The sequence below is a fragment of the Lentzea sp. HUAS TT2 genome (assembly GCF_051853195.1).
Lineage (GTDB): Bacteria > Actinomycetota > Actinomycetes > Mycobacteriales > Pseudonocardiaceae > Lentzea.
This window is the reverse complement of sequence record NZ_CP196667.1, coordinates 897,376-952,004: the sequence shown is the minus strand read 5'-3', so window position 1 is coordinate 952,004 and position 54,629 is coordinate 897,376. Positions and strand designations below refer to the sequence as shown.

Annotated in this window: 59 protein-coding genes and 1 riboswitch (2 of these 60 only partly in view); of the genes, 36 read left to right on the top strand and 23 right to left on the bottom strand. The window is 69.4% G+C overall.

The genetic code is table 11. The annotated features are described in order from the left end of the window. The 4 genes in view from ACSHWB_RS04805 to ACSHWB_RS04790 are tightly spaced (at most 48 nt apart) and all read left to right on the top strand, a layout consistent with a single transcriptional unit that may run on beyond the window. Positions 1-520: the 3' portion of a cell division protein SepF gene (locus tag ACSHWB_RS04805; RefSeq protein WP_439660874.1), read on the top strand. The gene continues 134 nt to the left of window position 1, outside the view; only the last 520 of its 654 coding nucleotides appear in the window; the start codon falls outside the window, past its left edge; its stop codon occupies positions 518-520. A gap of 18 nt (positions 521-538) precedes the next feature. Beyond that, on the top strand, positions 539-814 hold the full coding sequence (locus ACSHWB_RS04800; RefSeq protein WP_089950699.1) for a YggT family protein: 276 nt from the start codon (positions 539-541) through the stop codon (positions 812-814). A 48-nt stretch (positions 815-862) separates the two neighbouring features. Then, positions 863-1,678: a DivIVA-like cell division protein Wag31 gene (gene wag31 / locus ACSHWB_RS04795; RefSeq protein WP_093597422.1), complete on the top strand. Its 816-nt coding sequence runs from the start codon at positions 863-865 to the stop codon at positions 1,676-1,678. Between the two features lie 15 nt (positions 1,679-1,693). After that, positions 1,694-2,203: a hypothetical protein gene (locus ACSHWB_RS04790; RefSeq protein ID WP_439660873.1), complete on the top strand. Its 510-nt coding sequence runs from the start codon at positions 1,694-1,696 to the stop codon at positions 2,201-2,203. Here ACSHWB_RS04790 and ACSHWB_RS04785 read toward each other — a convergent pair. From ACSHWB_RS04785 to ACSHWB_RS04770, 4 genes are all read right to left on the bottom strand, one after another. Next, positions 2,187-2,642, bottom strand: coding sequence for a hypothetical protein (locus tag ACSHWB_RS04785; protein ID WP_439660872.1), 456 nt, complete (start codon positions 2,640-2,642; stop codon positions 2,187-2,189). The genes ACSHWB_RS04790 and ACSHWB_RS04785 overlap by 17 nt on opposite strands. Continuing rightward, entirely contained in the window at positions 2,642-3,100 is a 459-nt protein-coding gene (locus tag ACSHWB_RS04780) for a hypothetical protein (RefSeq protein WP_439660871.1), read from the bottom strand. The genes ACSHWB_RS04785 and ACSHWB_RS04780 overlap by 1 nt, the downstream gene beginning before the upstream one ends. A 73-nt stretch (positions 3,101-3,173) precedes the next feature. Further along, positions 3,174-4,328 (bottom strand): BTAD domain-containing putative transcriptional regulator, encoded by a 1,155-nt coding sequence (locus tag ACSHWB_RS04775; RefSeq protein ID WP_439660870.1) that lies wholly within the window; start codon positions 4,326-4,328, stop codon positions 3,174-3,176. Continuing rightward, entirely contained in the window at positions 4,325-4,669 is a 345-nt protein-coding gene (locus ACSHWB_RS04770) for a DoxX family protein (protein ID WP_439660869.1), read from the bottom strand. The genes ACSHWB_RS04775 and ACSHWB_RS04770 overlap by 4 nt, the downstream gene beginning before the upstream one ends. A 247-nt stretch (positions 4,670-4,916) precedes the next feature. Between ACSHWB_RS04770 and ileS the strand changes: the two genes are divergently transcribed. The 3 genes from ileS to ACSHWB_RS04755 all read left to right on the top strand — a co-directional run bounded on the left by ileS (position 4,917) and on the right by ACSHWB_RS04755 (position 10,040). Continuing rightward, the gene (ileS, locus tag ACSHWB_RS04765) at positions 4,917-8,021 is read left to right on the top strand and encodes an isoleucine--tRNA ligase (RefSeq protein ID WP_439660868.1); all 3,105 of its coding nucleotides are present in this window, start codon (positions 4,917-4,919) and stop codon (positions 8,019-8,021) included. Positions 8,022-8,142: 121 nt separating this feature from the next. Next, positions 8,143-9,087 carry a hypothetical protein gene (locus ACSHWB_RS04760; protein ID WP_439660867.1) on the top strand — a complete coding sequence of 315 codons (945 nt, stop codon included), beginning with the start codon at positions 8,143-8,145 and terminating at the stop codon, positions 9,085-9,087. Beyond that, complete coding sequence (locus ACSHWB_RS04755; RefSeq protein ID WP_439660866.1) at positions 9,087-10,040, top strand: hypothetical protein; 954 nt, start codon at positions 9,087-9,089, stop codon at positions 10,038-10,040. Before ACSHWB_RS04760 ends, ACSHWB_RS04755 begins: the two co-directional genes overlap by 1 nt. Here the strand turns inward: ACSHWB_RS04755 and ACSHWB_RS04750 are convergent. Beyond that, the gene (locus ACSHWB_RS04750; protein WP_439660865.1) at positions 10,022-10,501 is read right to left on the bottom strand and encodes an SRPBCC family protein; all 480 of its coding nucleotides are present in this window, start codon (positions 10,499-10,501) and stop codon (positions 10,022-10,024) included. The two genes, ACSHWB_RS04755 and ACSHWB_RS04750, sit on opposite strands and share 19 nt — an antisense overlap. A gap of 57 nt (positions 10,502-10,558) precedes the next feature. On the opposite strand from ACSHWB_RS04750, the gene ACSHWB_RS04745 reads away from it, so the two are divergent. After that, on the top strand, positions 10,559-11,095 hold the full coding sequence (locus ACSHWB_RS04745; RefSeq protein WP_439660864.1) for a TetR/AcrR family transcriptional regulator: 537 nt from the start codon (positions 10,559-10,561) through the stop codon (positions 11,093-11,095). Positions 11,096-11,112: 17 nt separating this feature from the next. Here ACSHWB_RS04745 and ACSHWB_RS04740 read toward each other — a convergent pair whose 3' ends face one another. Next, positions 11,113-12,048 carry a M28 family metallopeptidase gene (locus ACSHWB_RS04740; protein WP_439660863.1) on the bottom strand — a complete coding sequence of 312 codons (936 nt, stop codon included), beginning with the start codon at positions 12,046-12,048 and terminating at the stop codon, positions 11,113-11,115. Between the two features lie 122 nt (positions 12,049-12,170). Between ACSHWB_RS04740 and ACSHWB_RS04735 the strand changes: the two genes are divergently transcribed. From ACSHWB_RS04735 to ACSHWB_RS04715, 5 genes are all read left to right on the top strand, one after another. Continuing rightward, on the top strand, positions 12,171-13,649 hold the full coding sequence (locus ACSHWB_RS04735; RefSeq protein ID WP_439660862.1) for a potassium/proton antiporter: 1,479 nt from the start codon (positions 12,171-12,173) through the stop codon (positions 13,647-13,649). 73 nt (positions 13,650-13,722) lie between these two features. Continuing rightward, positions 13,723-13,837, top strand: a riboswitch (SAM riboswitch). A 37-nt stretch (positions 13,838-13,874) separates the two neighbouring features. Next, positions 13,875-15,206 (top strand): aminotransferase class V-fold PLP-dependent enzyme, encoded by a 1,332-nt coding sequence (locus tag ACSHWB_RS04730; RefSeq protein ID WP_439660861.1) that lies wholly within the window; start codon positions 13,875-13,877, stop codon positions 15,204-15,206. A 23-nt stretch (positions 15,207-15,229) separates the two neighbouring features. Beyond that, complete coding sequence (gene lspA / locus ACSHWB_RS04725; RefSeq protein WP_439660860.1) at positions 15,230-15,988, top strand: signal peptidase II; 759 nt, start codon at positions 15,230-15,232, stop codon at positions 15,986-15,988. Positions 15,989-16,089: 101 nt separating this feature from the next. After that, positions 16,090-16,974, top strand: coding sequence for an RluA family pseudouridine synthase (locus ACSHWB_RS04720; protein WP_439664518.1), 885 nt, complete (start codon positions 16,090-16,092; stop codon positions 16,972-16,974). A gap of 73 nt (positions 16,975-17,047) precedes the next feature. Next, the gene (locus tag ACSHWB_RS04715) at positions 17,048-17,638 is read left to right on the top strand and encodes an NAD(P)-dependent oxidoreductase (protein WP_439660859.1); all 591 of its coding nucleotides are present in this window, start codon (positions 17,048-17,050) and stop codon (positions 17,636-17,638) included. Here the strand turns inward: ACSHWB_RS04715 and ACSHWB_RS04710 are convergent. Beyond that, positions 17,627-18,523, bottom strand: coding sequence for a LysR family transcriptional regulator (locus ACSHWB_RS04710; RefSeq protein WP_439660858.1), 897 nt, complete (start codon positions 18,521-18,523; stop codon positions 17,627-17,629). The genes ACSHWB_RS04715 and ACSHWB_RS04710 overlap by 12 nt on opposite strands. Positions 18,524-18,546: 23 nt before the next feature. Here ACSHWB_RS04710 and ACSHWB_RS04705 point away from each other — a divergent pair, with 23 nt between their 5' ends. Continuing rightward, entirely contained in the window at positions 18,547-19,308 is a 762-nt protein-coding gene (locus ACSHWB_RS04705) for an inositol monophosphatase family protein (protein ID WP_439660857.1), read from the top strand. Between the two features lie 54 nt (positions 19,309-19,362). Here ACSHWB_RS04705 and ACSHWB_RS04700 read toward each other — a convergent pair whose 3' ends face one another. After that, on the bottom strand, positions 19,363-20,202 hold the full coding sequence (locus ACSHWB_RS04700; RefSeq protein WP_439660856.1) for an AsnC family protein: 840 nt from the start codon (positions 20,200-20,202) through the stop codon (positions 19,363-19,365). 303 nt (positions 20,203-20,505) lie between these two features. Between ACSHWB_RS04700 and dnaE the strand changes: the two genes are divergently transcribed. Then, complete coding sequence (dnaE, locus tag ACSHWB_RS04695) at positions 20,506-24,018, top strand: DNA polymerase III subunit alpha (protein WP_439664517.1); 3,513 nt, start codon at positions 20,506-20,508, stop codon at positions 24,016-24,018. Positions 24,019-24,024: 6 nt separating this feature from the next. Here the strand turns inward: dnaE and ACSHWB_RS04690 are convergent, their stop codons facing one another. After that, positions 24,025-25,620, bottom strand: a complete 1,596-nt coding sequence (locus ACSHWB_RS04690; RefSeq protein WP_439660855.1) for an MOSC domain-containing protein — start codon at positions 25,618-25,620, stop codon at positions 24,025-24,027. Continuing rightward, positions 25,620-25,856 (bottom strand): CGNR zinc finger domain-containing protein, encoded by a 237-nt coding sequence (locus ACSHWB_RS04685; RefSeq protein ID WP_439660854.1) that lies wholly within the window; start codon positions 25,854-25,856, stop codon positions 25,620-25,622. The genes ACSHWB_RS04690 and ACSHWB_RS04685 overlap by 1 nt, the downstream gene beginning before the upstream one ends. A 360-nt stretch (positions 25,857-26,216) precedes the next feature. Here ACSHWB_RS04685 and ACSHWB_RS04680 point away from each other — a divergent pair, with 360 nt between their 5' ends. Both ACSHWB_RS04680 and ACSHWB_RS04675 read left to right on the top strand, forming a co-directional pair. After that, complete coding sequence (locus ACSHWB_RS04680; protein WP_439660853.1) at positions 26,217-27,422, top strand: cytochrome P450 family protein; 1,206 nt, start codon at positions 26,217-26,219, stop codon at positions 27,420-27,422. A 64-nt stretch (positions 27,423-27,486) separates the two neighbouring features. Then, positions 27,487-28,689 (top strand): adenosylmethionine--8-amino-7-oxononanoate transaminase, encoded by a 1,203-nt coding sequence (locus tag ACSHWB_RS04675; protein WP_439664516.1) that lies wholly within the window; start codon positions 27,487-27,489, stop codon positions 28,687-28,689. Here the strand turns inward: ACSHWB_RS04675 and ACSHWB_RS04670 are convergent. Next, entirely contained in the window at positions 28,662-28,904 is a 243-nt protein-coding gene (locus tag ACSHWB_RS04670; RefSeq protein ID WP_439660852.1) for a glutaredoxin family protein, read from the bottom strand. The genes ACSHWB_RS04675 and ACSHWB_RS04670 overlap by 28 nt on opposite strands. Positions 28,905-28,940: 36 nt before the next feature. On the opposite strand from ACSHWB_RS04670, the gene bioD reads away from it, so the two are divergent. The 4 genes from bioD (at position 28,941) to ACSHWB_RS04650 (ending at position 31,551) form a co-directional block, all read left to right on the top strand. Further along, on the top strand, positions 28,941-29,660 hold the full coding sequence (gene bioD / locus ACSHWB_RS04665; RefSeq protein ID WP_439660851.1) for a dethiobiotin synthase: 720 nt from the start codon (positions 28,941-28,943) through the stop codon (positions 29,658-29,660). Between the two features lie 70 nt (positions 29,661-29,730). Beyond that, positions 29,731-30,747, top strand: coding sequence for a biotin synthase BioB (gene bioB, locus ACSHWB_RS04660; RefSeq protein WP_093597363.1), 1,017 nt, complete (start codon positions 29,731-29,733; stop codon positions 30,745-30,747). Beyond that, positions 30,747-30,944, top strand: coding sequence for a biotin synthase auxiliary protein BsaP (gene bsaP / locus ACSHWB_RS04655; protein ID WP_439660850.1), 198 nt, complete (start codon positions 30,747-30,749; stop codon positions 30,942-30,944). Before bioB ends, bsaP begins: the two co-directional genes overlap by 1 nt. Positions 30,945-30,957: 13 nt before the next feature. Next, complete coding sequence (locus ACSHWB_RS04650; RefSeq protein ID WP_439660849.1) at positions 30,958-31,551, top strand: DUF2567 domain-containing protein; 594 nt, start codon at positions 30,958-30,960, stop codon at positions 31,549-31,551. Positions 31,552-31,578: 27 nt separating this feature from the next. Here the strand turns inward: ACSHWB_RS04650 and ACSHWB_RS04645 are convergent, their stop codons facing one another. The 4 genes from ACSHWB_RS04645 to ACSHWB_RS04630 all read right to left on the bottom strand — a co-directional run bounded on the left by ACSHWB_RS04645 (position 31,579) and on the right by ACSHWB_RS04630 (position 35,273). Further along, positions 31,579-32,301: a putative hydro-lyase gene (locus ACSHWB_RS04645; RefSeq protein ID WP_439660848.1), complete on the bottom strand. Its 723-nt coding sequence runs from the start codon at positions 32,299-32,301 to the stop codon at positions 31,579-31,581. Beyond that, positions 32,298-33,542, bottom strand: a complete 1,245-nt coding sequence (locus tag ACSHWB_RS04640) for an MFS transporter (RefSeq protein ID WP_439660847.1) — start codon at positions 33,540-33,542, stop codon at positions 32,298-32,300. Before ACSHWB_RS04640 ends, ACSHWB_RS04645 begins: the two co-directional genes overlap by 4 nt. Before the next feature lie 344 nt (positions 33,543-33,886). Further along, positions 33,887-34,567, bottom strand: a complete 681-nt coding sequence (locus ACSHWB_RS04635) for an LON peptidase substrate-binding domain-containing protein (protein ID WP_439660846.1) — start codon at positions 34,565-34,567, stop codon at positions 33,887-33,889. 10 nt (positions 34,568-34,577) lie between these two features. Then, entirely contained in the window at positions 34,578-35,273 is a 696-nt protein-coding gene (locus tag ACSHWB_RS04630) for an NUDIX hydrolase (protein WP_439660845.1), read from the bottom strand. 73 nt (positions 35,274-35,346) lie between these two features. On the opposite strand from ACSHWB_RS04630, the gene nadA reads away from it, so the two are divergent. Genes nadA through nadC form a run of 3 tightly spaced genes read left to right on the top strand, consistent with a single transcriptional unit; the run spans position 35,347 to position 38,812 of the window. Next, a complete protein-coding gene (gene nadA / locus ACSHWB_RS04625; RefSeq protein ID WP_319977292.1) occupies positions 35,347-36,366 on the top strand; it encodes a quinolinate synthase NadA in 1,020 nt (339 codons plus the stop codon). Next, positions 36,366-37,979 carry an L-aspartate oxidase gene (locus tag ACSHWB_RS04620; protein ID WP_439660844.1) on the top strand — a complete coding sequence of 538 codons (1,614 nt, stop codon included), beginning with the start codon at positions 36,366-36,368 and terminating at the stop codon, positions 37,977-37,979. Before nadA ends, ACSHWB_RS04620 begins: the two co-directional genes overlap by 1 nt. Beyond that, a complete protein-coding gene (gene nadC / locus ACSHWB_RS04615) occupies positions 37,976-38,812 on the top strand; it encodes a carboxylating nicotinate-nucleotide diphosphorylase (RefSeq protein WP_439660843.1) in 837 nt (278 codons plus the stop codon). Before ACSHWB_RS04620 ends, nadC begins: the two co-directional genes overlap by 4 nt. Here the strand turns inward: nadC and ACSHWB_RS04610 are convergent. Both ACSHWB_RS04610 and ACSHWB_RS04605 read right to left on the bottom strand, forming a co-directional pair. Continuing rightward, positions 38,783-39,211 carry a hypothetical protein gene (locus ACSHWB_RS04610; RefSeq protein WP_439660842.1) on the bottom strand — a complete coding sequence of 143 codons (429 nt, stop codon included), beginning with the start codon at positions 39,209-39,211 and terminating at the stop codon, positions 38,783-38,785. The two genes, nadC and ACSHWB_RS04610, sit on opposite strands and share 30 nt — an antisense overlap. A 22-nt stretch (positions 39,212-39,233) precedes the next feature. Continuing rightward, positions 39,234-40,013, bottom strand: coding sequence for a carbon-nitrogen hydrolase family protein (locus ACSHWB_RS04605; RefSeq protein WP_439660841.1), 780 nt, complete (start codon positions 40,011-40,013; stop codon positions 39,234-39,236). 24 nt (positions 40,014-40,037) lie between these two features. On the opposite strand from ACSHWB_RS04605, the gene ACSHWB_RS04600 reads away from it, so the two are divergent. Next, complete coding sequence (locus ACSHWB_RS04600; protein ID WP_439660840.1) at positions 40,038-41,537, top strand: ABC transporter substrate-binding protein; 1,500 nt, start codon at positions 40,038-40,040, stop codon at positions 41,535-41,537. Here the strand turns inward: ACSHWB_RS04600 and ACSHWB_RS04595 are convergent. Both ACSHWB_RS04595 and ACSHWB_RS04590 read right to left on the bottom strand, forming a co-directional pair. Next, positions 41,530-42,021, bottom strand: a complete 492-nt coding sequence (locus tag ACSHWB_RS04595) for a hypothetical protein (protein ID WP_439660839.1) — start codon at positions 42,019-42,021, stop codon at positions 41,530-41,532. The two genes, ACSHWB_RS04600 and ACSHWB_RS04595, sit on opposite strands and share 8 nt — an antisense overlap. 10 nt (positions 42,022-42,031) lie before the next feature. After that, positions 42,032-42,520, bottom strand: coding sequence for a hypothetical protein (locus ACSHWB_RS04590; protein WP_439660838.1), 489 nt, complete (start codon positions 42,518-42,520; stop codon positions 42,032-42,034). 27 nt (positions 42,521-42,547) lie between these two features. Between ACSHWB_RS04590 and ACSHWB_RS04585 the strand changes: the two genes are divergently transcribed. Beyond that, positions 42,548-43,669 (top strand): aminotransferase class V-fold PLP-dependent enzyme, encoded by a 1,122-nt coding sequence (locus tag ACSHWB_RS04585; RefSeq protein ID WP_439660837.1) that lies wholly within the window; start codon positions 42,548-42,550, stop codon positions 43,667-43,669. On the opposite strand, the gene ACSHWB_RS04580 is transcribed toward ACSHWB_RS04585, so the two are convergent. Further along, positions 43,653-44,948: a M14 family metallopeptidase gene (locus ACSHWB_RS04580; RefSeq protein WP_439660836.1), complete on the bottom strand. Its 1,296-nt coding sequence runs from the start codon at positions 44,946-44,948 to the stop codon at positions 43,653-43,655. The genes ACSHWB_RS04585 and ACSHWB_RS04580 overlap by 17 nt on opposite strands. A 132-nt stretch (positions 44,949-45,080) precedes the next feature. Between ACSHWB_RS04580 and hisD the strand changes: the two genes are divergently transcribed. From hisD to ACSHWB_RS04560, 4 genes are read left to right on the top strand one after another with little or no spacing between them, the layout of a single operon-like run. Then, positions 45,081-46,397 carry a histidinol dehydrogenase gene (gene hisD / locus ACSHWB_RS04575; RefSeq protein WP_439660835.1) on the top strand — a complete coding sequence of 439 codons (1,317 nt, stop codon included), beginning with the start codon at positions 45,081-45,083 and terminating at the stop codon, positions 46,395-46,397. After that, a complete protein-coding gene (locus ACSHWB_RS04570; protein ID WP_439660834.1) occupies positions 46,394-47,500 on the top strand; it encodes a histidinol-phosphate transaminase in 1,107 nt (368 codons plus the stop codon). The genes hisD and ACSHWB_RS04570 overlap by 4 nt, the downstream gene beginning before the upstream one ends. Beyond that, complete coding sequence (hisB, locus tag ACSHWB_RS04565; RefSeq protein ID WP_439660833.1) at positions 47,497-48,096, top strand: imidazoleglycerol-phosphate dehydratase HisB; 600 nt, start codon at positions 47,497-47,499, stop codon at positions 48,094-48,096. Before ACSHWB_RS04570 ends, hisB begins: the two co-directional genes overlap by 4 nt. Continuing rightward, positions 48,096-48,251 carry a hypothetical protein gene (locus ACSHWB_RS04560; RefSeq protein WP_439660832.1) on the top strand — a complete coding sequence of 52 codons (156 nt, stop codon included), beginning with the start codon at positions 48,096-48,098 and terminating at the stop codon, positions 48,249-48,251. The genes hisB and ACSHWB_RS04560 overlap by 1 nt, the downstream gene beginning before the upstream one ends. Here ACSHWB_RS04560 and ACSHWB_RS04555 read toward each other — a convergent pair. Further along, the gene (locus tag ACSHWB_RS04555) at positions 48,248-48,853 is read right to left on the bottom strand and encodes a class I SAM-dependent methyltransferase (RefSeq protein ID WP_439660831.1); all 606 of its coding nucleotides are present in this window, start codon (positions 48,851-48,853) and stop codon (positions 48,248-48,250) included. The genes ACSHWB_RS04560 and ACSHWB_RS04555 overlap by 4 nt on opposite strands. Continuing rightward, the gene (locus ACSHWB_RS04550) at positions 48,850-49,374 is read right to left on the bottom strand and encodes an RNA 2'-phosphotransferase (RefSeq protein ID WP_439660830.1); all 525 of its coding nucleotides are present in this window, start codon (positions 49,372-49,374) and stop codon (positions 48,850-48,852) included. The genes ACSHWB_RS04555 and ACSHWB_RS04550 overlap by 4 nt, the downstream gene beginning before the upstream one ends. Before the next feature lie 45 nt (positions 49,375-49,419). Here ACSHWB_RS04550 and ACSHWB_RS04545 point away from each other — a divergent pair, with 45 nt between their 5' ends. Next, entirely contained in the window at positions 49,420-50,304 is an 885-nt protein-coding gene (locus ACSHWB_RS04545) for an alpha/beta fold hydrolase (protein ID WP_439660829.1), read from the top strand. Here the strand turns inward: ACSHWB_RS04545 and soxR are convergent. After that, positions 50,248-50,694, bottom strand: coding sequence for a redox-sensitive transcriptional activator SoxR (gene soxR / locus ACSHWB_RS04540; protein ID WP_439664515.1), 447 nt, complete (start codon positions 50,692-50,694; stop codon positions 50,248-50,250). The two genes, ACSHWB_RS04545 and soxR, sit on opposite strands and share 57 nt — an antisense overlap. A gap of 74 nt (positions 50,695-50,768) precedes the next feature. Between soxR and ACSHWB_RS04535 the strand changes: the two genes are divergently transcribed. The 5 genes from ACSHWB_RS04535 to hisH form a co-directional block, all read left to right on the top strand. Beyond that, on the top strand, positions 50,769-51,431 hold the full coding sequence (locus ACSHWB_RS04535) for a thiamine pyrophosphate-dependent enzyme (protein WP_439660828.1): 663 nt from the start codon (positions 50,769-50,771) through the stop codon (positions 51,429-51,431). Continuing rightward, a complete protein-coding gene (locus ACSHWB_RS04530; protein WP_439660827.1) occupies positions 51,431-52,324 on the top strand; it encodes a transketolase family protein in 894 nt (297 codons plus the stop codon). Before ACSHWB_RS04535 ends, ACSHWB_RS04530 begins: the two co-directional genes overlap by 1 nt. A 68-nt stretch (positions 52,325-52,392) precedes the next feature. Further along, a complete protein-coding gene (locus tag ACSHWB_RS04525; RefSeq protein WP_439660826.1) occupies positions 52,393-53,193 on the top strand; it encodes a hypothetical protein in 801 nt (266 codons plus the stop codon). Positions 53,194-53,201: 8 nt separating this feature from the next. Beyond that, positions 53,202-54,017 carry a hypothetical protein gene (locus ACSHWB_RS04520; protein ID WP_439660825.1) on the top strand — a complete coding sequence of 272 codons (816 nt, stop codon included), beginning with the start codon at positions 53,202-53,204 and terminating at the stop codon, positions 54,015-54,017. 10 nt (positions 54,018-54,027) lie between these two features. Further along, positions 54,028-54,629 carry the 5' portion of an imidazole glycerol phosphate synthase subunit HisH gene (gene hisH, locus ACSHWB_RS04515; RefSeq protein WP_439660824.1) on the top strand. 34 nt of this gene lie beyond the right edge of the window, so the window shows 602 of its 636 coding nt (coding positions 1-602); it begins with the start codon at positions 54,028-54,030; the stop codon falls past the right edge of the window.

The following is a 54,629-nucleotide window of genomic DNA, read 5'->3' as shown; positions in this document are numbered from 1 at the left end:
CGACCCGTACCCGCGGCGCAGCCGCGTGTTCACGCCGGGCCGGTCGGAGCCGCAGGGCTCCGGGTACCGGGCCGACATCGACGACTCGGACGACTACGAGCCGGAGTCGCGGCGCGGGGGCAGCCCCTCGAGCACGCGACGCTGGAGTGCCGATGCACCCGTGCACGGCGCACTCGCCATCGAGCCGCAGCGCGAGCCCGTGAGCAGGCTGCGTCCCGTCGCCGAGCCGGTAGGCAACCCGTTGGCGCGCATCACGACGCTTCACCCCCGTACCTACAGCGAGGCGCGCACGATCGGGGAGCACTACCGGGACGGCACCCCGGTGATCTTGAACCTGACCGACATGGACGACGCCGACGCGAAGCGTCTCGTCGACTTCTCGGCCGGACTCGCGTTCGCTCTGCGCGGGTCCATGGACAAGATCACCAGCAGGGTGTTCCTTCTCTCACCGCCGAACGTTGACGTCACGGCGGAGGATCGCAGGAAGCTGGCGGAGGGCGGGTTCGGGAACCACGGTTAGAGTTGACCCGTGGACCCCATCCGTCTCGTCATCTTCTACGTCCTGTTCGCGTTCTCCCTGTTCCTGACCGCGCGTGTCGTGGTCGAGATGGTGCGGACGTTCGCGAGGGAGTGGCGCCCAGCTGGCGGCGTAGCCGTGACGCTTGAGACCGTCTACACGGTCACCGACCCACCGGTTCGTGCGCTCCGTCGGGTGATCCCGACTGTGCGGATCGGGGGCGTCGGGCTGGACCTATCGATTATTGTGCTGTGGCTAGTCGTTATCATTCTGATGCGATTCGCAGATCCCAGGTGACGGGGAACCGTGGGATGACCGCAGCCCAGGAGTGCGAGAGGTGATCCGATGCCGTTGACCCCCGCTGACGTGCACAATGTTGCATTCAGCAAGCCGCCGATTGGCAAGCGGGGCTACAACGAGGACGAGGTGGACGCGTTCCTCGACCTGGTTGAGGGCGAGCTCGCCCGCTTGATCGAGGAGAACAACGACCTCCGTCAGCAGGTCGAGCAGCTCGACCAGCAGCTTGAGACGTCGCGCGCCGACCTCGACGACGCGCGTGCGAAGGCTTCTTCGAGCCCCATGACGACCCGTATGCCGGTCGAGGAGCCGCGCCGCCTGGCGCCGGTCCCGCCGCCGTCGGTGATGGAGCAGACGTCCCCTGGTGGTGGCGGAGACCACCACGTGCAGGCCGCGAAGGTCCTGGGTCTCGCCCAGGAGATGGCGGACCGGCTGACCGGCGAGGCGAAGGCCGAGGCGGACGGCATGCTGTCCGAGGCCCGCACGAAGTCCGAGCAGCTGTTGTCCGAGGCTCGCGCCAAGGCCGACACGATGGTCAACGAGGCGCGCACGCGTGCCGAGACCATGCTCAACGACGCGCGGACGCGTTCCGAGACGCTGGAGCGGCAGGCCCGTGAGAAGGCCACCGCGCTGGACCGCGACGCGCAGCGCAAGCACGCCGAGGTGATGGGCAACATCACCCAGGAGAAGAACACGCTCGAGAAGCAGATCGACAAGCTGCAGACGTTCGAGCGCGAGTACCGCACGCGACTGAAGACGATGCTCGAGTCGTCCCTGCGCGACCTCCAGGACCGCGGCCCCGCCGCTCCGTCCGAGGGTCGTTCCCAGGGCTACTCGTTCGGCGCACGCGCTGAAGCGGGCTGAACTACTGTTCGCTAGGTGCTCTTCGTAGTTCTACTTCTGGTGCTGGCAGCCCTCGGGTTGCTCGTGCCTGCGCTGGCCACGTCCAACACGATCTGGGCGTGGTCGTCCGTGGGTGCGAGCGTGCTCGCCGCCCTGGTCCTCGCTTGGGACTGGTGGCGGCGGCGAACGGGGGACCCCGCTGCCGACGCGCAGAGTGTAGATCAACTAGCTGTAGCTGATGATCAACGGGTGGTGGAGCCGGCGGTAGCCGACACGCCGTCCGCTGACGAGGAACCACTGGAAGAGGACACCGACGCGGCGGACCTGCTCGTCGTGGCCGATCTGGTGGACGAGGTGCGGGTGCTGGACGAACGGCCCCGGTATCACCTGAGTTCGTGTTCCTGGCTTGCCGGGAGGCCCACACTGGGCCTCCCGGTGCAGGAGGCACGGCAGTTGCAGTTCACGCCTTGCGCCCTGTGCACCCCGGATGCGGTGCTGGTGCGCAGGAGCCGAACCTCCGCGCCCGACGTCAGCGCCGATAGCTGATCTTCGCGCGGAACGTCGTGTTCGCCTCGGTGCTCCCGTGGTGTTCGACCGCCCCGTCGAACTCGGAGATGTGCCCGTCCGGGCCGTACTCGAGGTGTTCGACGGTGAACACACCGCGCTCGTCGAGCGGCCCGATGCCGCGGTTGATCACGCGCACCCGCTGGTCCACGTAGCTGCCCTCGGTGATGCGCTGCCCGTCGTTCCGGGCCAGGTCGATCTGCAGGTACTCCCCGCCGACCGGGGCGTTGGCCTTGACGCGGATCATGCGGTCCGGGTGTTCCCAGACCGAGAACAGGTCCGGCGGCGTCCAGGCGCCCGAACGACCCTCGGCGGGCGACGAGCCGGGGTCGGAGTCCCAGATCAGGTAGTTGGTGTCGGCGGCCGTGGCCGGTGCGGCGGTGGCGACCAGCAGGGTCGCGGCTAGCAGTGCGGCGCGCATCAGGCACCCCGCACGTAGTGGACGTTCACCAGGAGCGCGTTGTCCGGGCTGTCGCCGCAGCGGTGTTCGAGCGACAGGTCGAGCGCGGTCACGACGCCCTGGTCGTCGAGGTCGAGGCGGTCGACTGTGTAGTCCGCGGCGAGGTCGCGGCAACCGAGACCCTTGTTGATGACCAGCGCTTTCTGGTCGGTGTGGGTGCCGGTCGCGACCGGGGTCCCGTCGTGGCGCGAGAGGTCGACCGTGTACCTGGCGCCCGGCCCGCTGACGTCGATGTGCAGGGTGTTGTCGTCCCACGCCCGCTGGCTCACGACGAACTGCGGCGTGGTCCAGGTGCCCTGCGTGGCGGTGATCGGGAACGCGTTGGCGTCCGCGTCGAACTCGAACGTCGACGGGTCGGCAGCGGACGCGACGCCCGCGCCCAGCAGCGAAAGAGCGCAGGTCAAAGCTAAGACACGCATCTGATCCCCCCAGAAGATGGCCTGTGGGGCCAGTCTGGTGCAGGTGCGGGAGCCCTTGCATGAGTGCTTCTACTCAGAGCACGACCGGGCGTGCGCCGTGAGCGGTGACCAGGCCCGGCAGGCGTTCGCGACTGGTCACGACGACACGGCATCGGGGAGTGCCCGGTAGCAGCGGCACGACCTGTGCGGTGTCCGCAGCGTTGTCCAGCACGATGAGCATTCGCCGGTCTGCCAGCAACGTGCGGTAGAGCGCTGTCTGCGCGTGCGGCTCCGGTGGGATGCCGTCCGGGCTGGTGCCCAGGGCGGTGATGAACGCGCGGACGACGTCGGCCGGGTCGGAACCGTTGAGGTCCACGAACAACTGGCCGTCCGGGTAGTCGGCGGCGTGCTCGTGCGCCCAGTGCAACGCGAGCCGCGTCTTGCCCGCGCCGGGTGGTCCGGTGATCGTGACGATCGGGCCGTCCACGTCCAGGGCCGCGAGCTCGGCCGTCATGCCGGTGAAATCCGTTGGGGCGGCAGGGAGTTGGCGCGGGCTCCACTGTGGACGTTGGAGCAGTGACGCGTGCAGGTCGCGCAGCGCGGGGCCGGGGTCTAGGCCCAGTTCGTCCGCCAGCCGGTCGCGCAGCCGCGTGTAGTGGGCGAGTGCGTCGGAGCGTCGGTCTGCGGCGATCAGCGCCCGCATCAGCTGGCCCGCGAGGCGTTCGTCGAGGGGGCGTGCGGACGTGCGCGCGGTCAGTTCGGCGACCAGGGACTGGTTCTCGCCGGCGGCCAGGCGGGCGTCGGTGCGGTCGAGTTCGGCGGCGGTGATCTCGCCCGCCAGGGTCTCGCGCAGGTCGGCGAAGTACGCGCCGTGCAGCCCGGAGAACGGTTCGCCGCGCACGAGTGTCATGGCCTCGTCGGGCCGTCCTGAGGCAACGAGAGAGCGGAAGCGGTGCAGGTCGACGGACGCGGGGTCGGCCTCCAGCACGTAACCACCGGAGCGGCGGACGATCGGGATGCCGTCCAGCGCCGTCCGCAACCGGGACACGTAGCTGTAGAGCGCTGACTTGGCCTGCCGCGGCGGCTCGTCGCCCCACACCCTGGACAGCAGCTTGTCGATGCCGACGACCTGGTTGACGTCCACCAGCAGCACCGCCAGCACGCTCAGCTGGCGTGCGTGGCCCACGTCGACGAGGCCGGCGTCGAGCAGGACCTCGGGGGAGCCGAGGACGCGGAACTCGTACCTCACCGGTCCAGGAACAGCAGCATGATCAGCAACGCCAGCAGCGCCAGGTCCACGACCACGCCCGTCGGCTTCGAGTCGTACCGCAGCCGGGTGATCGTGGCGCCTGCCATCAGCAGCCCGAGCCCGAGGGTGGCCGCGTGCGCCACCCAGTCCCACGTGACCAGGCCGACGACCAGGCCCGCGGCGCCCGCCCACTCCAGCGCGCCGATGGTGCGCCACAGCGCCGGGTTCATCCGGAAGTGGTCGCGGGCCTGCAGTGACGCCTTCGCCCCGAACAGCTTGCCCGCACCTGTCGCCACGAACAGCAGGGCCAGCACGATCGACAACGCGATGGTCAACGTCATCGGGCGAGCATACGGTTTGCGCCTCCGGTTACCCTGTAACTCACAGGCACCGATCCGGCCATCACCGGGGAGCCTCCGGAAGAACGGACGCGCGAGCGTCTCAGTAGAACCGGACGGGACCGGCCCGTCACAGCCGAAGAACGAGAGGCTCGCCCCCGAGGCGGGCAAGCGGGGTGGTACCGCGGCGGGCCGAGCCACATCGGCGTGTCGTCCTCGCGTGTCACTTTGACCGCGAGGAGCAGTGGAGATGGCCTACCCCAGGGCCGGCGCGAACGAGGTCCCGGCGCAGCCGTCCTTTCCGAACCTCGAGCAGGACGTGCTCGGGTACTGGAAGGACGACGAGACCTTCCAGGCGAGCATCGACCGCACCCCGGCCGGTGAGCACGGCGAGAACGAGTTCGTCTTCTACGACGGCCCGCCGTTCGCCAACGGCCTGCCGCACTACGGGCACCTGCTGACCGGCTACGTCAAGGACGTCGTGCCGCGCTACCAGACGATGCGCGGCAAGCACGTCGAGCGCCGGTTCGGCTGGGACACGCACGGCATGCCCGCCGAGTACGAGGCCGAGAAGCAGCTCGGCATCACGCAGAAGCACGAGATCGACGAGCTCGGCATCGAGAAGTTCAACGAGGCCTGCCGCACGTCCGTGCTGCAGTACACGGACCAGTGGCGCGAGTACGTGACGCGCCAGGCGCGCTGGGTCGACTTCGACAACGACTACAAGACGCTCGACCTCGACTACATGGAAAGCGTCATGTGGGCGTTCAAGGCCTTGTGGGACAAGGGCTTGATCTACGAGGGCTTCCGGGTGCTCTGGTACTGCTGGCGCTGCCAGACGCCGTTGTCCAACACCGAGACCAAGATGGACGACGCCTACCGGGACCGGCAGGACCCCGCGGTCACGGTCGCGCTGCGCCTCGAGTCCGGGGAGAAGGCCCTGGTCTGGACGACGACGCCGTGGACGCTGCCGAGCAACCTGGCCGCCGCCGTGCACTCCGACGTCGACTACGTGACGGTCGTCGGCTCCGACGGTGACAAGTACCTGCTGGCCGAGGCCCGTGTCGCGGCGTACGCGCGCGAACTGGGCGAGGAGCCCGAGGTCGTCGCCCGCTACAAGGGCTCGGACCTGGTCGGCAAGAAGTACCTGCCGCCGTTCGACTTCTTCGTCGGCCGCGAGAACGCGCACCAGGTGCTGGCCGCGGACTACGTGACCACCGACGACGGCACCGGCATCGTCCACATCGCGCCGGCGTTCGGTGAGGACGACAAGGTCGTGACGGACGCGGCGGGCATCGAGGTCGTCGTGCCGGTCGGGCCGGACGGCAAGTTCACCGCGGAAGTGGCGCCGTACCAGGGCGTGCACGTCTTCGAGGCGAACAAGCTGATCATCCGCGACCTCAAGGACGCGGGCCTGCTGCTGCGCCACGAGACCTACGACCACCCGTACCCGCACTGCTGGCGCTGCCAGAACCCGCTGATCCAGCGCGCGCTGTCGGCGTGGTTCGTCGCGGTCACGCAGTTCAAGGACCGGATGGTCGAGCTCAACCAGCAGATCAACTGGGTGCCCGGCCACATCAAGGACGGCCAGTTCGGCAAGTGGCTCGAGAACGCGCGCGACTGGAACATCTCGCGCAATCGGTACTGGGGCTCGCCGCTGCCCGTGTGGACCTCGGACAACCCCGAGTTCCCCCGCACGGACGTGTACGGGTCGCTGGACGAGCTGGAGCGCGACTTCGGCGTGCGCCCGGACAACCTGCACCGGCCGTTCATCGACGACCTGACGCGGCCGAACCCGGACGACCCGAGCGGGAAGTCCACGATGCGGCGCATCCCGGACGTGCTCGACTGCTGGTTCGAGTCGGGCTCGATGTCGTTCGCGCAGGTGCACTACCCGTTCGAGAACGCGGACTGGTTCGAGAACCACTACCCCGGCAACTTCATCGTCGAGTACAACGGGCAGACGCGTGGCTGGTTCTACACGCTGCACGTGCTCGCGACGGCGTTGTTCGACCGGCCCGCGTTCCGCGACTGCGTGGCGCACGGGATCGTGCTCGGTGACGACGGCCAGAAGATGTCCAAGTCGCTGAAGAACTACCCGGACGTCAACGAGGTCTTCGACCGCGACGGCTCGGACGCCATGCGCTGGTTCCTCATGGCGTCGCCGATCCTGCGCGGCGGTGACCTCGTGGTGACCGAGCGCGGCATCCGCGACGCGGTGCGCCAGGCGGTGCTGCCGCTGTGGAACTCCTGGTACTTCCTGGCGTTGTACTCCAACGCCTCCGGGAAGGAGGGCACGTGGCGCGTCGACTCGAAGAACGTGCTCGACCGGTACGCGCTGGCGAAGACGCACGACCTGGTGCGCGACGTCCAGGCGGCGATGGACGTCTACGACATCTCCGGTGCGTGCCAGCTGGTGCGCGAGTACCTGGAGGTGCTGACGAACTGGTACGTGCGCCGGTCGCGGCAGCGGTTCTGGGACGGCGAGCAGGACGCGATCGACACCCTGCACACCGTGCTGGAGGTCGTCACGCGCGTCACGGCGCCGTTGCTGCCGTACACGACCGAGGTCGTGTGGCGCGGGCTGACCGGTGGCCGTTCGGTGCACCTGACGGACTTCCCGTCGGTGTCGGACGTGCCGGCGGACGACGCGCTGGTGGCGGCGATGGACGAGGTGCGTGACGTCTGCTCGACGGCGTTGTCGCTGCGCAAGGCGAACAAGCTGCGCGTGCGGCTTCCGTTGGCGCGCTTGACGGTCGCGTCGCCGGTGGCGGGATCGCTGGAGGACTTCGCGGGCATCGTGCGCGACGAGGTCAACGTCAAGGAGGTGTCGCTGTCCACGGACGTCGACGCCTACGGGCAGTTCCAGCTGGTCGTCAACGCGCGGGCGGCCGGGCCGCGGCTCGGGCCGAACGTGCAGAAGGTCATCAAGGCCGTCAAGGCCGGCGACTGGTCCGAAGTGGACGGCAAGATCGTCGCCGCCGGGGTCGAGCTGTTCGAGGGTGAGTACGAACAGCGTTTGGTGGCAACGGATCCCGCTGCCACGGCGGCCCTGCCCGGTGGTGCCGGCGTCGTCGTGCTCGACACGGTGGTGTCGCCGGAACTGGAGGCAGAGGGTGTCGCGCGTGACCTGGTGCGCGTGGTGCAGCAGGCGCGCAAGGACGCCCAGCTCGACGTGTCCGACCGGATCACGCTGACGCTGGAGTTGCCGGACGCGGTGCGTTCCGCCGTGGAGCCGCACCTGCCGTTCGTGCAGGCGGAGACGCTGACGTCGTCGGTCGTCTTCGGTGCCGGTACGGCCGAGGGCACGGTCGGCGACGGGCTGAAGGTCAAGGTGGCCGTCGCGAAGGCTTGATCCCTCCGGGTGAACCGCGGGGCCGCCGTCTTCGGACGGCGGCCCCGCGTCGTGCTCGTACAGGAAAAGTGTCAGACCCCCTCGCTACGGTCGAACCAGGCCAAACAACTAGGGGGTTGCGATGGTTTTCACTGGGGGATGGCGCGTCTTCGCGGGCGCACTGATCCTGTCGGCCGGTGTGGTGGCGCCCGCCACCGCGGCGGCCGATCCAGCGGCCGATCCGGTCGCCGAGTGCAGATCGTGGGAGTACGTCGAACTGCCGGTGCCGCCCGCCGTGCAGAGCCACGGCGTGGTGTCGGCGGCCGGCTCGTTCGCCGTGGGCAGCGGGTCGTTGTGGTCGGGATCCGGCAGCACGGCGCTGGTGTGGAAGGACGGGCAGCTGATCGACCAGCTGTCGTCCTTCCGCAACCCGTCGTGGGCGCAGGACGTGAACTCGTCCGGTGTGGTGATCCTGACCGCGTGCCTGTTCCCGGCCGCCGCGCGGTGGCGGGCGGGTGTGCCGGACTCGGTGCAGGGGTTGCAGGGCCTGCCCGGCGAGTACCGGGTGGAGGCGCTGGACATCAACGAGCGCGGCGACGTGCTCGGGCGTTCGGACGGCAAGCCCGTGGTGTGGCCGGCGGATTCTGTTGTTCCCCAACGGGTTGCGGGCACGGACGCGTCGTGGCTGCCGGTGGGGGTCGCCGACGACGGTTCGGTGCTGGCCTCGTCGGGTGGTGTCGCGCACTGGATCCGTCCGTCCGGCGAGGCCGTCTCGCTCGGCAGCGCCCAGGTGAGCCGGGTGCGCGGCAACTACGCCGTGGGCGTGGCGGACTCGGCGGTCGTCAGGTGGGACGTGTCCGGCGCAGTGAGTGAGCCGTACGTCTTCGCCGCGGAGGCCCTGGCGGTGAACTCGCACGGTCACGTGCTCGGCAAGACCATCGGGGGCGACACCGGGATGTGGGCGGATCCCGGCACCCTGCGCATGACCTCCGGCGTGCCTGCGTACCCCTCGTTGACCGACGAGGGCGACATCTACGGCACGTCAGGCACGTCCCCGTTGCTGCTCAACTGCACCGGAGGTGCGTGATGAGGGCTCTGCTGATCGCGTCCGCGAGCGTGCTGAGCCTGCTGGCCCCGGTGTCGGCGTCCGCGGCCACCTGCACGTGGACGTCGACCGCGTTGCCGTTGCCGGAGGGCACCGGCTTCTCGATGATCAACGGTGCGGCGGTCGACGGCAGCTACGTGGTGGGCAAGGGCGTGGCAGCGCCGTGGCAGGAGGTGACCCTGCTGTGGCACAACGGTTCCGTCGAGTCGCAGCCGCTGGCGACCGGTGAGTTCGCGGCCGACGTCAACGCCTCGGGCACCGTCCTGGTCAACTCCTCGGTGGGCACCGCCCGCCGTGCGGGCGTGGGTCTGAACCCGTTACCGGGAGCCAACTACTCCTTCGCGGTGGCGCTGAACGACGCCGGCACGACGGTCGGCAACTCGGGTCGCGGGATGGCGATCTGGCCGGGCGACTCGGCTGACCCGCGTCCGGTCCCCGGCACCGGCGACGGCGCGCACTGGACCGTCGCCGGCATCGACGAGCAGGGCTGGGTGGCCGGGTGGCGTTCTGGTGCGGCCGATGAACCCACGCTGTCCTACGTCTGGGGCGAGACGGGTGAGCGGACTCTCTTGCGCCCGTTGCGCGGGCACAGCGAGACGAGGGTCCAGGGCATCCGCAACGGCCGGGTGGTCGGCTTCTCCGCGCAGGAGAACTGGGTGAACCCGGTCGGCGTGGAGTGGGACCTGCAGGGCGGAGTCGTGCGCGCCCTGGAAGGTTCGGCGGAGGCCACGCGCGTCACCTCGTCCGGCGACGTTCTCGGTCGCACGGCGGGAGACGAGCACTTACCCGGTCCGTACGCGGTCTGGCGCTCGACCGGCGAGTTCGACCAGCCTCCCGTGACCGCGAACTACGACGAGTTCGCGGACGACGGGTCGTTGTACGGCTGGTCGTACCGCGAGGGCACCTCCACGCCGCTTCACGCGCGCTGCGAGTGACCGTGCTGTGAGCGGGTGGGCTGTGCCCGTCGAGTGAACAACCGCCGCACCAGCCTGACCCAGGGCGACCACCGGGCCGGTGCGGCGGGTTCGCGGCCCGCCGCGCGTTCGCAGGCGTCGAACAGGTCTTCCAGGCACGCGTCGTGCAGCCATCTGATCGCCAGCGCCCAGCGCAGCCGGTCCACGAGGCCGAACCGGCCGATCAGCTCGTGCCGCAGCACCGTGCCGGACGCCGAGAGCGTGTGGCTGCCGGACATCCCGCTGAACTCGAAGGTGATCGACTCGCCGGGCACGAACTCCGTGCAGTGGTAGCGGATCGGGCCGTGGCCGCCGTCGGCGCCGACACCCAGCGGGCGGTCGAACTCCTGCTTGCCCCAGGCGGGTGGCCAGAGTTCCTGGATGCGCTCGACGAACGGGCCCGCGGGCACGCCGAGGTCGCGGGTGTGCACGTTCCTGATCATGAGATCCCCTTCCATACGCTGCCGTATGTCCTGAAACGTACGGTAGCGTATGGAACCGTGGTGCGGAGGAATCGCGACGACTGGACTGAGATAGCGCTGAGAGCGCTGGCGGAAGGCGGGCTGCAGGCGGTCGCGATCGAGCCGCTGGCGGCGCAGGCCGGAGCCACGAAAGGCAGCGTCTACCACCACTTCCCGAACCGCGAGGCGTTGCTGAGGGCGACGGTCGAGCGGTGGGAGCGGGAGCACACCGAGAAGGTCATCGAGCTGGTCGAGTCCGAGCGGACGCCGCAGGACAAGCTCAGGGTGCTCTTCTCGACGGTGCTCGACCGCGGCCGCAAGGGTTCGGTGGAGATGGCGTTGCAGGCGGGTGCGGAGAACGACGTGATCGCGCCGGTCCTGCGGCGCGTCACGGAGAAGCGGCTGAGCTACCTGACCGAGCTGTTCGAACAGCTCGGGTTCGACCTCGAGCACGCGAAGAAGCGCGCGCTGATCGCGTTCAGCGTCTACCTGGGCCAGGCGCAGATGTGGGTGAGCCTGCCCGGCCTCGTCGAACCCGTGCTCGACGAGGCCGTGCAGGTGCTCATCGCGAAATGATCAGGACTGCGAAGTGATCAGGCCGCCGTCGCCCACAACGCGTAGGCGATCACGTCCGCGTTGCGGTCGAGAGCCGTGACGTTGACGTTGGACGTGGTGTCGCAGGAGCGGTGGTAGCACCGGTCGAAGGCCTGGCCGGCCGTACCGCCCCACTTCGACGCCTGCGCCGAGGTCTTGGTCTGCTCGGCGCCGGTGAAGGTGCCACCGGTCGCGATGCCGACATCCGCGAATGCCGCGTGGTCGGACCGGCCGCCGACCTTGGTCAGTTCGGTCTGGACGCCGATCGAGGTGAAGCCGGCCTGCAGCCGCTGCTGCAGCGCCACCGAGCCGGGGGGCTGGCGGTCGTTGCCGTCGTAGACGAAGTAGCCGGGGTTCGGCGAGCCGGTCATGTCGAAGTTCAGGTACGCCTTGATCCTCGACTGCTCGGTGGCCGACAGGGAGCGCACGTAGGCCGACGAGCCGCGCAGGCCGAGTTCCTCGGCGCCCCACCAGCCGAACCGCACGTGCTTGGTGGGCTGGAAGTTCGTGGCCTTCATCTGGAGAGCGACCTCCAGGATCGACGCGGAGCCCGTGCCGTTGTCGTTGATGCCGGGGCCTGCCGTGACGCTGTCGAGGTGGCCACCCAGCATGATGACGTTGTTCGCGTCGCCGCCGGGGTAGTCGGCGATCAGGTTGTAGCCGGTGGCGCCGCCGTAGGTGAACGACTGCACGCGGGTGGTGAAGCCGGCCGCGTCGAGCTTGCTCTTCACCCAGTTGACCGAGGCCAGGTACCCCGGACGTCCGTGAGCGCGGTTGCCGCCGTTGGCACTCGCGATCGACTGGAACTGGTTGAGGTGTGCTTGGACGTTCGCGACGCTGATGTTCGGTGCTGCCAAGGCCGCAGGAGCGGCCGCTTGCGCCGTGGTCGCTCCGGTCACCATCAAGGCGGCCGCCAGCGCGATCAGGATCCTCATGGTTCAACTCCGTGCAGGGTTAGGGATTGAGCCACTGATCAACATGCTCCACCGCGCATGAGCCCGGTAGAGGCGATCGTCGGATTCGTCGGAATCGGTGGTGATCAACCAGAATGGTCCAGGTGGGTGACGTCACGGTCGTTCTTGGCATCGGCGCGGCCGTACTGCTGATCTCCGTGATCGCGGTGCGGGTGTCGACCCGCCTCGGCCTGCCCTCACTTCTGCTCTACCTCGGCATCGGCGTGGTCCTCGGCGAGTCCGTCGTCGGCATCAACTTCGACGACGCCGACCTCACGCAGTCCCTCGGCATCGCGGCGCTCGTGCTGATCCTCACCGAGGGCGGGATCACGACCCGGTGGAGCGCGGTGAAGTCCTCGCTGTGGCTGGGCGTCGCGCTGTCCACGGTCGCCGTCGCGGTGAGCGTCGCCGTGACCGGGACGGCGTTGCACTTCCTGCTGGGCCTCGACTGGCGGATGGCGTTGCTGTGGGGAGCGGTGCTGTCGTCCACCGACGCGGCCGCCGTCTTCAGCGTCCTGCGCTCGTTAGGTGTCGGCGCGCGGCTCACGGGTGCGCTCGAACTGGAGTCCGGTCTCAACGACGCGCCGGTCTTCATCGCCGTGGTGCTGCTGGCCTCCTCGGACCAGATCTCCTGGACCGCGCCGCTGCTGGTGATCTACGAACTGGGTGCGGGCGCGCTCGTCGGCGTCGTGCTCGGCTATCTCGGTGGAGCCGGACTGAGACGCGCGGCGCTGCCCTCCACCGGTCTGTACCCGCTCGCCACGGTGGCGGTGTGCGTGATGGCCTACACGGCCGGCGATCTCGTGCACGCCTCCGGATTCCTCGCCACGTACGTCGCCGCGCTGGTCCTCGGCAACGCCCGCCTGCCGCACCGCGCCGACACCCTCTCGTTCGCGGAAGGCCTCGGCTGGCTCGCCCAGATCGGGCTCTTCGTCCTGCTCGGCCTCTACGCCTCGCCGTCGCGACTGCTCGACGTGCTGTTCCCCGCGCTGGTCGCGGGTGTGGTGCTGACGTTCGTCGGCCGGCCGTTGTCGGTGGTCCTCGCCTCGCTGCCGTTCAAGGTGCCGTGGCGGGAACAGGCGTTCCTCTCCTGGTCCGGGCTGCGCGGCGCCGTGCCGATCGTGTTCGCGCTGATCCCGTTGATCCAGGGGGTCGAGGGCGCCCGCGAACTGGTCGACGTGGTGTTCGTGCTGGTCGTCGTGCTGACGGTGGTGCAGGGCACGACGCTGCCGTTCCTCGCGCGGCGCCTCGGGCTCGTGAAGACGGGGGAGGCGCAGGAGGTCCAGGTCGACTCCTCGCCGCTCGACGAGCTCGGTGCCGAACTGCTGCAGGTGCACATCCAGCGCGGGTCGAAGCTGCACGGCGTCTACATGACCGAGCTGCGGCTGCCCGTCGGCGCCACAGTGAGCCTCGTGGTGCGCTCGGGAAAGAGTTTCACGCCACAACCGACGACCCGGCTGCAGACCGACGACCAGTTGCTCATCGTCACCACCGAAGAGGCGCGCGATGCCGCTGAGCGGCGGGTTCGTGCCGTCGACAGGGCCGGTCGTTACGCCCGGTGGAAGGGCGAGACCGGCGATTAGTCGGTCGCCGACGCTTCCCAGCATGTGAATCGGGTGTCGACGGACGCGTCACCCTCCGCTAACGTCGTCGGCAGGTCATGAGAGCCAGCGTCAAGCCCAAGCTTGCTGGCCGGCAACCCTCCAACCGCGGTGGGGTGCCCTTGGTGAGGACCTGGTCCGGCGCGTGGGGCGCCGGTCAAGCGCGGGCCTTCGCACGACGGGGCCCCTGGCCTCGGAGGCACCTCGATGACGCTCGCGATCACCCCCGGCACCGCTACCGCTGTTCCTGCTGTCGTCGGCGCTGACCTGAGGGTTCCGCTCGTCACCGGAGAGCGCGTCACCTACGCCAACCTCGACCACGCGGCATCGGCGCCCTGTCTTCAGGAGGTGCGCGACGCCGTCGACGAGCTGCTGCCCTGGTACGCCAGCGTGCACCGCGGCGCCGGGTTCGCCTCGCAGGTCTCCACCCGCGTCTACGAGCAGGCCCGCGACCGCATCCGCCGGTTCGTCGGGGCGCACTCCTCCGACGCCGTCGTCTTCACCCGCAACACCACCGATTCGCTGAACCTGTTGGCGCGCAGCGTTCCCAAGAACACCGCCGTCGTCCTGTTCGACAGCGAGCACCACGCGGCCCTGCTGCCGTGGCGCGGGCCGAACGTTCAGCGCATCGCTGCCCCGTCTTCGTCCGGTGCTGCGCTCGTCGCACTGGACCGGGCCCTCGCCGCCGCCCCGGTCGGCCCTCGGCTCGTGATCGTCACCGGGGCGTCCAACGTCACGGGGGAGCTGTGGCCGGTCGCCGAGCTCGCGAAGGTCGCCCGCCGCCACGGCGCGCGGATCGCGCTCGACGCGGCCCAGCTCGCCCCGCACCGCCCGATCAACGCCCGTGAGCTGGGTGTCGACTACATCGCGTTCTCCGGCCACAAGATCTACGCGCCGTTCGGCGCCGGTGTGCTGGTCGGCCGCGCGGACTGGCTGCAGCAGGCCCAGCCGTACCTGGTCGGCGGCGGTGCCACGTCGAAGGTGACCGACCACGGCGACCGCCTCGGTGTGGCCTGGTCCGCGGTGCCCGAGCGGCACGAGGCCGGCAGCCCGAACGTCGTCGGCGTGCACGCGCTGGCCGCGGCCTGCGAGATCCTGTCGCGGCACTGGGAGCAGACCGTCGCGCACGAGCAGGAGCTGCTGGCGCGCCTGCAGGACGGGCTGCGCACCGTCCCCGGCTTCCGCGAGCTCTCGATCCTGACCGACGCGGACAAGGTCGGTGTCGTGAGCTTCACGATCTCCGGCTTCGACGCGGGCTTCCTCGCGGCGGCGCTGTCCGCCGAGTACGGCATCGGCGTGCGCGACGGGGCGTTCTGCGCCCACGTGATCGTGGGCCGCCTCGTCAAGCAGGCCGGATCGCACGAGGAACGCGCCGTGCGCGCGTCGATCGGCCTCGGCACGACCGCCGAGCACGTGGACCGTTTGGTCGCCGCGCTGCGCACTCTCGTCACCGAAGGTCCGAAGTGGACCTACGAGCAGCGCGACGGCCGGTGGGTTCCGCAGGACGACAACCGAACCCTGCCGCCGTTCCTCGCGTAGTCCCTGTAGTGGACAATGACCTGGTGAGTGACGAGTCCAAGGCTGCGGAGAAGCTCTCCGGCGATGTCGCTGACAAGCCGGTGGAAGCGCAGGTCAGCGAGCCGGAGACGGTCGCTGTGCCCACGCTCGACGAGCCTGGCGCGGAGAAGAAGTCCGAGGAGGAGCCGGAGGAGTCCGAGGCGAAGTCCGAGGACGACGACGAGTTCTCCATCTCGGGCTCGATCTCCGGTTCGCTGCCGGAGCCGAAGACGAAGATCCTCGCGCTGCTCGCGGGCGGCGTGCTGGCCCTGGACGTGCTCACCAAGGTCGTGTCCGTGGCGTTCCTCGAGGGTGCCGACCCGATCAAGCTGTTCGGCGGCGTGCTCTACCTGACGTTCGTGCGCAACCCCGGCGCCGCGTTCGGCCTGGCCGAGGGGCAGACGTGGATCCTGGCGCTGATCGCGCTGGGCGTCGCGGGGTTCATCTTCTGGATCTCGCGCAACCTCCGCTCCGAGCGGTGGGCCGTCGGTCTGGGCCTGGTGCTCGGAGGCGCTGTCGGCAACCTGGCCGACCGCCTCTTCCGCGAGCCGGGCCCGATGCGCGGCCACGTGGTCGACTTCCTGTCGCTGTTCGACCCGTACGGCCAGGTGTGGCCCGTTTTCAACGTCGCGGACATGGCGATCGTGGGCGGTGGCGCGACGATCATCATCCTGGCGCTCCTGCAGCACGACTACGACGGGACCGTCCACAAGGAAGACCCCGTGCCCCTCGTGGAGACGGACGGTCTGGCGGAACCGAAGTAGCTGCTCCTGGTAGGTTCAGCGGGTTCTGCAAGGAGAAGAAGGTCGAGGCCCCCCGCGTGAGCGGATACCGAACGCTGCCGATTCCCGACGGTCTGGACGGCATGCGCGTCGACGCCGGCCTCGCGAAGCTGCTCGGCCTGTCCCGCACCGTCATCGCGGCGATCACCGACGCCGACGAGGTGCTGATCGACGGCCGTGTCGTCGGCAAGTCCGACCGGCTGATCGCCGGATCGATGCTCGAGATCACCCTGCCTGCCCCGCCGCAGCCGGTCACCGTCCAGGCGATCCCCGTCGAGGGCCTGATCATCATCCACGAGGACGACGACATCATCGTCGTGGACAAGCCCGTCGGTGTCGCCGTGCACCCGTCGCCCGGCTGGACCGGCCCGACCGTCGTGGGCGGGCTCGCCGCCGCCGGTCACCGGGTCGCCACGTCCGGTGCCGCCGAGCGCCAGGGCGTCGTGCACCGGCTCGACGTCGGCACGACCGGCGTGATGGTGGTCGCGAAGTCCGAGTCCGCGTACTCGGCCTTGAAGCACGCCTTCAAGGAGCGGACCGTCGACAAGGTCTACCACGCGGTCGTGCAGGGCCACCCGGACCCGATCAAGGGCACCATCGACGCGCCCATCGACCGGCACCCCAAGCACGACTACAAGTTCGCCGTGATGCAGGACGGCAAGCCGTCGATCACGCACTACGAGGTGATCGAGGCGTTCCGCGCGGCGTCGTTCGTCGAGGTGCACCTGGAGACCGGGCGCACGCACCAGATCCGCGTGCACTTCTCGGCGCTGCACCACCCGTGCGTGGGCGACCTGACGTACGGGGCCGACCCGACGCTGGCCAAGCGTCTCGGCGTGACGCGGCAGTGGCTGCACGCGCGCCAGCTCGGTTTCCACCACCCGGCGGACGGCCAGTGGGTCTCGTACACCTCGGAGTACCCCGCTGACCTGGCCACGAGCCTGGAAAAGCTGCGCGAAGAAGGCTGATTGCGTCTGGGTAAATCGCCGGTTAGCTACGTTGCGCTTGATGTTAACCGGCTTGCTCAATAGCGTTCTCGGCATGCACCTGACAATCCTCGCAGCCACCGGCCGGACCGGTCTCGCCCTCACCCGCCAGGCGTTGGAGCGGGGCCACACCGTCACCGCGATCGCCCGTGATCCGCAGCGGATCGCCCTCGACCACCCGAATCTGCGCAAGGTCGCCGGGGACGTGAGCGGTCCGTTGAGCATCGACGCGGACTCCGTCGTCCTGTCCGGCCTCGGCACGGACCGTGCGGGAGTCCTGCTCGACGGCGCCAAGGCCGTCGTCGCCGCGGGCCCGCGCCGGATCATCTGGCTGGGCGCGTACGGAACGGGCGCGTCCGCCGAGGCGGCGGGCGAGGGCGCCGCGGTGCTCTGGAAGGTGATGGGCGACCGGATCCCGGACAAGATCGCGGCCGACAACGCCGTGCTCGCCGCCGGTGGCACCGTCTTCCACGCCGGGGTGCTCAGCGACGACCCCGCGAGCCCTGTTCGCACGGTCGGCCTGGACGACGCGCCGCAGTTCGACCTCACCGCGAAGGTCAGCCGCGAGACGGTGGCCGCCGCGATGCTCGACGAGGCCGAGACGCCGCGCTTTCCCGGCGTCGTCGCGCTGCCGCTACCGGGCTAGGACCTCGGCGAGAGTCGCCCGCACCTGGTCGCGCAGCCACGCGTGGGCGAGGTCGGAGTCGTAGCGCTGGTGCCAGTTGCAGTTGATCGACGCCTCCGGCGACTCGGTCGGCAACGGGCGAATGACCAGCCCGAACGCCTCGATCAACGGGCGGCAGAGGATCACCGTGGTGGTGACCAGCGCGTCGCTCGCGGCCGCGATCTGCATCGCGGAGTGCACCGTGGCCACGGAAGCGATCACGTTGCGCCGCAAGCCTTCCGCTGCCAGCAGGTCGTCGATCGGCGCGGTCAGCCGCCCCCGCCGCGAAACCACCACGTGCGGATAGGCGGCATAGGCCCGCAGGTCCAGTTCGGTGCACGGGTGGCCGGACCGCATGACCACGGCGAGCGGGTCGGTGCCGAGCGACTCCGAACGGAACTCGGCGAGGTCGGGCGTGCCGCCGCCGAGCTCCAGGTCGACCCGGCCGTGCCGCAGGTCGTCGGTGTCGGCGGAGTGCTCGGCGAGCACCCGCAGCCGCACACCGGGTGCCTGCCCGGCGATCCGGCCGACCAACGCCGGCACCACCGACGAGGTGAGGGCGTCGTGGCACTGGATCGTGAACGTGCGGTCGAGTCCGGCGAGGTCCAGCTCACGGCTCGGCGCCAGCACGGCGTTGGCCTCCCGCACCAGCCGGCGCACCTCCTCGGCGATCCCGAGGGCGTACGGCGTGGGCGTCATGGTGTGGCCCGTCCGCACCAGGATGTCGTCGCCGGTCACCTTCCTGATCCGCCCGAGCGTCCGGCTGACCGCGGGCGACGACAGGTGCAGCCGCTGCGCAGCCCCCATCACGCTGCCCTCTTCGAGCAGGGCGTCCAGCACGGTCAACAGGTTCAGATCCGCTTGCATAACAGTCAATCTTGGAGGAAGCCATGCTCGCTGCCACAACCGCCGCCGTCCGCCGCGCCGGAGCACGGATGCTGAAGCGCTACTCGACCGAGTCCCGCACGTCCTCTCTCGCGGAACTCGTCGCAGCCGTCCAGGCCAACGACGCCGCAGTGGTCGACCTGCTCAGGCCCGAACTGGAGGCCATCCGCCCGGAGGCGCGCTGGCTCGACGACGAACACGGCTCCGGCCCGCTCGACTCCGGCGAGTGGTGGCTGGTCGACCCGGTCGGCGGCAACATGAACGCCGTCCAGGGCATGACCGACTGGAACATCGGCGTGAGCCTGGTCCGCGACGGCCGCCCGGTGCTCGCGGTCGTCTACTTCCCGCTGTTCGACGAGATGTTCACGGCCGCGGAGGGCGGCGGCGCGTTCCTCAACGGCGTCCGGCTGAAGGTCTCGGACAAGACCTCGCTGGACGGCGCGCTGGCCGGCACCGGCCAGGCCCAGCCGGGTCAGGGACCGGAGATGGCCGACCGGGTCGGTGTCTCCTACGCCGCGATGGCGAAGCAAGCGCTCTACGTCCGGATCTCGGTGCCGGTGACCCACCAGCTCGCCATGGTCGCCGCAGGACGGATGGACCTGCACTGGCAGTACGACAACGTGCGCGCGCACGCGTCCGGTGTGCTGCTCGTGCAGGAGGCGGGCGGTGTCGTCACCGATCTCGACGGCAAGCCGTGGGAACTGACCAGCCGTGAGTACCTGGCCGCCGCACCGGGAGTGCACGCGGCCGCGCTGGCCCTGCTCTAGGGCGTGTATCGAATTCTGGTCCGACTCTCATCGAACCAGAATTCGATACACGCCCTAGTCCTCGACGGTCCAGACCAGGGTGTTCAGGTCGACCTCCGGGCGCACGCTCCAGCGGACCTGGATCACCTGGGTCTCGTCCGGCAGCACGAACACGCTGTGCCCGCCCGCCGTCTCGCCCGGCTGCACGCCGAGCTTGTGGGCGGGCCGAGAGGACAGCGACACGGGCGCCTTCGTCACGGTCTCGCCGGTCTTGGTCACCAGCACCAGGTACATGTCCGGCAGCGAGGTGTACGGGATCTGCGAGGTGTTCGTCACCTCGGTGTGCACGACCACGGCCCGTTCGCCCTCGGCGAGCTTGTAACCGGCCGCGGTGAACAGGAAGTCCGCCGGGTCGACGACCTCGACCAGCTGGATCGTGAGGCGGGCGCCCTCGAGGCTGTCGGCCTCCAGCGCCGTGCCGATCTTGCCGGTGCGCGAGACGACGGGCTTGGGCTGCGGCTGGTCGGCGCGCACCCAGCCGGCTGACTGCGGCGGGCCCCAGGTGGCCTGGGGCGGCGGCTGCTGGGCGGGGAACGGCTGGCTGACCGGACCCTGGGGGCCGTACTGCTGCTGGACCGGGTGGGGACCGCTCTGGTGCACCGCGTACGGACCGGACGGCGGGCCGCCCATGTAGTTGCCGTAGGCGGCGGCGTTGGCCAGGGCCCTGCGCACACCGTTCGGGTCGCACTCCACACCCACCAGCAACGGCAGGCCGCTGCCCGAGAGCGTGATCAGGCGCATGGCGGCTTCGCGCGGGTCCATGCCCAGGCGCTGGGCGATCTCGTGCACGGCGGCGCGGCCCGACTCGGCGAGAACGGCGAGCAGGCGAGCGTCTACGGGATCGGGGGCCACCACGCTTTGAACGCTACCCGGAGGTGTGGATCTACGCGCCACCGCCTACCGGATCGAGATCAAGGCAACGTGCGCTGCCGTGCGCGAAATGCGTCCGCAGAAGTCGTAGAATGCCCGGCCTCGCGGGGCAAAAGATCTTGAAATCCTGGCGGCGGGGTGGCGTGCTCTCATCGCGCCCTGTCGGCTAGTCTCGACGAGCGCCAGGGGCCTTCCCATTGCCCTCATTCGCGCTGAAACGCTTGCTATACAAGGGGGTTGCCCGTGGCGGACTCGTTTGTGCACCTGCACGTGCACACCGAGTACTCGATGCTCGACGGCGCGGCGAAGGTGGCCCCGCTGTTCGAAGAAGCCGAGCGGCTCGGCATGACCGCTGTCGGTATGAGCGACCACGGCAACATGTACGGGTCCGACGAGTTCTACCAAACGGCGATGAAGACCGGCATCAAGCCGATCATCGGCATCGAGGCCTACCTCGCGCCGCACAACCGCCTGCACAAGAAGCCGGTCGCCTGGGGCGATCCCGGCCAGCGCAGCGACGACATCTCCGGTGCCGGTGCCTACACGCACATGACGATGTGGGCGCGCAACCCCGACGGCCTGCGCAACCTCTTCCGCCTGCACACCGAGGCGAGCAAGACGGGCTACTACTACAAGCCCCGCATGGACCGCGAGCTCGTCGCGGAGCACGCCGACGGCATCATCGCGACGACCGGCTGCCCGTCCGGCGAGGTGCAGACCCGCCTGCGGCTCGGGCAGCCCGACGAGGCGTTCAAGGCCGCCGCCGACTACCAGGAGATCTTCGGCAAGGAGAACTTCTTCCTGGAGCTCATGGACCACGGCCTCGAGATCGAGCGCAGGGTCCGCGACGGCCTGCTGGAGATCAGCAAGAAGCTCGGCATCCCGCCGCTGGCGACGAACGACAGCCACTACGTCACCAAGGACCAGGCGGACACGCACTCCGCGTTGCTCTGCGTGCAGTCCGGCAAGATGCTGACCGACCCGAACCGGTTCAAGTTCGACGGCGACGGTTACTACCTGAAGTCGTCCGAGGAGATGCGGCAGATCTGGAAGGACCTGCCGGAGGCGTGCGACAACACGCTGCTCGTCGCGTCGATGGTGGAGTCGTACGACGACATCTGGAGCGTCAAGGACCGGATCCCGAACTTCGAGGTGCCCGAGGGCGAGGACCAGGCCTCTTGGTTCCGCAAGGAGATCCGGCGCGGCCTGGAGTGGCGGTTCGCCGGCCAGGAGGTGCCGGAGGAGTACATCAAGCGCTGTGACTTCGAGGCCCAGGTCATCATCGACAAGGGCTTCCCGGCGTACTTCCTCATCGTCGCCGACCTGATCAGCTACGCCCGCAGCGTGGGCATCCGCGTCGGTCCCGGCCGTGGTTCGGCCGCGGGTGCCGCCGTGTCGTGGGCGATGGGCATCACGAACATCGACCCGATCCCGCACGGTCTGCTGTTCGAGCGGTTCCTGAACCCCGAGCGCACCGCCATGCCCGACATCGACATCGACTTCGACGACCGCCGGCGTGGCGAGATGATCCGCTACGCCAGCGAGAAGTACGGCGCCGACAAGGTCGCGCAGGTGATCACGTTCGGCACCATTAAGACCAAGGCGGCGCTGAAGGACTCGGCGCGCGTGCACCACGGTCAGCCGGGCTTCGCGATCGCCGACAAGATCTCCAAGGCGCTGCCGCCGCCGATCATGGCGAAGGACATCCCGCTCAACGGGATCGTCAACAAGAGCCACCCGCGCTACGGCGAGGCCGCGGAGGTCCGGTCGCTGCTGGAGACCGACTCGCAGGTGAAGGAGATCTTCGACACCGCGCTCGGTCTCGAGGGCCTGATCCGCAACGCCGGTGTGCACGCCTGCGCGGTGATCATGTCGAAGGACCCGCTGACGGAGTCCATCCCGCTCTGGTACCGCGACGACGGCTCGTTCATCACCGGCTGGGACTACCCGTCGTGCGAGAACATCGGCCTGCTGAAGATGGACTTCCTCGGGCTGCGCAACCTCACGGTGATGGGCGACGCGATCGAGAACATCGAGGCCAACCGCGGCAAGGACGCGGTACCGGACTTCGACAAGCTCACGCTGGACGACCCGGAGACCTACGCGCTGCTCGGCCGCGGTGACACGCTCGGCGTGTTCCAGCTGGACGGCGGGCCGATGCGCGACCTGCTGCGCCGCATGCAGCCGACGACGTTCGAGGACATCGTCGCGGTCGGCGCGCTGTACCGCCCCGGTCCGATGGGTGTGAACGCGCACAACGACTACGCGGACCGCAAGAACGGCCGTCAGGAAGTCAAGCCGATCCACCCGCAGCTCGAGGAACCGCTCAAGGTGATCCTCGGCGAGACGCACGGTCTGATCGTCTACCAAGAGCAGATCATGTTCATCGCCCAGGAGGTCGCGGGCTACTCGATGGGGCGCGCGGACGTGCTCCGCAAGGCCATGGGCAAGAAGAAGGCCGAGGTCCTCGCGAAGGAGTTCGAGGGCTTCCAGCAGGGCATGCGCAACGACCCGCGCGGGTTCTCCGACGAGGCGATCCAGGCGCTGTGGGACACGATCCTCCCGTTCGCCGGCTACGCGTTCAACAAGTCGCACGCGGCCGCGTACGGCCTGATCTCGTACTGGACGGCGTACCTCAAGGCGAACTTCCGCGCCGAGTACATGGCCGCCCTGCTGACGTCGGTCGGTGACAACAAGGACAAGTCGGCGGTCTACCTCGCCGAGTGCCGCCGCCTGGGCATCAAGGTCCTCCCGCCGGACGTCAACGAGTCGGCGCTGCGCTTCGGTGCGGTCGGCACGGACATCCGCTTCGGCCTGGGCGCGATCCGCAACGTCGGCGCGAACGTCGTCGAGTCGATCATCAAGACCCGCAAGGAGAAGGGCAACTACACGTCCTTCACGGACTTCATGGACAAGTCCGAGCTCGTCGCCTGCAACAAGCGCGTGATCGAGTCGCTGATCAAGGCGGGCGCGTTCGACGCGTTCGGTCACCCGCGGCTGTCGCTGATCCAGGTGCACGAGGACGCGGTCGACGCCGTCGTCCCGATCAAGCGCAAGGAGGCGGAGGGGCAGTTCGACCTGTTCGGTGGCGACAGCGCCGACGACCAGGACGACAGCACGTCTCCGTTGGCACACCTCAAGTTCGGCACCGACGAGTACCCGCGCAAGCAGATGCTGAGCCTCGAGAAGGAGATGCTGGGGCTGTACGTGTCCTCGCACCCCCTCGACGGCGCGGAACGGATCCTGCGCAAGTTCGCACCGAGGCCGATCGCGGTCGTGCTCGACGATCCGCCCAAGGAAGGCGAGCTGATCGTCTCGGGCATGATCTCGTCGATCGAGCGCCGGGTGAACAAGAACGGCCTGCCGTGGGCGATCACGGTCATCGAGGACCTGGACGCGTCCATCGAGGTGCTGTTCTTCCCGAAGTCCTACGAGGTGCTGCGCGACGACCTGGAGCTCGACTCCGCCGTGTGCGTGAAGGGCAGGGTGAACTGGCGCGAGGACAAGATGGCGATCTTCGGTGACGGTGTCGTCCCGCTCGACATCAGCGACGCGGAGGCGAACCCCGGCGCGGACCCGCCCCTCGTCCTCGGGCTGCAGACCAAGACGCTGACGCCCGAGTTGATCGAGGAACTGAAGAGCGTCTTCAAGTCGCACGAGGGTCAGGTCGCCGTGCACCTGGAGGTGCAGAAGCGCGACAAGTCGAAGGAGATGATGGTGGTGGGCAACTTCCGGGTCAACACCACGCCGTCGCTCTTCGGTGACCTCAAGACCATCCGCGGCATCACGATCCACCGCTAGGCCGGTTCAGAGGTCGAGGACCAGGTCCGTCTCCGGTCGCGCGCAGCAGATCAGCGCGCTGCCGGGGGCCGGTGGTTCCAGCGGGTCCGGGCGGTTGATGACCGTGCCGGACAGCACCGGCGTCACGCACGTGTGGCAGACGCCGGTGCGGCACGACCAGCGGGTCGGGACGTCGCAGGCCTCGGCCAGGTCGAGCAGGGACTCGTCGTCGCGCCACGCCACCGTGAGGCCGCTGCGGGCGAACGTGATCTTCGGGCCGGTGCCCGCCGGAACGGGCTGGTGCGGGGCGACGGTCTCGGTGCCGACCAGGCCGGGGTTGATGGCCGTGCGAGCGCCGAACAGCTCGCTGTGGATGCGGGCCGGGTCCAGGCCCCGTTCGATGAGGGCCTCGTGCATGTCGTCCATGAAAGCGTTGGGGCCGCACAGATACGCGCTCGCGTTCGCAGGCAGGTCGGCGAGGCTCGCACGGGTGAGCCGGCCGTTGTCCGAGTAGTGGACGAGCTCGTGCGTGGGGTTGAGCTCGCGCACCTCGGCGGCGAAGGCGTAGTCGGCGGAACGCGTTGTGTGCAGCCAGAAGACCTCGCGGCCGGTGCCCTTCAACGCGTGCAGCATCGCGAGCACCGGCGTGACGCCGACCCCCGCGGACAGCAGGATCACCGGTTCGTCGCCGGGGTGCAGCGTGAAGTCGCCACGGGGAGCGGCGACGTCGAGCGTGTCGCCTGCCTTCAGGTGCTCGTGGAGCCAGGTGCTGACCACGCCGTCGCGTTTGACGCTGATCCGGTAGGAGTCCGACGAGATCGAGTAGCTCCGCACTCCCGCCGGTGTGCGCACAGTCAGGTACTGGCCTGCCTCTGGACGCGGACCGTCACCGGCGAGGCGGAACGACCTGATGGACGGACTCTCCTGCGTGACCGCCTCGACCCGCAACGGCCGGAACCCTTCCCAGCCAACGGGTTCGGGCTCCGCAGGCGTCAGCAGGTCGTGGAACGAGCCCTGCCAGCCGAGGCTCAGCGCGGGGATGTCGACGGCCTTGCGGAGCTGTTCGGGATCGCGGTCCGGCAGGTAGAGCAACGCGTCGATCGCGGCCACGCTCATCCGGTGCCGGCCGACCGCGGTGCGCACGATCTCGTCGCCTGCCTTGACTTCGCCCTCGGTGATCACACGCAGGTAGAAGCCGGGGCGGCCGTGCGCGACCATCAACGACGGCATGCGCGGCTCGTCCAGCCGCATGCCGACGCGGTAGCAGGTGACGCGCGGCTGGGTGACCTCGAACTCGGACTCACCGATGCGGAACCGGTCGCCGATGTGCACGTCGGTGTCGGCCAGACCCTCGACGGTGAAGTTCTCCCCGAACTGGCCGTGGTCGAAGGTGCGGCCCAGCTCCGATCGCCAGTGCTCGTACGACTCCCGCTGGTACACCAGAACAGCGCGGTTCTCGCCGCCGTGACCGCCCAGGTCGCCCTGGCCGTCGCCGTCGATGTTGAGCCTGCGGACCATCAGCGGCCCGTCGACCGGCTGCTTGAAGATTCCGGTGTGGACGGTCCGGTCGTGCCAGGAGACGTCCTTCGGCAGTCCGACGTTGAGCGACAGCAGGCGGGCCATCACTTCTCTCCTCGCGTGCGCTGGTAGTGGCGGCGGGCCTTCATCCGGTTGCCGCACACCACCATTGAGCACCATCGGGCGCTGTTCGGCTTGCTGTGGTCGAGCAGGAACAGCCGGCACTCGGGGTTCGCGCACGGCCGCAACCGGCCGGGACTCGACAGTCGCAGCCCGTCCCAGGCGAGCACGGCCCTTGCGGCGGCGGTGTGTCCCTCCGGGAGGTCGAGCTCCCAGGTCACGCCGGTCGCGTTGCCGTCGAGTTCGCGGAGAGGAGGGCCGCGCTGTTCGCGTCCCGCGAGGCCACCAGCCCGGCCGGACGCGTCGGGCAGGCCGACGAGAGGGACAGGGCCATCACCTTCTGCACAAGAATGGCCGGATTCGAGTCGGATGTCGACTATCGGCCCAATGACCACTTTCGCGTTGTGCAGCTGACGACACCGGGATCGGCGTGACGTGGGCTGCAGGTAGGACCGTTGCGGCGCAACTACGCGAGCTTCTTCGACTTCGAGGACCTGGACGGCAGCACGTGGACAGTGCAGGAACGGGCATTGCCCGAGAAATAGTGGCGAGGGTTGAGTAAACGGGGTTAACTGGGTGAGGTGACGACACTCACCCGGTTGCCCGACGACTACGTCCAGAACCCGCACGCGGTGCACGACCTGTTGCGCGCCGAGGGGCCGGTGCAGGAAGTGATCCTGCCGCACGGCCTCAAGGCCTGGCTCGTCACTCGGTACGACGAGGCGAAGATCGCTCTCACCGACCCCAGGGTCAGCAAGAACATCCAGGAGGGCGGCCACCTGATGGCCAAGCACTCCACCCAGACGCACGTGCGCCGCGAGGTCGAGCCCACGCTCGCCGTCCACATGCTCAACCTCGACCCGCCCCACCACACCCGCCTGCGCAAGCTCGTCACCAAGGCCTTCACCGCCCGCCGCATCGAGCTGATGCGCCCGCGCGTGCAGGAGATCGCGGCCGAGCTGATCGCCAAGCTGAACGACGGCGACGAGGTCGACCTGCTGGAGGTGTTCGCGTTCCCGCTGCCCATCACGGTGATCTGTGAGCTGCTCGGGATCCCGATCGACAACCGCGACGACTTCCGCGAGTGGTCCAACCAGCTGCTGTCCTTCGGCACGCCCGAACAGGTCGAGCTCGCCGCGTCCTCCATGGCGGGCTTCCTGTTCCAGCACGTCACGGCCATCGCCGAGGCAGAGCCGAACGACACGTTCTTCTCCGCCCTCGTGCACACCGACGACTCCGGCGACCGGCTGAGCACCGAAGAACTGATCTCGATGGCGTTCCTGCTGCTCGTGGCCGGCCACGAGACGACGGTGAACCTCATCGGCAACGCGGTGCTGTCGTTGCTGCGCAACCCCGACCAGCTGCAGGTCCTCAAGGACCGCCCGGAGCTGATCCCGGCGAGCACCGAGGAGTTCCTGCGGCTGGAGGGGCCGATCAACGTCGCGACCTTCCGCTACACCAAGGAACCGATCGAGCTGGGCGACGTCACGGTGCCCGCCGACGAGATCCTGATGGTGTCGCTGATCGCCGCGAACCGCGACCCGCAGCGCTACGAGAACGCCGACCAGCTCGACGTGACGCGGTCCGCCCAGGGTCACGTGGCGTTCGGGCACGGCATCCACTTCTGCCTGGGTGCACCGCTGGCCCGGCTGGAGTTCGACGTGGCGCTCACGCAGTTGCTCGCCCGGTTCCCGAACCTGACGCTCGCCGCCGAGCCGGAGACGTTGGGGTGGCGGGACAGCACGTTGATCCGCGGCCTGCACACCCTGCCCGTGCGCCTCGCCTAATCTCGGGCGGGTGGACGACCTGCTGAAGCTCGACCAGGCGCACGTCTGGCACCCGTACGGCCCGATGCCGGGCACCCAGGAACCGTTGCTCGTCTCCGAGGCCTCGGGTGTCCGGCTGACGCTGGCCGACGGCCGCGAGCTGGTCGACGGCATGTCGTCGTGGTGGGCGGCCATCCACGGCTACCGCCACCCCGTGCTGGACGCGGCCGTCACCGGCCAGCTCGGCCGGATGAGCCACGTGATGTTCGGCGGGCTCACGCACGAGCCCGCCATCAGGCTCTGCGAGAAGCTCGTCGAGATCACCCCCTCGGAGCTGCAGCACGTGTTCCTGTGCGACTCCGGCTCGGTGTCGGTCGAGGTCGCCGTGAAGATGTGCCTGCAGTACTGGCGATCGCAGAACCGGCCGGAGAAGCACCGCCTGCTGACCTGGCGCGGCGGCTACCACGGGGACACGTTCACCCCGATGTCCGTGTGCGACCCCGACGGCGGGATGCATTCGCTGTGGCGTGGAATTCTGCCGCAGCAGGTGTTCGCGGACGAGCCGCCGGCCGAGATGGACACCGCGTACGTCCAGCACCTCGCCGACCTGATCGAGGAACACGCCCACGAGTTGGCGGCGATCATCGTGGAGCCGGTCGTGCAGGGCGCGGGCGGCATGCGCTTCCACGACCCGCGCTACCTGCACGTTCTGCGTGAGCTTGCGTACACCCACGACGTGCTTCTCGTGTTCGACGAGATCGCCACGGGGTTCGGGCGCACCGGCGAGCTGTTCGGTGCCGACCACGCGAACGTCAGCCCGGACGTCATGTGCCTGGGCAAGTCGCTGACCGGCGGTTATCTGACGATGGCCGCCACTTTGTGCACGTCACGGGTCGCGGACGGGATCAGCAGGGGCGAGGTGCCGGTGCTCGCGCACGGGCCCACGTTCATGGGCAACCCGCTGGCGGCGGCGGTGTCGCTGGCGTCGATCGACCTGCTGCTGTCCCAGGACTGGAAGCGTGAGGTCGCACGCATCTCGGCGGGGCTCACGGCCGGACTCGCGCCCGCACGCGCGTTGCCCGGTGTCCGGGACGTACGCGTGCTGGGCGCCATCGGCGTCGTGCAGCTGCATGAGCCCGTGGACATGGTGCGGGCCACCAAGGCCGCTGTGGACGCGGGTGTGTGGCTGCGGCCGTTCCGCGACCTGATCTACACGATGCCGCCGTTCATCAGCACGGACGACGACATCGCGGCGATCTGTCAGGGCGTGATCGCGGCCGCGAGCTGAGTGTCGGTCGGCTCGACCAGGAAGTCACCGTTCGGGAGCACGACGACAGGGATGTTCTGGCGGCCCGCGATCTCGATCGCCTTGTCCCTGGCCTCGTCGTCGTTCGCGACGTCGAGGTAGGTGAACGGCACGTTGTTGCGGGTCAGCCACGACTTGGCCCGGCGGCAGTCACCACACCACTCGGCGCCGTACATCACGATCGGTTGCTCGGTCATGCCCTCACGTTAGGTGACGTCCTAAGGTGAGGACCTGTGAGCGTGCTGGTGATCACCGGAACCGGGACCGAGGTCGGCAAGACCGCCGTGACCGCGGGCATCGCGGCGCTGGCCAGGGCAGAAGGCAGACGGGTCGCGGTGCTCAAGCCCGCGCAGACCGGTCTGCTGCCCGGCGAGCCTGGCGACGTGGCGGAGGTGGCGCGGCTGGCGGGCGACGTGACGACCCGTGAGCTGGCCAGATACCCCGACCCGCTGGCGCCCGCGACCGCGGCGCGCAGGGCCGGCATGGCCACCGTGCACCCCGCGGACGTCGCCGCCGCCGTGACGGAGCTCGACGCCACCCACGACCTGGTGCTGGTCGAGGGCGCCGGTGGGCTGCTCGTGCGGTTCGACGAGGGCGGTTCGACGCTGGCCGACATCGCGTGGGCGGTGAACGCGCCCGTGCTCATCGTGGCCCAGGCAGGGCTCGGCACGCTGAACACGACCACGCTGACGGCCGAGGCGCTGCAACGGCGTGGCATCGAGTCGCTCGGCGTCGTGGTCGGCAGCTGGCCGTTGCACCCCGACCTCGCCTCGCTGACGAACCTGGCCGATCTGCCCGACGCGGCGGGTGGCCCGTTGCTCGGCGCGCTGCCCCAGGGTGTGACGAAGCTCGGTTCTGTGGATTTCCTGGCCGTTGCCAAGAGATCGTTTTCACCGTGGTTCGGCGGCGAGTTCGACCCGGAGACGTTCGCGGCTCAATTCGCGGTCCAGTGATCTACGTCGCTCCACGATGAAGGATTCAGTGAGGCACACTGGCTCGCCAGGCCACAGAGGAGGAGAGACCGTGACCGCAGCACCGGAACAGATCGACGTGCTCGACGAGGCTCGTGAGCAGGTGCTCGAACGAGGCGTCGGACTCACCGAGGCTCAGGTGCTGAAGGTGCTGGAGCTCCCGGAGGACCGCATCCCGGACCTGCTGGCCCTGGCGCACGAGGTTCGTGAGCGCTGGTGCGGCCCCGAGGTCGAGGTCGAGGGCATCGTCTCGCTCAAGACCGGCGGCTGCCCGGAGGACTGCCACTTCTGCTCGCAGTCCGGCCAGTTCCCCTCGCCGGTGCGTTCGGCGTGGCTCGACATCCCGGGCCTGGTCCGCGCGGCGCGGCAGACCCGCGACACCGGCGCGACCGAGTTCTGCATCGTCGCGGCCGTGCGCGGCCCGGACAAGCGGCTGCTCTCGCAGGTGCGCGACGGTATCAAGGCCATCCGCGAGGACGGCAACGACATCCAGATCGCCTGCTCGCTCGGCATGCTCACGCAGGAGCAGGTCGACGAGCTCGTCGCGATGGGCGTGCACCGCTACAACCACAACCTCGAGACGGCCCGCTCGCACTTCCCCGAGGTCGTGACCACGCACTCCTGGGAGGAGCGCTGGGACACGCTGCGGATGATCCGCGACGCCGGCATGGAGGTCTGCTGCGGCGGCATCATCGGCATGGGGGAGACGCTGGCGCAGCGCGCGGAGTTCGCCGTGCAGCTCGCGGAGCTGGAGCCCGACGAGGTGCCGCTGAACTTCCTCATCCCGAACCCCGGCACGCCGTACGAGAACTACCCGGTCGTGGAGGGCGCGGAGGCGTTGCGCACGGTCGGCGCGTTCCGGCTGGCGCTGCCGCGCACGATCCTGCGGTTCGCCGGTGGCCGTGAGCTGACGTTCGGCGACCTGGGCGCGAAGCAGGGCATGCTCGGCGGCATCAACGCGATCATCGTCGGCAACTACCTGACGAACCTCGGCCGCCCCGCGCAGCAGGACCTCGACATGCTCGAAGAGCTGTCGATGCCCATCAAGGCGCTGAGCCAGACCCTGTGATGATTACGGCCATGTACTGCTCGTTCTGCGGCAAAGAGGAAGCTGACGGCGACCACGCGTTCTGCCGTCAGCGGCTGTCCATGATCGACCCGCCGCGGTACTGCCCGGAGTGCGCGCGCCGCATGGTCGTCCAGGTGACCCCGGACGGCTGGACGGCGCGCTGCAGCCGCCACGGAGAGACCGCTTCTGCTCGGTAGTAACCTCTCGCGAATGGACGAGAAAGCAGCGCCGGTGCGCATCGAACCCGTGCCGGAGCCGCCGTACGTCTACCACTACTACATGCGGCCACGGCCGAAGGTGGTGGTGAAGCGGGACCTGCTGCCGAGCGTCGTGGTGGCGCTGACGACGTTCGCGTTCGGGCTGCCCGCCGCGTACCTGTGGTCGTGGCTGGCCCCGGCGCAGCTCAAGATCGTCTCGCCGCAGGACGGCAAGTTCTACCCGATCGGGCTGGAGAGCTACCACCGGCTCGACGCGCTGATGGTGTTCGTGCTGATCGGGCTCGGCGCCGGTGTGGTCACCGGGATCGCGACGTGGCTGCTGCGGCAGCGGCGCGGGCCGATCGTGATGCTGGGCATGACCGCGGGCTCCGTCGCGGCCGGGTGGATGGCGCAGTGGATGGGCGGCAAGCTGGCCCTGGGCGCGTACCCGGCGCCGGCGTCGATCAAGCCGAACGACACGTTGCTCATCGCGCCCGCTTTGGAGACGTGGTGGGGAATTCTGGCGTGGCCGCTGGCCGCCGCGCTGGCGTACGGCTGCTGCACGGCGTGGAACGGTCTCGACGACCTGGGGCGACGCCTCGGCTGAGAGCTCGGGGCGTCGCCCTCCAGCGGCCTATCCGACCCGATAGGCGAAGTCCGGCATGTCCGTCACGAACATCTGACCCGGCGCGTGCGTGATCGCGAACGGCGGCTTGGACTTCATCAGCACCGCCTGTGGCGTCACGCCGCACGCCCAGAACACCGGCACGTCACCGGGTTCGTGCTCGACGGCGTCCCCGAAGTCGGGCTCGTCGACGTCTCCGATCCCGAGCATCCTCGGGTCGCCCGCGCCGACAGGGGCGCCGTGCACCGACGGCATGAGCGCGGTGACCTTGTGCGCGATGTCCACAAGGGACTCCGGGATCCAGCGCATCGACACGACCATCGGTCCGTGCAGCCGTCCGGCGGGCCTGCACTGGATGTCCGTGACGAACATGGAGACGTTCCGCTGCTGTTCCACGTGCCGCAGCGGCACCCCGGCGTTGGTCAGCGCCGTCTCGAACGTGAAGCTGCAGCCGATCAGGAACGTCACCAGGTCGTCGCGCCAGTGGTCCGTGGCGTCCTCGGGTTCTGCTGTCAGCTCGCCGTTCTCCCACACCCGGTACTGCGGCGCGTGGGTGCGCACGTCCGCGTCCTGCTTGAGCGCGCTGACGGTCTCGCCCGCGTCCAGCACGTCGAGCACGGGGCACGGCTTGGGGTTGCGGTGGGTGAAGAGCAGGAAGTCGTACGCCCAGTCCCGTGGGATGGCGATCAGGTTGGCCTGCGCCTGTCCCGGCGCCTGTCCCGCGGTCGTCATTCGAGCTCCTTGTTGACGGTCTCCGGCAGCCAGATGAGTGCGATGACCGCGATCCCGTACGCGGCCGCCCCGAACAGCATCGCACCGCCGATGCCCAGCCGGTCGGCCATGAACCCGACCAGACCGGGGAACACCGCGCCGAACGCGCGCCCGAAGTTGTACGTGAAGCCCTGCCCCGTTCCCCGCAGCGCCGTCGGGTAGAGCTCGGACAGGTAGCTGCCGAAGCCGCTGAAGATCGCGGACATGCAGAACCCGAGCGGGAAGCCGAGGAACATGACCAACGTGTTGGCACCGTTGGGGATCTGCGTGTACGCGACGATCAGCAACGCGCTCGCGACCGCGAAGATCACGAAGGTCTTCTTGCGCCCCAGGTAGTCCGTGAGATAGCCGCCCGAGACGTAGCCGATGAACGCACCGGTGATGAGGAACGCGAGGTACCCGCCAGTGCCGATGATCGTGAGGCCGCGCCCTGTCTGCAGGAACGACGGCAGCCACGTCGCGAGCGTGTAGTACCCGCCCTGCACACCGGTCGCGAGCAGCGCGGCGAACAGCGTGGTCTTGAGCATCGGACCCTGGAAGATCTTCGGGAACGTGCCGCGCTCGCGGGGCTGCGACTTGGTCTCCGGCGCGTCGTCGACGTTGCGGCGCACGTAGAAGATGAGGATCGCGGGCAGTGCGCCCGTCCAGAACATGATCCGCCAGGAGATCGCCGGGTCGGCCAGGCTCGCCACCAGCGTGTTGACGACGACCGCGAGCCCCCAGCCGACGGCCCAGGCGCTCTGGATGAACGCGACCGTGCGGCCCCGGTACTTCGGCTTGCAGTACTCGGCCACGAGGATCGCCCCGGCCGCCCACTCACCACCGAAACCCAGGCCCTGCAGGGCGCGGAAGACCAGCAGCGTCTCGTAGTTGGTCGCGAAACCGCACAGCACCGTGAAGAACGCGTACGCCGCCACCGTGATGATCAGCGTTTTGGAGCGGCCGAACCGGTCGGCCATGATGCCCGCCACCGCGCCGCCGATGGCGCTCATGAGCAGCGTGCTCGTGCCCAGCAGGCCCGCTTCCGCCTTGGTGAGGCCGAAGTAGCCGGTGATGGCGACCAGGCTCAGGGGCAGGACCCAGTAGTCGTAGGAGTCGAGCCCGTAGCCGCCGAAGGCGCCGACGAACGCGCGCTTGCCCTTCTGGCCGAGACTGCGGAACCAGGCGAAACGGCCTGTGTCCTCGGTCGTGGACGTGCTCATGGGACACCTCGCAGCGTGGTGGAGGAGTGGTCGAGTGTGATGTGGGCCTCAGAGTACAAAATTGTTCAACAATCCCACAAGGCCACAATCCAACGATCCGACAATCGGCGCGCGGAGATGGGCTTGATGGCGTCCGGGGGTGCGGCTCAACGGCCTGCGGGCCGGCTGGTGGCATCTGCAAGTACCACCACCGCAAGATCATCGAGCGCGCAACTACACCCGACTGGCCGATCCGCTACGGCAGCCAAGAGCCGCGGGGTCTGCGAGTTGGGTGTAGTTGGGGGCGATTTGATCAAGAGTTGGTGGTACTTGCAGACGCCACCAGCTGACCGCGAACGAACGGGCTAGTTCGGGCTGGGCACGTGCCCGTACTCGGTCAACGGCACCGGCACGGCCTTCAGCGCCGACAGGATCCCGGTCTCCCGGTGCAACATCCGCCGGACCAGCCGCAACCGCCGAGCCGGCGAGCGCTCCTCCAGCAACCGCTGCCGGTCCTCGACGGGCAGCAGGCAGTCGGCGGCCAGCAGGTACGACAGGTCGCCCAGGTCGACGTCCTCCGCGGGCGACGACCAGTCCTCGCGGTGCCAGGCGGCGCCGCAGTAGCGCTCGTGGGCCGCGCGGGCTCCGCGTTCCAGGATCGGCACGACCTCCTGGGCCGCCTCCGGCACCGGGGCGTCGTCGAGGTAGTCGACGTGGGCCAGCAGGTACGGGGCCGTTGTCGTGTCGACGTCCAGCAGGCGGAAGCGGCGCACCCCGCGCGTCACGATGTCGAAGCGGCCCTCGGGAAGCGGGCGGGCGTCGAGGAGGTCGGCAGAGCAGCCGATGTCCTGCAGGGAGTGGACGTTGTCCGCGCCCACCTCCCAGCCCTGCTTGATGCACACCACGCCGAACGTGCGGCCGAACAGCGAGCCGGTCATCAGGTCGACGACCAGCTGGCGGTAGCGCGGTTCGAAGATGTGCAACGGCAGCGACGCCCCAGGCAGAAGCACCGTGCCCAGGGGGAAAAGCGGAAGCGTCTCTGCCACGCGCCCAACGTTACGTGGTGCCACCGCCGCCCGCCGGACGGCCGGATCCCGGCGGCCTCAGCACGGCGAACGGATCGGTCACCAAGATTCCCTTGGCGCTGAACCGGAACAGCGCGGCGGGGCGGCCGCCGGACGGTCCCGGGGGAGCGGTGCCACCCGTGGGTTCCAGCAACAACCGGCGGGAGAGCACGCGTTGCAGGTTCGTCGCGGACACCCGGTAACCCAGTGCGGCCGAGTAGTGGTCGCGCAGCAGGGAGATCGTGAACTCCGGTGGGGCCAGCGCGAAACCGATGTTCGTGTACGACAGCTTCGAGGCGAGCCTGTGCCGTGCTCGAAGCACGATGGAGGCGTGGTCGAACGCCATCGCGGGCATCTTCTCCACGCAGTGCCACTGCGTGTCCGACGGGACCTCCGGATCGACGTCGGAGGGGACGAGTCCGAGGAACGCCGACGCGACCACGCGGGGTCCGGGGACGCGGTCCGGGGCGCTGAAAACGGCCAGCTGCTCGACGTGTGACAACTGTCGCACGTCGACTTTCTCCGCCAGCTGACGCCGGATGGAGGACTCGACGTCCTCGTCCACCCGGAGCTCGCCACCGGGCAGCGACCAGCGGTGAGCGTGCGGTTCCCGAGCGCGCTCCCACAGCATGACCTGGAGTGACGCACCTCTCACCCGCAACACAGCGGCCAGAACTTCGTGCCCCACACCTGCCACCCGGCTGATACTATCGGCCACGTTTTCGACCAGTAGGCGAAAACCCCGGATCGAGGAGGCAGTGATGGTCGCTACCGCAACCGTGGAGCGAACCGCGTCGGGTGTGTACGGCGGAGTCGAGCCGAACGCCGCGTGGCGAGACGAGGTGCTGCGCCTCGCGAAGGAGCGCGACGCCGTCATCCTGGCGCACAACTACCAGCTGCCCGAGATCCAGGACATCGCCCACCACACCGGCGACTCCCTGGCGCTCAGCCGGATCGCCGCGCAGTCCGACGCGCAGACCATCATCTTCTGCGGCGTGCACTTCATGGCCGAGACCGCGAAGATCCTCGCCCCGCAGAAGACCGTGCTGATCCCGGACGAGCGCGCGGGCTGCTCGCTCGCCGACTCGATCACCGGCGCGCAGCTGCGCGAGTGGAAGGCCGAGCACCCCGGCGCCGTCGTCGTGTCGTACGTGAACACCACGGCCGAGGTGAAGGCCGAGACGGACATCTGCTGCACGTCCTCGAACGCCGTCGACGTGGTGCGCTCGATCCCGGCCGACCGCGAGGTGCTGTTCTGCCCGGACCAGTTCCTGGGCGCGCACGTCAAGCGCGAGACCGGCCGCGAGAACATGCACATCTGGGCGGGCGAGTGCCACGTCCACGCCGGCATCAACGGCCCTGAACTGGCCGAGCGCGCTGCCGCGAATCCCGAGGCCGACCTGTTCATCCACCCGGAGTGCGGCTGCGCGACGAGCGCGCTGTACCTGAGCGGCGAGGGCATCGTCCCCGCGGAGAAGGTCAAGATCCTCTCGACCGGCGACATGATCACCGCGGCCCGCTCGACGAAGGCCACCAAGGTGCTCGTCGCGACCGAGATCGGCATGCTGCACCAGCTGCGCAAGGCCGCCCCGGAGATCGACTTCCGCGCCGTGAACGACCGCGCGTCCTGCACCTACATGAAGATGATCACGCCGGCCGCGCTGCTGCGGTGCGTGCGCGACGGCCTGGACGAGGTGCACGTGGACCTGGAGACCGCGAAGCGGGCCCAGGGTGCCGTGCAGCGCATGATCGAGATCGGCAAGCCCGGCGGCGGTGAGTGATGGCCGCGCGCTGGGAGGCGCGAGCCGACCTGATCGTGGTCGGCACCGGCGTGGCGGGTCTGACCGCCGCGCTGCGGGCTCGTGAGCTGGGACTGCGCGTCCTGGTCGTCACGAAGGCCGCGGGCGACGACGGCAACACCCGCTGGGCACAGGGCGGCGTCGCCGTCGTCATGGAGGACCAGCACGACCCCGGCGACTCGGTGCAGAAGCACATCGAGGACACGCTGACGGCGGGCGCGGGTCTCTGCGACGACGTGGCCGTCGCGGCGATCATCACCGACGGTCCCGCGGCCGTCGCCCGGCTGCGCGAGCGCGGTGCCGTGTTCGACGCGAAGCCGGACGGCCTGCTCGAACGCACCCGCGAAGGCGGCCACAGCGCGTTCCGCGTCGTGCACTCCGGTGGCGACGCGACCGGCGCCGAGGTCGAGCGCGCGCTGCTCAAGGCCACTGTGGACGGACGGGTTCCCCTGCTGGAGAACCACGTCGCGGTCGACGCCGTGAAGACGCCGCTCGGCGCCGTCGCGGGCCTGCTGGTCCTGGACGGCAACGGCGTGCCCGGCGTGCTCACCGCACCGGCCGTGCTGCTGGCGACCGGTGGCCTCGGCCAGATGTACCAGGCGACCTCGAACCCCTCGGTGGCGACGGGCGACGGGCTGGCACTCGCTCTGCGGGCCGGCGCGCTGGCCGCCGACGTCGAGTTCATCCAGTTCCACCCGACCGTCCTCTACACGGGCCGCGGCGCCCGTGGCCGCTGCCCGCTCGTCACGGAGGCCGTGCGCGGCGAGGGCGCCGTGCTGATCGACGCGACCGGCGCCCGCGTGATGAAGGGCGTGCACCCGCTGGAGGACCTCGCCCCGCGTGACGTCGTGGCGGCCGCGATCACCCGGCACATGGCGCTCGAACCCGGCGGCGTCGACGACCACGTCTTCCTGGACGCGACGGCGTTGCACGACATGGCGACCCGCTTCCCGACCGTGTTCTCCGCGTGCGTCTCGGTGGGCATCGACCCGGCGGTCGACCCGATCCCGGTCGCCCCCGCGGCGCACTTCGCGTGCGGCGGCGTGGTCTCCACGGTGGACGGACGCACCGGCGTCACCGGCCTGTACGCGGTCGGCGAGGTCGCCCGCACGGGTCTGCACGGCGCGAACCGCCTGGCCTCCAACAGCCTGCTCGAAGGCCTGGTCTGCGGCACCCGTGCCGCGGAGACGGTCGCCGCCGACCTCGCCATCGGCCTGATCGCGCCGGTCCGCGTTCCGGAGGTCTCGCTGCCCACCGCGCCCGTGGCGGACCGCGACATGCTCCAGCGCGTGATGTCCCGCTACGCCGCGATCGGCAGGGACGCCGAGGGCCTGGCCGTCGTCGGCTCCGTGCTCGACGTGTCCACTGTGGACAAGCAGCTGGAGTCGCGCGAACTGGTCGAGGACGCGGCGCTGACCATGGCCGCCCGCGCCCTGATCGCGGCGGCCCAGCAACGCACCGAGTCGCGCGGCTGCCACGTCCGCACGGACTTCACCGAGCGTTCCGAGGCCTGGCAGCGCAGCCAGCTCGTCCGGCTCACCCCGACCGGTCAGCCCGTGCTGGCCGATCCTGTTCTCGCAGAAGGTGTGGCATGACCATCGACTGGGACGACGCGAACCGGGTCATCCAGCTCGCGTTGGAGGAGGACCTCCGCTACGGCCTCGACGCCACCACGTTGGCGACCGTGCCGGAGAAGGCCGTCGCGACCGCGGAGATCACGCCTCGCGCGGCCGGTGTGCTGTGCGGCGTTTCCATTGCGCGCACGGCATTTCAGCGCTACCTGCCCGAGATCGAGGTGCTCTCCGAAGCCGCTGACGGAGACAAGGCGGTTCCCGGTGAGCCCGCGCTGGTGCTCACCGGTCCGACCCGCGGCCTGCTCACCGTCGAACGCACGGCGCTGAACCTGATCTGCCACCTGTCCGGCATCGCCACGCAGACGGCTCGGTGGGTGACGGCGATCGAGGGCACCGGTGCGGCCGTCCGCGACTCGCGGAAGACGTTGCCGGGCCTGCGTCTGCTGCAGAAGTACGCGGTGCGGGCCGGCGGCGGCGTGAACCACCGCATGGGCCTCGGCGACGCGATCCTCATCAAGGACAACCACGTCGCCGCAGCCGGTTCGGTCGGTGCCGCGATCCGTGCCGCCCGCGCGCACGCGCCGGAGCTGTTGATGGAGGTCGAGGTCGACAGCCTCGCGCAGCTCGACGAGGCGCTGGCCGAAGGCGCGGAACTGGTGCTGCTGGACAACTTCACGCCAGAGCAGTGCGCCCAGGCCGTCGCCAGGCGGCCGGAGGGCGTGAAGCTGGAGGCGTCCGGCGGGCTCACGCTGGACGTGGCCCGCGCGTACGCCGAGACCGGCGTGGACTACCTCGCGGTCGGTGGCCTCACGCACTCCAGCCCGTCACTCGACCTCGGCCTGGACCTGCGCTAGCGGCTGGTACCGCTCGACACCGACACCGCGGGCGCCGGGGAAGTTCTGCACCCGGCGCCAGTCGGCGGTCTTCGAGCCGACGCCGTTGCCGTCCGACAGCGCGTCGACGTGGTCCTGCGCGCTGACCCACTCCGCGTAGTTGATGACCTGCCTGCCGTCCTCCCGGATGTGGAAGGCGGCGGAGATGCCACCGGGGTGCGGGTTCGGGTCGCTGGCGAGTGCGACGAACACCGAGTCGACCCACGCCCGTGCGGTCGCCTCGTCGTCCGTGTCGATCGTGACCAGCACAACGCACCCGACAGACCTGCTGTCGGACGCCATGCCGCCGGTGCGGTAGAGCTTGAAGCCGTCGAGTTCCTTGCTGTTGCGGACGAACGAGGGCAGCGGGGGAAGTGTCATGCCCCGATCCTGTTGTCTCGACCTAACTGGAGGTCAAGCGCCGGTTCGCCAGCACGGGCAGCACCTCGCGGGCCCGCGCCACGGAGTCGAGGTCCAGGTCGACGATCGTGTCGGAGGGCTGCTCCGACAGCTGCACGACGATGTTCCCGAACGGGTCGGCGACGGTCGAGTACCCGATCCCGGTGGGCGCGGACGACCCGAGATCCCCTGGATAGGCCTGCCCGCAGGCCACGACGAACGACGTGCAGTCGAGCGCACGCGCCCGCACCAGCAGTTCCCACTGCTCCTTCTTGCCCGGCCCGGCACCCCAGGACGCCCCGACCAGCACCGCGGACGCACCCTTGTCGGCCAGAGCCCTGAACAGCTCGGGGAAGCGGATGTCGTAACAGGTGGCGACACCGAGCGTCACGCCGTCGACCTCGAACGTCACGACCTCGGACCCCGGCGCGACGGTCCGCGACTCCTGGAACCCGAACGCGTCGAACAGGTGGATCTTGTCGTAACCGACGTGCAGATCAGGCCCGGTCACCAGAAGCGTGTTCGTCACGCGGTCACCGGAAGGCGTGAACATCCCGGCCACCACCACGACGTCGTGCTGCACCGCGATCTCGTGCACCGCGGACGCCCACGGCCCGTCCAACGGCTCCGCGACCGGCCCGAGAGGCACGCCGAACCGGCACATCGTCGCCTCGGGCAGCACGACGACCCGCGCGCCGTCGGCCCTGCGCACCGCGTCACGCACGAGCTCCAGGTTGGAGCGGGGATCGGTGGTCGAGCTGATCTGACTCACGGCGACACGCATGGGGATCACTGTAGGGTCCGACTCGTGCGTTCCCCACTGCTCCTAGTCGTGTTGCTGGCCGTCGCGGGCTGCACCGAGACCGCCACACCCCGCCCGGACGGTGGGTCGAACGGCACGTCGATCGTGCTGGCGGACCGCGACGAGCCGACGACGCTGAACCCGCTGCTCGGCTACGGCGCGCAGGGCGTGTCGAAGATCTACGACGGGCTCGTCGAGCACCGCCAGGACGGGTCGCTGACCCCGCAGCTCGCGGCGGACCTGCCGGAGCCGGCGGTGGACGGGCTGAGCTGGACGGTGAAGCTGCGCGGCGACGTGAAGTTCACCGACGGCAGCACGTTCGGCGCCGAGGACGTCGTCGCGACCTACACCGCGGCGTTGCAGAGCCCGGTCAAGGAGCGGTTCAGCACCCTCAAGAGCGTCGAGCAGCTCGACCCGTCGACGGTCCGCTTCACCCTCACGCAGACGCAGGCCGCGTTTCCGCACCTGCTCGTGCTCGGCGTCCTGCCCAGCGAGCAGGCGAAGCAGGACGGCCAGCCGGTCGGCACCGGCCCGTACAAGGTCACCGAGTGGAAGAAGGGCGACCGGCTGCTGCTGGAGTCCAACGACGGCTACTTCGACGGTGCGCCGAAGGTCAAGAAGGTGACGGTCGTCTTCGTCACCGACGACAACCAGCGCGCCCGCCGCATGCAGGACGGCGAGTTCGACGGCACGGTCCTGCCGCCCAAGATCGCCACGCAGTTCGCCTCGAGGTCCGGCCTGCAGGTGAACTACCACCGCAGCGCCGACTACCGCGCCGTGCGGCTGCCCGCGGCCAACCCGGTCACCGGCAACGCCTCCGTCCGCCTCGCGCTGAACTTCGCCGCGAACCGCCAGGGCATGATCGACAGCCTGCTCGAGGGCAAGGGCACTCTCGCGTACACGCCGGTGCCGGACGCGCTGGCGGAGGAGTTCGACCCGACCGCGAAGTTCCGCTTCGACAAGACCGAGGCGACTCGCTTGCTCGACGTCGGCGGCTGGGTGCCCGGCGCGGACGGCATCCGGGTCCGCGAGGGCGTGGCGGCCCGCTTCACGCTGATGTACCCGCTGGGTGACGACCTGCGCGCCGACCTGGCCACGGCGTTCGCGGCCGACGCCAAGGCCGTGGGCGTGGACGTGCAGCTCGCGGGCCTGTCGTGGGAGGCGATCCGGCCGCGCATGGCCCAGGACGCGCTGCTCTACGGCGAGGGCTCGCCGTTCGACCCGGACCTGATGCTCTACGACCTGCGCGGCCAGGGCAGCCCGGCCGCCGACGCCGCGCTCGAGAACGGCCGCAGGCTGATCGACCCGGCACAGCGGGCCGTGGCGTACAAGCTCTTCCAGCAGGCGTTCATCGCGGCGCCGTCGATGGCGGTGCTGGTCTTCCCCGAGCACGCGTACGTGATGCGCGACTCGTGGAACGGCTACCAGCCCGTGGTCGACCCGAACTCCTACGGCGCGCTGGCCTGGGGCCCGTGGTGGAACCTGGAGAAGTGGGAGCCTAAGTAGTCCTGGCGTTGATCTCGCGGACGGCGCGGTCCGGGTCGTCCGCCCAGAACTCGACGCGCTCGACCCGCTGCACGCCCGTCTTGCCGAGGTTCACGAGCTGCGGCTCGTGGAACGGCACCGACACGTTCGTCCTGGTCAGCGACTGGATGACGAGCGCGTCACCGATCACCTCGACGCTGCGCTGCCCCTTGTGGGTGCGCTCGGCGACCTGGGCCGCGCCGAGGTCGGAGGTCGGCAGGCGCCAGTCGAAGAACCCCAGCTGACGCAGCCTCAGCTCGTCCTCGGAGACCGTGTGCGGCTGCTTGGCCAGCACGTAGAGAGCGCCCACGCACACCACGGTGTTCAGCACGCCCAGGACGATCAGCGTGATGAGCAGCCACGGGATGTCCAGGGCGAACGCGACCAGCGCGACCCCGACCACCGTGATGATCAGGAACCGCACGTACCGCGGCCGCATGCGCTTGCCGTAGGGGATCTCCACCATGCCGGTGAGCCTATTTTCGCAGCGCGCGAACCATGCCGCCGGGGTCGTCCGTCCAGAACTCGATCTTCGTCACCTCGTGCGCGCCACGCCGGCCCAGGTCGACCTCCTGCGGTTCGTTCAGCCGCAGTGAAACGTTGGTGGAGTTGGAGATCTCCAGCACGAGCGTGCCGTCCACAACGGACCGCGTCCGGTGCAGCGTCCGGCTCGTCGTGCCCTGCGTCACGCTTTCGATGGCGGCCAACGGAATCCGGTACTCGAACTCCCGCGCGTACCGCAGCCAGAGGTACCGGTCGTCCACCGAGTGCTTGAACTTCTGGAGCATCCACAGCTGCCACCCGAGCAGCAGCGCGCTCAGCACCCCGAACGCGAGCAGCACGGCCCGCAGCCAGAACCACGGCACGATCAGCTCCACGAGCAGGATCTCCAGCGGTGTCACCACGATGAACACCCAGAGGAACGGTCTCACCTGCGCGCTGTAACCGAAAGTTCGATCCCCCATGGGTTCGATGGTGGCACAGTGGAACGGGTGAGCGACCTGATCTTCCTGGACAGCGCCGGTTCCTCGATCCCGCCCGCCGAGGTGGTGGACGAGGTGGTCGGGCATCTCCGTCGGGAGACCGAGATCGGCGGCTACCGGGCCGCCGCGGAACGCCGTGAAGACATAGAGACCGGCTACGGCGTGCTGGCCGAGCTCTTCGGCTGCGAGCCCTCGGAAGTCGCGTTCACCGACAGCGCGACCCGGTCGTGGCTCACGGTTTTCGACGCCGTGCCGCTGACGAAGGGCGACCGGATCCTCGTCACCGAGGTCGAGTACGGCGGCAACGCGGTGCCGATGCTGCGCCGCGCGGAGGAGACCGGCGCGACGATCGAGGTGATGCCGTCCGACCGCCACGGGCAGGTCGACGTCGGCGCCCTGGAACTGGACGAGCGGGTCAAGCTGATCTCGCTCGTGCACGTGCCCACCAACGGCGGCCTGGTCAACCCGGTCAACGAGATCACCGCGAAGGCGCGTGAGGCCGGCGCGCTGGTGCTGCTCGACGCCTGCCAGTCGACGGGCCAGATCGACCTGCGCGGGTTCGACTACGACATGCTCGTCTGCACCGGCCGCAAGTGGCTGCGCGGGCCACGCGGCACGGGCGCGCTGGTCGTGCGCGACGACGTGCGCCGCAGGCTGAAGCCGCGGCTGATGGACCACAGCGCCGCCGAGTGGGTCGCGCCCGACCGGTACGAGCCGCGCGACGACGCGCGGGTGTTCGAGCTGTGGGAGTACAGCGTCGCGGACCGGCTGGGCCTGATCGCCGCCGCCCGGTACGCGCTGGCCAAGGGGCTGGACGTCATCGAGGCCGAGGTGGGGGACCGCGCCAAGCGTTTGCGCACGGGTCTGGCCGCCACTCCCGGCATCACCGTGCAGGACCTCGGCGAACGGCAGTCCGGCATCGTCACGTTCACCAGCGACGGGGTGTCGGCGATGGAGCTGAAAGACCGGCTGTGGCGGAAGAACGTCGCCGTGACGGTGTCCCAGCGCGCGTCGACGATGTTCGACATGACCCGGCGGGGCCTGGACGAAGTAGTGCGGGCCTCCCCGCACTACTTCGTCACTCCTGAGGAGATCGATCAGGCGCTGGACCGGATCAGCAGCTCACGTTGATGACGCGCTTCACGCAGTCCGAGTAGCCGACGAACAGGTCGACGGCGCGGTCGTTGCGGCTCGTCTGCGCCGCGATGACCGTGTCACGCGGGTAGAAGCCGTTGAGGCCACCGCTGCTCGGGTACATCTCGAAGGTGTACGACCAGATCTTGTGCTGGCCCCACATCCAGTCGTCGATGCTGCCGTCGGTGATGTACAGGTCGCTCGCCTGCTCCGGCGTGTACCCGTTGGTGGCGGCCATCTGCTGGCCGAGCGTGCGGAACGCGCGTTCCTCGGTCGCGTCCAGACCCGGCGCGGTGTTCGCGGTGGTGTAGCCGAACGGCCACAGCACGAGCTCCGAGAACGAGTGGAAGTCGATGTTCGTCTTGATCTGCTGGACGCCACCGACGACGCGCGAGTTCACGAAGTTCTTGATCACGTTGGTCTCCGGCGCCGAGAACGCCGCCGTGCCGCGGTAGGTGTCCGACGTGCTGGAGCCGCTGGAACCGCCGCAGCAGCCCCACTTGAAGCCCCAGTTGCGGTTGAGGTCGGTGCCGTTGCCCTGGCGGTTCTTGCGCCAGCCGCGGAACGAGCCCGTCTCGATGTCGTACTCGACACCGTCCGGGTTGACCATCGGGACGAACCAGACCTCGCGGGTGTCCACCAGGTTCTTGATCGCCGGCGTGGCGTAGTTGTCGGTGTAGCGCTTGATGATCTGCAGGCACTGCTCGACGGTCAGGTGCTCGCGGGCGTGCTGGTTGCAGGTGAAGATCACCTCGGGCTCGCTCTCGTCGGTCGCGACGTTGTCGCTGACCTTGAGGGCCCAGATGTCCCGGTTCTGGAAGCTCTTGCCGATGCTGCGCAGGCTCGCCAGCGTCGGGTGGTCGCGGACGGTCTGCTGCAGCTCCGCGGTCATCTCCGCGAAGTTGTGGTAGCCCGCGTAACCGGACGGGAAGTCCTGCGTGCCGACCTGGCCCGGCTTCTGGTCGGTGAAGTCGACCTTGCCGAGGCTCTTGAGCTGCTGCTCGAAGTCGCCGACGTACTTGAGCGGCAGACCGGTGGCCTGCAGGGCCCGGTACTGCGCCTTGTCCGCGACGACCGAGACCGTGGTGAGCTTCGTCGCGCCGAGCACGTCCACGCCGATCTGGGCGATCTGGGTGCGTTCGGCGGACGTGTTGGCGGTGACCTCCAGCAGATAACGGCCGGAGTCGGCGTTGCTCGGTGCCGCCATGCCCGCGACCAGCACGGGCAGACATATGGCGAGCACTGCGGCGATCTTGCCGCGGCGCTTGGTGAACATGGGTCCTCCATCATCAGCAGGGGTTTGCGACGGAGTGGTGCTCGACCGAGCGTGGCCGGGGCGTCACACGCTGAGTAGCGCCGATAGCGGGCTGACCGTTGACAGATTTCCGCAGGAACTAGGCTGTCAGACATGCTGAACCGCATCGACCTGCGAGGTCGCACCACGACTCCCGCTCAGCTGCGCGCCATCGTGCCGCGCGCAGAGATGGACGTGGACGCGGTTCTGCATCATGTACGTCCGATCGTGGAGGCGATCGCCGAACGCGGCGTCGAGGCCGCGCTCGAGTACACGGAGAAGTTCGACCGCGTTCGTCCTTCTTCTGTCCGTGTGCCCGCTTCGGATATTTCGTCTGCTTTGTCCTCGCTGGACCCGGCTGTGCGCGAGGCGTTGGAAGAGGTCATCACGCGCACCCGGCGCGTGCACGCCGACCAGCGCCGCACGGACACGACCACGCAGGTCGTCCCCGGTGGCACCGTCACGGAGAAGTGGGTGCCGGTCGCGCGCGTCGGCCTGTACGCGCCCGGCGGCCTCGCGGTCTACCCGTCGACGGTCGTGATGAACGTCGTGCCCGCGCAGATCGCCGGCGTCGAGTCGCTGGTCGTGGCCTCGCCGCCGCAGGCGGAGTTCGGTGGCCTGCCGCACCCGACGATCCTCGCGGCCGCGGCGTTGCTCGGCGTCGACGAGGTGTGGGCCGTGGGCGGCGCCCAGGCGATGGCCCTGCTGGCGCACGGTGGCACCGACACCGACGGCGCCGACCTGGCCCCGGTCGACGTCATCACCGGACCCGGCAACATCTACGTGACGGCGGCCAAGCGGTTGCTGCGCGGCCTGATCGGCATCGACTCCGAGGCGGGGCCGACCGAGATCGCCATCCTGGCCGACGAGACGGCCGACGCAGGGCACGTGGCCGCCGACCTGATCAGTCAGGCAGAGCACGACCCGCTCGCGGCGTCGGTGCTGGTGACGGACTCCGTCGAGCTGGCGGACGCGGTGGACGTCGAGCTGGAGCGCCAGATCGGGGCGACCAAGCACCACGAGCGGATCCGCACGGCGCTGGGCGGCGAGCAGTCCGCCACCGTCCTGGTGTCCTCTGTGGACGAAGGGGTCCGGGTCGTCGACGCGTACGCCGCCGAGCACCTGGAGATCCAGACGCGCGACGCGCGCGCGGTGGCTGACCGGATCCGGTCCGCCGGCGCGATCTTCGTCGGTCCCTACGCGCCGGTGTCGCTGGGCGACTACTGCGCGGGTTCGAACCACGTGCTGCCGACCGGTGGCTGCGCGCGGCACTCGTCGGGACTGTCCGTGCAGACGTTCCTGCGCGGCATCCACGTGATCGACTACTCAGAGGAAGCACTGCGGGAGGTCGCCGACAAGGTCGTCGCGCTGGCCAACGCGGAAGACCTGCCCGCGCACGGGCAGGCTGTCACAGCGAGGTTCTCTCGATGAAGCCAGTCGTAGGCGCACGGGTGGAGCTGTCCGATCTGCCCCTGCGCGAGGACTTGCGCGGCCGCACGCCCTACGGCGCGCCGCAGCTCGACGTCCCGTACCGCTTGAACACCAACGAGAACCCGTACGCGCCGACGGACGCGCTGGCCGCCGACGTCGTCGCCGCGGTCGCCGAGATCGCCGGAGAGCTGCACCGCTACCCGGACCGCGACGCGGTGGCGTTGCGCGAGGACCTGGCGGCGTACCTGACGGAGGCGACGTCGGTGACGCTGACGTCCGAGAACGTCTGGGCCGCCAACGGGTCCAACGAGATCCTCCAGCAGATCCTGCAGGCGTTCGGCGGACCGGGCCGCGTGGCACTGGGCTTCGAGCCGTCGTACTCGATGCACCCGATCATCGCCGCGGGCACCCGCACCGAGTGGGCGCCCGCGCCGCGCCGTTCCGACTTCTCGCTGGACGTGGAGAAGGCCGCCGCGGTGATCGCCGAGACGAAGCCGGACGTCGTCTTCGTGACGTCGCCGAACAACCCGACCGGCCAGTCGATCCCGTTGAGCGACCTGCGCCTGCTGATCGCCTCGACCACGGGCATGATCGTGGTGGACGAGGCGTACGCGGAGTTCTCCCCGCAGCGCAGCGCGATCGAGCTGCTCGACGAGTTCGGGTCGCGTCTGATCGTCTCGCGCACGATGTCGAAGGCCTTCGCGTTCGCCGGCGGCCGTCTCGGCTACCTGGCGGCTGCTCCTGCCGTGGTCGACGCGTTGCAGCTCGTGCGCCTGCCGTACCACCTGTCCGCGCTGACGCAGGCCGCCGCACGGGCCTCGCTGCGGCACGGCCCGGAGACGCTGGGGTCGGTCGCCCGGCTGTCCTCGGAACGCGACCGGGTGTCGTCGGCACTGGCGGACCTGGGTTTCCAGGTCGTGCCGTCGGACGCGAACTTCGTGCTGTTCGGCTGGTTCGAGAACGCACGTGAGGTCTGGAAGTCCTATTTGGACCACGGCGTGCTCATCAGGGACGTCGGAATCGCGGGTCACCTGCGGGTGACCATCGGAACGCCCGAGGAGAACGACGCTTTCCTCGCGGCCAGCAAGGAGGTCAGCCGGTGAGTCGTGTGGGCAAGGTGGAACGCACCACCAGGGAGTCGTCGGTCTACGTCGAGATCGACCTCGACGGCACCGGCCAGGTCGAGATCAGCACGGGAGTGCCGTTCTACGACCACATGCTGACGGCGTTCGGCGTGCACGGCAGCTTCGACCTGATCGTCCGCGCCACCGGCGACACGCACATCGACGCGCACCACTCGGTCGAGGACATCGCGATCGTGCTGGGCCAGGCGCTGCGGGAGGCGTTGGGGGACAAGAAGGGCATCCGCCGCTTCGGCGACTGCTGGATCCCGATGGACGAGACCCTCGCGCACGCCGCGGTGGACGTCTCGGGCCGCCCGTACACCGTGCACCGCGGCGAACCGGAGCAGTTCAACAGCTTCGTGATCGGCGGCAACTACCCGTTCGTGCTCAACCGGCACGTCTTCGAGTCGCTCGCCTTCCACGCCCAGATCGCCCTGCACGTGCGCGTCGAGTACGGCCGCGACCCGCACCACATCGCGGAGGCGGAGTACAAGGCCATCGCCCGCGCCCTGCGCGCGGCCACCGAGCCCGACCCGCGCGTAGGCGGCGTCCCGTCGACCAAGGGCGTCCTCTGATGCCGAAGGAAGTCGTCGTCATCGGCCTGCTGGCCCTCGCGGGCTTCCTGGCCGGTGGCGTCTACACCACGTGGAAGACCGCCAAGGTCATGGCGATCATCCTGCTGGTGCTGCTCCTGGTCGCGGTGGGCGGCGCCGTTCTCTGGCTGCTCTAGCCCTTGCGGGCGAGAACCCACTGGAACGTCGCCGGGTCCGGCTCGTGCATGGTCACCAGGTCGTCGACGACGACCTCCAGGTGCCGCGCGAGCAGGGCCCGGTTCACGTCGGGTGTGTTGCTGCCGAAGAACATGTCGACGCCGAGCCAGTTCTCGGTGACGTCCGGCGTGCCGGTGCCGAGCGAGGCGAGGAACAGGCCGCCGGGCTTGAGCCAGCGCGCGATCTTCGCGATGAGCGCGGGCTGTTCGGCGCGCGGCACGTGCAGGATCGAGTAGAACGCCGAGACGCCGTCGAACTCCCCGTCCGGGAAGTCGAGCGCGGTCATGTCCGCCTTCTCGAACCGTGCTCCTGGCACGTTCGCGCGGGCGAGCTCGACCTGCTGCTGCGACAGGTCGACGCCGAGGACGTCGTGCCGTTCGGCGAGCTTCCGGCTGCACGGGACGCCCGCGCCGCAGCCGAGTTCGAGAACCTTCGCCCCGTCGGGCAGCCGTTGGTCGAACTCGGCGAGATAACGCAGCCGCGGGTCGTCGGCGATCAGCGCTGACCAGTCGAGGTACCGCTGCGCGATGGCGTCGTAGCCGTCCTCGACGGTCCGCTTCACGTCGTGGCCAGGTAGCTCGCCGGCACGTGCTGCGCGAGCCACACCCCGTTGGCGCTCAGCCGGAACTCGTGCCCGTCCGCGTGCATCGCCTTGGCGTCCACGGTCAGGATCAACGGCCGCCCACGCCGCGCTCCCACGCGCCGCGCGGTCTCGCGGTCGGGCGAGAGGTGCACGTCGTGGCGTGACATCGGCCGCAGACCGTCGCGCATGATGTCGTCGAGGTACTGCGCGACCGTGCCGTGGAACAGCTGGTCCGGCGGGACCGCGGCCGGCAGGCCGAGGTCGACCTCGACGCTGTGCCCCTGGTTCGCGCGGATGCGGTCGCCGTCGATGCTGAAGCGCTTCTTGTCGTTGCGGTCCACGACCTCGCGCAGGTCCGTTTCGGAGACGCCGAGCGCGTCGAGGAGGTCGGCCACCGGCACCCAGCCCGACGGGTCGAGGGTGAGGCCGACGCGCTCGGGCTGGTGCCGGAGCGCTTTGGACATCCGCTTCGAGAGGCGGATCATTCGTTCGTCTTCCATTTCCCGCCCAGGAAACCACAGCGCGTCCACCGATTTTGGGGTTTGATGGGCTGGATGTGGCGCGAGCGGCGGGTTCCTGGCGAGACCGAGATCTTCGTGGCCTGGCAGGAGTGCCCGCAGGACCGGGTGTTGCTCGTGATCCACGGTGGCCCGGACTGGGACCACAGCTACCTGCGCGACCCGCTCTCCGAGCTGGACTGCCGGCTCCTCCTACCTGACCTGCGCGGCTGCGGTCGTTCGGGCACGGCGCCCGAGTACCACCCGGACGGCGTGATGGGCGACCTGGTGCGGGTGCTGGACGCGTTCGACGTCGAGCGCGCCGACGTGCTCGGGCACTCGTACGGCGGCATGGTCGCGCAACGGTTCGCGATCACCCACCCCGAACGGGTGCGCAGCCTGATCGTGTCGGGCAGCAGCGTGCTGCCGGTGCCGCCGGACGCGTTCGAGGGCTGGGCGGAGCGGGACGAGGTCCTGGCGGGCCAGGAGGACCCGTGGCAGCGCGGGGACCTGTCGCTGGAGCAGTGCGTGCGGGCCGACGCGTTCGAGGCCGCCGGCGCCAGCATCCGGCGTGCCGCGCGCATGCCGGGTTATCTGAAGCGGCTGGAGCAGGTGAGGTTCCGCGCGGAGTGGGTGCGCCAGCTCCAGGTGAGCGGCCTGGTCTCACCCCGGCTGCCCGATGCCGCGCGCCGGATCGCCGAACTGGACATCCCCGTGCTCCTGCTGCACGGACGGCAGGACATGACCTTCCCGGTCGGCCTGGTCGAGCCCACCCTCGAGCTGATCCCGCGGGCGAGCGCCGTCGTGCTCGACGACGCGGGCCACATGCTGCACGTCGACGAACCCGAGGGCTACCTGCGCGCGGTCCGCGAGTTCCTAAACGGTGCCGCCTTCCAGCGCGGGCTTGAGCTGGGGAGCCCCCGGCCCGTGTGAGGCCTGCTCGTCGTCGATGTTCTGCAGCGCACAGCTGCGCAACGACAGGCAGCCGCACCCGATGCACCCGGTCAGCCGGTCGCGCAGCCGGTACAGGGCGTCGATGCGCGCGTCGAGCTCCGACTTCCACGAGCGGGACAGGCGTTCCCAGTCGGACTTCGTGGGCGTGCGGTTGTCGGGGAGCTGGGCGAGCGCGTCGCGGACGTCCTCCAGGGTGAGGCCCACGCGTTGCGCGGTGCGGATGAAGGCCAGCCGGCGCAGCACCGAGCGCAGGTAGCGCCGCTGGTTGCCCGCGGTGCGCACGGAGGTGATCAGGCCCCTGTCCTCGTAGAAGCGCAGGGCCGTGTGGGGGACGCCGCTGCGTTCGGCGACCTGGCCGATGGTCAGCATTTCCGGCAACTTGCTCACGAGATCATGGTAACCCCCTTGACCTCCAGCATGGTCGAGGTTGAACAGTTGTTGCCATGCAACGGATACCAGGGCTCTTCGCGAGGATGACCGGGGACGAGAAGCACGAGTGGGCTGCGGCGTCCACGATCGACGTGCTCTGGGTCCTCTACGACAAGGTCCTCAACGTCACGCCCGCGACGGTCGACGACCCCGACCGCGACCGGTTCCTGCTGTCCAAGGGGCACGGGCCGATGGCCTACTACGCCGTGCTGGCGGAGAAGGGGTTCATCGACGAGTCCATTTTGGACGACTGGACGTCGTGGGACAGCCCGCTCGGCCAGCATCCCGACCGGGTGCTCGTGCGCGGTGCGGAGATCAGCAGTGGCTCGCTCGGGCACGGGCTGCCGATCGCGGTGGGAACGGCCATCGGGCAGCGGGTCGCCGGGAGCCGCGGGCGCACGTTCGTGCTGGTCGGCGACGGTGAGCTCGACGAGGGGAGCAACTTCGAGGCGATCGCGGTGGCTTCCCGGCTCAAGGTCGCGAACCTCACCACGATCGTGATCGACAACGGGTCCGCGATGCACGGCTGGCCCGGTGGCATCGCCGGCCGGTTCGCCGTCGAGGGCTGGCAGACGGCCGAGGTCGACGGCCGCGACCACGAGGCGATCTTCACCGCACTGACCGCGCCGCACGACCGCCCGTACGCGGTGGTCGCCAAGATCGAGAAGGACTACTGATGTCCAGCATGCGCCAGGCCTTCGTCAAGACCGTCAACGACGAGATCGCCGCCGACCCGCGGATCGCGGTGGTGACCGCGGTGATCTCCAGCAACGAGTTCCCGCAGGAGAACGAACGCGTCGTGGACGTCGGGATCCGCGAGCAGACCATGGTGGGCGTGGCGAGCGGTCTGGCGTTGGCGGGGCTGCGTCCGGTCGTGCACAGCTATGCGCCGTTCCTCGTCGAACGGCCGTACGAGCAGATCAAGCTCGACATCGGGCACCAGGACGTGGGTGCGGTGTTCGTGAGCATCGGAGCGTCCTATGACGACCCGGCGTGGGGCCGCACGCACCAGTCACCGGGCGACGTCGCGTTGTTCGACACGCTGCCCGGCTGGACCGTTCACGTACCCGGACACCCGGACGAGGTGACGCCGTTGCTGCGGCAGGCGTTGAAGGACGACAACCGGGTCTACATGAGGCTTTCGCTGCACGAGAACACGCTGGCGCACCCGGTGGGCGAGGGGTTCACGGCGCTCAGGCACGGGAAGCGCGGCGTGGTGCTCGCCGTCGGGCCGATGCTCGACCGCGTGCTCAAAGCCGTCGAGAGCGAGAACGCCGACGTCACGGTGCTGTACGCGGCCACGGTCCGGCCGTTCGACTCGGAGGGGCTGCGCAAGGCGGTGCAGGACACCGACCACGCGGACGTGATGGTGGTCGAGCCGTACCTGGAGGGAACTTCCTCCCATCTCGTGTCCGAGACGCTGCAACAAATCCCGCACCGCGTTCGTTCAGTAGGTGTCAAACGACACGCGGAGCTCCGCAACTACGGCACGGCCGAAGATCATGACGCGGCACATGATCTCGACGTGGTCGGGCTGGGGAGCGCCGTGCGGAGTTTCTTCAGGGGGTGAAGAAATGTTCGCAGTCATGGGGGATGACTGGACCGGCGCGCCTTCCCGCGCCGTTTAGGAATGAGGCGGTGGCACGATCAGGCAAGATCCTGATCGTGCACACCCCACGTGTGGTCATCTGGACCACCTCTGACCTCGAGTCGGCGCGAGCCGAGCTGAGCAGGCGCCCGAGCCGCCCGCGCCTGCTGGTTCCCGTTCCGCACGGCACGTTCGTGCTCGGCCCCGACCCGTACACGTCCGAGACGTTGATCGACGGCCTGCGCGTGGTGAAGGGCCGGCGGATCGGTCTGGTGTGGACGGAGACCACGGCGTGGCTCGTCTACTTCGACGGCGCGGTCCGCGGCTGGAGGTTCGGTCCGGACGACTACTTCGAGCCGGAACCACCGAAGCGGCTGCCGGAAGGCCTCAGCTGGCTCGGCGAGGCCGCCGAGGCCGTGCGGGAACGCGGCGCGCTCGACGGTCTGGACGCGCTGCGGATCGCGTTGGAGTCCGCCGGATTCGCCCTGGACGCCGCCGCGCTGGTGAGGATCGACGGCGGCGAGGTCGACGAGTCCGTGCCGTACCACGAGAAGAAGTGGTGGGAGGGCCTCGTCGGCGAGCGTCAGGGCATGTCCGACCAGCAGTGGATCAACCCGGCCCTGCCGTTGGGCGGCATGGTGCTGGTGTCCGCGGCGCTGGTCCTCGTCCTGGCACTGCTGAAGATCCCGGTCGTGATCACGGTCCCGCTGTACGTCCTGCTGTCGGTCGCGCTGGCGATGCTGGCGGCGATCACCGCGGTGTCCTGGCACCGGGGCCGCCGAGCCGACCCGTTCCCGGTACGCGACATCCTTGGCATGTCTGCATGGGCGCGCGAGGCGGACCAGGAATGATGTTGAACGTGAGAATGCTGATCTGGACCCCGTTGAACGCCGCCGAACTGCAGAAGGCCATGCACAGCGGCAACGTGGGCCCCGCGGCGCTCGTCCCGGTCCAGTCCGGCACGGTGCTGCTGCCACCTCCGGCCACCCGGCTCAACGAGGCCGCGTACATGACGACCAGGGTGCGCAAGCTCGGGGGCGGCGGTGCCGCGCTGGCCGTCTGGAACGACGACGCCGCGTTGCTCTACCTGTTCACCTCGACGCTCGGCCGCGCCTCGATGTGGGGATCGCGCGAGGCGGTGCTGGCGTTGTCGGCTCAGGCGAAGCAGTCGGGGCCGGTCGGACTGTTCTTCGACCGCATGACCGCGGGGATGGTCGACCTGCGTGAGAAGGAGAAGTGGCAGCTCGACGCCATCGACAAGCTCACCGCGCTGTACCCGTCCGCCAGCCGCAAGGGTCCCCTCGAACGCATCCGCGACTTCGCGAACGGCCGCGCGGCGATCCCGGACTTCTTCCGCGAGGCGGGGTTGCACGAGGTCGCGCAGGTCGCGGAGCTCACCGAGCAGGGGCGCGCGGACTTCGTGCTGCGGACGCTCGAACCGCCGCGGGCGCAGACGTGGCCGCTCGCGCTGATCGTCCCGCTGATCGTGCTGACGGCGTTGGTGACGGTGGTGCTCACCATCCCGGCGGTCGTCTACTACCTCGTGACCGCCCTGCTCCTCGTGGTGATGGTCACGCTGCTGGTCGTGCTCAGGCGCCGGCTCGTGCGCACGAAACCGATCAACACCGTGTTGCCGGTCATCCCGGTCACGCAGGGTGCGGTCCCGACCGACTAGCCTGGTCGGCGTGGCACGCGTCGTCGTACTTGACTATGGATCCGGCAACCTGCGCTCTGCTGAGCGCGCGCTTCAGCGGGTCGGCGCCCATGTCGAGGTGACGTCGGACGCGCGCGCCGCCCGTGAGGCGGACGGTCTCGTGGTCCCCGGCGTCGGGGCGTACGCGGCGTGCATGGAGGGCCTCAACTCGGTGCGCGGCGCCAGGATCATCGGCGAGCGCCTCGCCGGTGGCCGTCCGGTGCTCGGCATCTGCGTGGGCATGCAGATCCTGTTCGACCGCGGCATCGAGCACGGCGTGCTGACCGAGGGCTGCGGCGAGTGGCCCGGCACCGTCGAGCGGCTCGAAGCGCCGATCGTGCCGCACATGGGCTGGAACACCGTGCGCACGCCCGAGGGCTCGAAGCTCTTCGCGGGCCTCGACAAGGACACGCGGTTCTACTTCGTGCACTCCTACGGCGTGCGCCGCTGGGAGCTGGAGCCGGCCGAGCACATCAAGCCGCCGCTCGTGACGTGGGCGGACCACGCGGGTGACGAGTTCGTCGCGGCCGTCGAGAACGGACCGCTGTGGGCGACCCAGTTCCACCCGGAGAAGTCCGGTGACGCCGGTGCGCA

Excerpts from the sequence above, each read along its gene's own strand:
- ACSHWB_RS04605 (WP_439660841.1), bottom strand. The coding sequence starts at position 40,013 with ATGCGTGTCGCCGTGAGTCAGATCAGCTCGACCACCGATCCCCGCTCC.
- ACSHWB_RS04545 (WP_439660829.1), top strand. The coding sequence starts at position 49,420 with ATGGGCTGGATGTGGCGCGAGCGGCGGGTTCCTGGCGAGACCGAGATC.
- nadA (WP_319977292.1), top strand. The coding sequence starts at position 35,347 with ATGGTCGCTACCGCAACCGTGGAGCGAACCGCGTCGGGTGTGTACGGC.
- ACSHWB_RS04590 (WP_439660838.1), bottom strand. The coding sequence starts at position 42,520 with ATGGGGGATCGAACTTTCGGTTACAGCGCGCAGGTGAGACCGTTCCTC.
- ACSHWB_RS04550 (WP_439660830.1), bottom strand. The coding sequence starts at position 49,374 with ATGGAAGACGAACGAATGATCCGCCTCTCGAAGCGGATGTCCAAAGCG.
- ACSHWB_RS04715 (WP_439660859.1), top strand. The coding sequence starts at position 17,048 with ATGCACCTGACAATCCTCGCAGCCACCGGCCGGACCGGTCTCGCCCTC.
- ACSHWB_RS04785 (WP_439660872.1), bottom strand. The coding sequence starts at position 2,642 with ATGCGCGCCGCACTGCTAGCCGCGACCCTGCTGGTCGCCACCGCCGCA.
- ACSHWB_RS04570 (WP_439660834.1), top strand. The coding sequence starts at position 46,394 with ATGAAGCCAGTCGTAGGCGCACGGGTGGAGCTGTCCGATCTGCCCCTG.
- hisD (WP_439660835.1), top strand. The coding sequence starts at position 45,081 with ATGCTGAACCGCATCGACCTGCGAGGTCGCACCACGACTCCCGCTCAG.
- ACSHWB_RS04755 (WP_439660866.1), top strand. The coding sequence starts at position 9,087 with ATGAGGGCTCTGCTGATCGCGTCCGCGAGCGTGCTGAGCCTGCTGGCC.
- ACSHWB_RS04640 (WP_439660847.1), bottom strand. The coding sequence starts at position 33,542 with ATGAGCACGTCCACGACCGAGGACACAGGCCGTTTCGCCTGGTTCCGC.
- ACSHWB_RS04670 (WP_439660852.1), bottom strand. The coding sequence starts at position 28,904 with ATGACCGAGCAACCGATCGTGATGTACGGCGCCGAGTGGTGTGGTGAC.
- ACSHWB_RS04650 (WP_439660849.1), top strand. The coding sequence starts at position 30,958 with ATGGACGAGAAAGCAGCGCCGGTGCGCATCGAACCCGTGCCGGAGCCG.
- ACSHWB_RS04675 (WP_439664516.1), top strand. The coding sequence starts at position 27,487 with ATGCCGGGCACCCAGGAACCGTTGCTCGTCTCCGAGGCCTCGGGTGTC.
- ileS (WP_439660868.1), top strand. The coding sequence starts at position 4,917 with ATGGCCTACCCCAGGGCCGGCGCGAACGAGGTCCCGGCGCAGCCGTCC.
- ACSHWB_RS04690 (WP_439660855.1), bottom strand. The coding sequence starts at position 25,620 with ATGGCCCGCCTGCTGTCGCTCAACGTCGGACTGCCGAAGGACGTCTCC.
- ACSHWB_RS04705 (WP_439660857.1), top strand. The coding sequence starts at position 18,547 with ATGCTCGCTGCCACAACCGCCGCCGTCCGCCGCGCCGGAGCACGGATG.
- ACSHWB_RS04595 (WP_439660839.1), bottom strand. The coding sequence starts at position 42,021 with ATGGTGGAGATCCCCTACGGCAAGCGCATGCGGCCGCGGTACGTGCGG.
- ACSHWB_RS04730 (WP_439660861.1), top strand. The coding sequence starts at position 13,875 with ATGACGCTCGCGATCACCCCCGGCACCGCTACCGCTGTTCCTGCTGTC.
- ACSHWB_RS04620 (WP_439660844.1), top strand. The coding sequence starts at position 36,366 with ATGGCCGCGCGCTGGGAGGCGCGAGCCGACCTGATCGTGGTCGGCACC.
- ACSHWB_RS04740 (WP_439660863.1), bottom strand. The coding sequence starts at position 12,048 with ATGAGGATCCTGATCGCGCTGGCGGCCGCCTTGATGGTGACCGGAGCG.
- ACSHWB_RS04720 (WP_439664518.1), top strand. The coding sequence starts at position 16,090 with ATGCGCGTCGACGCCGGCCTCGCGAAGCTGCTCGGCCTGTCCCGCACC.
- ACSHWB_RS04710 (WP_439660858.1), bottom strand. The coding sequence starts at position 18,523 with ATGCAAGCGGATCTGAACCTGTTGACCGTGCTGGACGCCCTGCTCGAA.
- ACSHWB_RS04580 (WP_439660836.1), bottom strand. The coding sequence starts at position 44,948 with ATGTTCACCAAGCGCCGCGGCAAGATCGCCGCAGTGCTCGCCATATGT.
- nadC (WP_439660843.1), top strand. The coding sequence starts at position 37,976 with ATGACCATCGACTGGGACGACGCGAACCGGGTCATCCAGCTCGCGTTG.
- ACSHWB_RS04535 (WP_439660828.1), top strand. The coding sequence starts at position 50,769 with ATGCAACGGATACCAGGGCTCTTCGCGAGGATGACCGGGGACGAGAAG.
- ACSHWB_RS04760 (WP_439660867.1), top strand. The coding sequence starts at position 8,143 with ATGGTTTTCACTGGGGGATGGCGCGTCTTCGCGGGCGCACTGATCCTG.
- wag31 (WP_093597422.1), top strand. The coding sequence starts at position 863 with ATGCCGTTGACCCCCGCTGACGTGCACAATGTTGCATTCAGCAAGCCG.
- ACSHWB_RS04780 (WP_439660871.1), bottom strand. The coding sequence starts at position 3,100 with ATGCGTGTCTTAGCTTTGACCTGCGCTCTTTCGCTGCTGGGCGCGGGC.
- bsaP (WP_439660850.1), top strand. The coding sequence starts at position 30,747 with ATGATTACGGCCATGTACTGCTCGTTCTGCGGCAAAGAGGAAGCTGAC.
- ACSHWB_RS04750 (WP_439660865.1), bottom strand. The coding sequence starts at position 10,501 with ATGATCAGGAACGTGCACACCCGCGACCTCGGCGTGCCCGCGGGCCCG.
- ACSHWB_RS04530 (WP_439660827.1), top strand. The coding sequence starts at position 51,431 with ATGTCCAGCATGCGCCAGGCCTTCGTCAAGACCGTCAACGACGAGATC.
- ACSHWB_RS04645 (WP_439660848.1), bottom strand. The coding sequence starts at position 32,301 with ATGACGACCGCGGGACAGGCGCCGGGACAGGCGCAGGCCAACCTGATC.
- dnaE (WP_439664517.1), top strand. The coding sequence starts at position 20,506 with ATGCTCGACGGCGCGGCGAAGGTGGCCCCGCTGTTCGAAGAAGCCGAG.
- ACSHWB_RS04610 (WP_439660842.1), bottom strand. The coding sequence starts at position 39,211 with ATGACACTTCCCCCGCTGCCCTCGTTCGTCCGCAACAGCAAGGAACTC.
- soxR (WP_439664515.1), bottom strand. The coding sequence starts at position 50,694 with ATGCTGACCATCGGCCAGGTCGCCGAACGCAGCGGCGTCCCCCACACG.
- ACSHWB_RS04560 (WP_439660832.1), top strand. The coding sequence starts at position 48,096 with ATGCCGAAGGAAGTCGTCGTCATCGGCCTGCTGGCCCTCGCGGGCTTC.
- ACSHWB_RS04770 (WP_439660869.1), bottom strand. The coding sequence starts at position 4,669 with ATGACGTTGACCATCGCGTTGTCGATCGTGCTGGCCCTGCTGTTCGTG.